Source organism: Larkinella humicola, assembly GCF_008727875.1.
Classification (GTDB): Bacteria; Bacteroidota; Bacteroidia; order Cytophagales; family Spirosomataceae; genus Larkinella; species Larkinella humicola.
Genome location: NZ_VTWS01000001.1, coordinates 1,671,613 through 1,729,283, shown reverse-complemented (window position 1 = coordinate 1,729,283; position 57,671 = coordinate 1,671,613). Strand labels below are relative to the sequence as shown.

General features: G+C 53.0%; 49 protein-coding genes and 1 tRNA gene (2 of these 50 only partly in view). 28 read left to right on the top strand and 22 right to left on the bottom strand.

Translation table 11 applies throughout. From position 1 onward, the window contains the following. The 7 genes from F0P93_RS07405 to F0P93_RS07375 all read left to right on the top strand — a co-directional run. Nucleotides 1-2,387, top strand: partial view of a M1 family metallopeptidase gene (locus tag F0P93_RS07405; RefSeq protein WP_150875683.1) — the 3' portion only. The gene continues 169 nt to the left of window position 1, outside the view; the window shows 2,387 of its 2,556 coding nt (coding positions 170-2,556); its start codon lies off the left edge, out of view; the stop codon is at nucleotides 2,385-2,387. 35 nt (nucleotides 2,388-2,422) lie between these two features. After that, nucleotides 2,423-3,499 carry a 3-keto-disaccharide hydrolase gene (locus tag F0P93_RS07400; RefSeq protein WP_225309394.1) on the top strand — a complete coding sequence of 359 codons (1,077 nt, stop codon included), beginning with the start codon at nucleotides 2,423-2,425 and terminating at the stop codon, nucleotides 3,497-3,499. A 121-nt stretch (nucleotides 3,500-3,620) separates the two neighbouring features. After that, nucleotides 3,621-4,115, top strand: a complete 495-nt coding sequence (locus F0P93_RS07395) for a hypothetical protein (RefSeq protein WP_150875682.1) — start codon at nucleotides 3,621-3,623, stop codon at nucleotides 4,113-4,115. 116 nt (nucleotides 4,116-4,231) lie between these two features. Continuing rightward, nucleotides 4,232-7,204 (top strand): DNA polymerase I, encoded by a 2,973-nt coding sequence (polA, locus tag F0P93_RS07390; protein ID WP_150875681.1) that lies wholly within the window; start codon nucleotides 4,232-4,234, stop codon nucleotides 7,202-7,204. Between the two features lie 413 nt (nucleotides 7,205-7,617). Next, nucleotides 7,618-8,484 (top strand): universal stress protein, encoded by an 867-nt coding sequence (locus F0P93_RS07385; protein WP_150875680.1) that lies wholly within the window; start codon nucleotides 7,618-7,620, stop codon nucleotides 8,482-8,484. 54 nt (nucleotides 8,485-8,538) lie between these two features. After that, a complete protein-coding gene (gene corA / locus F0P93_RS07380; RefSeq protein ID WP_150875679.1) occupies nucleotides 8,539-9,618 on the top strand; it encodes a magnesium/cobalt transporter CorA in 1,080 nt (359 codons plus the stop codon). A gap of 136 nt (nucleotides 9,619-9,754) precedes the next feature. Continuing rightward, on the top strand, nucleotides 9,755-12,253 hold the full coding sequence (locus tag F0P93_RS07375) for a bifunctional UDP-N-acetylmuramoyl-tripeptide:D-alanyl-D-alanine ligase/alanine racemase (protein ID WP_150875678.1): 2,499 nt from the start codon (nucleotides 9,755-9,757) through the stop codon (nucleotides 12,251-12,253). Nucleotides 12,254-12,456: 203 nt separating this feature from the next. Here F0P93_RS07375 and F0P93_RS07370 read toward each other — a convergent pair whose 3' ends face one another. Together F0P93_RS07370 and F0P93_RS07365 are read right to left on the bottom strand one after the other, a co-directional pair. After that, entirely contained in the window at nucleotides 12,457-13,167 is a 711-nt protein-coding gene (locus F0P93_RS07370) for a hypothetical protein (protein ID WP_150875677.1), read from the bottom strand. After that, nucleotides 13,167-14,411, bottom strand: coding sequence for a THUMP-like domain-containing protein (locus F0P93_RS07365; RefSeq protein ID WP_150875676.1), 1,245 nt, complete (start codon nucleotides 14,409-14,411; stop codon nucleotides 13,167-13,169). Before F0P93_RS07365 ends, F0P93_RS07370 begins: the two co-directional genes overlap by 1 nt. A gap of 158 nt (nucleotides 14,412-14,569) precedes the next feature. On the opposite strand from F0P93_RS07365, the gene F0P93_RS07360 reads away from it, so the two are divergent. Both F0P93_RS07360 and F0P93_RS07355 read left to right on the top strand, forming a co-directional pair. Then, a complete protein-coding gene (locus F0P93_RS07360) occupies nucleotides 14,570-16,186 on the top strand; it encodes a SulP family inorganic anion transporter (RefSeq protein ID WP_150875675.1) in 1,617 nt (538 codons plus the stop codon). Beyond that, nucleotides 16,152-16,835, top strand: coding sequence for a carbonic anhydrase (locus F0P93_RS07355; RefSeq protein ID WP_150875674.1), 684 nt, complete (start codon nucleotides 16,152-16,154; stop codon nucleotides 16,833-16,835). Before F0P93_RS07360 ends, F0P93_RS07355 begins: the two co-directional genes overlap by 35 nt. Nucleotides 16,836-16,908: 73 nt before the next feature. Here F0P93_RS07355 and F0P93_RS07350 read toward each other — a convergent pair whose 3' ends face one another. Next, complete coding sequence (locus F0P93_RS07350) at nucleotides 16,909-19,473, bottom strand: TonB-dependent receptor plug domain-containing protein (RefSeq protein ID WP_150875673.1); 2,565 nt, start codon at nucleotides 19,471-19,473, stop codon at nucleotides 16,909-16,911. 174 nt (nucleotides 19,474-19,647) lie between these two features. Here F0P93_RS07350 and F0P93_RS07345 point away from each other — a divergent pair, with 174 nt between their 5' ends. The 11 genes from F0P93_RS07345 (at nucleotide 19,648) to F0P93_RS07295 (ending at nucleotide 32,146) form a co-directional block, all read left to right on the top strand. Then, a complete protein-coding gene (locus F0P93_RS07345; protein WP_150875672.1) occupies nucleotides 19,648-20,040 on the top strand; it encodes a hypothetical protein in 393 nt (130 codons plus the stop codon). Nucleotides 20,041-20,130: 90 nt separating this feature from the next. Beyond that, nucleotides 20,131-22,086 carry an efflux RND transporter permease subunit gene (locus F0P93_RS07340; protein WP_225309393.1) on the top strand — a complete coding sequence of 652 codons (1,956 nt, stop codon included), beginning with the start codon at nucleotides 20,131-20,133 and terminating at the stop codon, nucleotides 22,084-22,086. After that, entirely contained in the window at nucleotides 22,023-22,673 is a 651-nt protein-coding gene (locus tag F0P93_RS07335) for a TolC family protein (RefSeq protein WP_150875671.1), read from the top strand. The genes F0P93_RS07340 and F0P93_RS07335 overlap by 64 nt, the downstream gene beginning before the upstream one ends. Nucleotides 22,674-22,689: 16 nt before the next feature. Beyond that, nucleotides 22,690-23,853, top strand: a complete 1,164-nt coding sequence (locus F0P93_RS07330; protein ID WP_150875670.1) for an efflux RND transporter periplasmic adaptor subunit — start codon at nucleotides 22,690-22,692, stop codon at nucleotides 23,851-23,853. 229 nt (nucleotides 23,854-24,082) lie between these two features. Then, nucleotides 24,083-25,612, top strand: a complete 1,530-nt coding sequence (locus F0P93_RS07325) for an MFS transporter (protein WP_150875669.1) — start codon at nucleotides 24,083-24,085, stop codon at nucleotides 25,610-25,612. 12 nt (nucleotides 25,613-25,624) lie between these two features. Beyond that, on the top strand, nucleotides 25,625-25,846 hold the full coding sequence (locus tag F0P93_RS07320; protein WP_150875668.1) for a DUF6814 family protein: 222 nt from the start codon (nucleotides 25,625-25,627) through the stop codon (nucleotides 25,844-25,846). 175 nt (nucleotides 25,847-26,021) lie between these two features. Then, nucleotides 26,022-27,935 carry an acetate--CoA ligase gene (gene acs, locus F0P93_RS07315; protein ID WP_150875667.1) on the top strand — a complete coding sequence of 638 codons (1,914 nt, stop codon included), beginning with the start codon at nucleotides 26,022-26,024 and terminating at the stop codon, nucleotides 27,933-27,935. A 373-nt stretch (nucleotides 27,936-28,308) separates the two neighbouring features. After that, the gene (locus F0P93_RS07310) at nucleotides 28,309-29,043 is read left to right on the top strand and encodes a T9SS type A sorting domain-containing protein (protein ID WP_191908748.1); all 735 of its coding nucleotides are present in this window, start codon (nucleotides 28,309-28,311) and stop codon (nucleotides 29,041-29,043) included. A 61-nt stretch (nucleotides 29,044-29,104) separates the two neighbouring features. After that, nucleotides 29,105-29,974 carry a methylated-DNA--[protein]-cysteine S-methyltransferase gene (locus F0P93_RS07305; protein WP_225309392.1) on the top strand — a complete coding sequence of 290 codons (870 nt, stop codon included), beginning with the start codon at nucleotides 29,105-29,107 and terminating at the stop codon, nucleotides 29,972-29,974. Between the two features lie 58 nt (nucleotides 29,975-30,032). Then, nucleotides 30,033-30,728: a 2OG-Fe(II) oxygenase gene (locus F0P93_RS07300; RefSeq protein WP_150875665.1), complete on the top strand. Its 696-nt coding sequence runs from the start codon at nucleotides 30,033-30,035 to the stop codon at nucleotides 30,726-30,728. A gap of 389 nt (nucleotides 30,729-31,117) precedes the next feature. After that, nucleotides 31,118-32,146 carry a sensor histidine kinase gene (locus F0P93_RS07295; RefSeq protein WP_150875664.1) on the top strand — a complete coding sequence of 343 codons (1,029 nt, stop codon included), beginning with the start codon at nucleotides 31,118-31,120 and terminating at the stop codon, nucleotides 32,144-32,146. 18 nt (nucleotides 32,147-32,164) lie between these two features. On the opposite strand, the gene F0P93_RS07290 is transcribed toward F0P93_RS07295, so the two are convergent. Continuing rightward, entirely contained in the window at nucleotides 32,165-33,145 is a 981-nt protein-coding gene (locus tag F0P93_RS07290; protein ID WP_150875663.1) for a c-type cytochrome, read from the bottom strand. Between the two features lie 250 nt (nucleotides 33,146-33,395). On the opposite strand from F0P93_RS07290, the gene F0P93_RS07285 reads away from it, so the two are divergent. Continuing rightward, a complete protein-coding gene (locus F0P93_RS07285; protein ID WP_150875662.1) occupies nucleotides 33,396-34,007 on the top strand; it encodes a DNA-3-methyladenine glycosylase family protein in 612 nt (203 codons plus the stop codon). Between the two features lie 69 nt (nucleotides 34,008-34,076). On the opposite strand, the gene F0P93_RS07280 is transcribed toward F0P93_RS07285, so the two are convergent. The 9 genes from F0P93_RS07280 to F0P93_RS07240 all read right to left on the bottom strand — a co-directional run bounded on the left by F0P93_RS07280 (nucleotide 34,077) and on the right by F0P93_RS07240 (nucleotide 41,797). Then, nucleotides 34,077-35,288 carry a metallophosphoesterase family protein gene (locus F0P93_RS07280; RefSeq protein WP_150875661.1) on the bottom strand — a complete coding sequence of 404 codons (1,212 nt, stop codon included), beginning with the start codon at nucleotides 35,286-35,288 and terminating at the stop codon, nucleotides 34,077-34,079. A gap of 96 nt (nucleotides 35,289-35,384) precedes the next feature. Then, entirely contained in the window at nucleotides 35,385-36,809 is a 1,425-nt protein-coding gene (locus F0P93_RS07275; protein ID WP_150875660.1) for a DUF4403 family protein, read from the bottom strand. A 25-nt stretch (nucleotides 36,810-36,834) separates the two neighbouring features. After that, the gene (locus tag F0P93_RS07270) at nucleotides 36,835-37,008 is read right to left on the bottom strand and encodes a FeoB-associated Cys-rich membrane protein (protein ID WP_150875659.1); all 174 of its coding nucleotides are present in this window, start codon (nucleotides 37,006-37,008) and stop codon (nucleotides 36,835-36,837) included. A gap of 77 nt (nucleotides 37,009-37,085) precedes the next feature. Beyond that, nucleotides 37,086-37,622, bottom strand: a complete 537-nt coding sequence (locus tag F0P93_RS07265) for a YfiT family bacillithiol transferase (protein WP_150875658.1) — start codon at nucleotides 37,620-37,622, stop codon at nucleotides 37,086-37,088. Between the two features lie 3 nt (nucleotides 37,623-37,625). Beyond that, the gene (locus tag F0P93_RS07260) at nucleotides 37,626-38,609 is read right to left on the bottom strand and encodes a hypothetical protein (protein ID WP_150875657.1); all 984 of its coding nucleotides are present in this window, start codon (nucleotides 38,607-38,609) and stop codon (nucleotides 37,626-37,628) included. 126 nt (nucleotides 38,610-38,735) lie between these two features. Beyond that, entirely contained in the window at nucleotides 38,736-39,584 is an 849-nt protein-coding gene (locus F0P93_RS07255; RefSeq protein ID WP_191908747.1) for an inositol monophosphatase family protein, read from the bottom strand. After that, entirely contained in the window at nucleotides 39,571-40,815 is a 1,245-nt protein-coding gene (locus tag F0P93_RS07250; RefSeq protein ID WP_150875656.1) for a lipoprotein N-acyltransferase Lnb domain-containing protein, read from the bottom strand. The genes F0P93_RS07255 and F0P93_RS07250 overlap by 14 nt, the downstream gene beginning before the upstream one ends. After that, nucleotides 40,784-41,449, bottom strand: coding sequence for a 16S rRNA (cytidine(1402)-2'-O)-methyltransferase (gene rsmI, locus F0P93_RS07245; RefSeq protein ID WP_150875655.1), 666 nt, complete (start codon nucleotides 41,447-41,449; stop codon nucleotides 40,784-40,786). Before rsmI ends, F0P93_RS07250 begins: the two co-directional genes overlap by 32 nt. 93 nt (nucleotides 41,450-41,542) lie before the next feature. After that, nucleotides 41,543-41,797, bottom strand: a complete 255-nt coding sequence (locus F0P93_RS07240) for a 4a-hydroxytetrahydrobiopterin dehydratase (RefSeq protein WP_305063154.1) — start codon at nucleotides 41,795-41,797, stop codon at nucleotides 41,543-41,545. Nucleotides 41,798-41,911: 114 nt separating this feature from the next. Between F0P93_RS07240 and F0P93_RS07235 the strand changes: the two genes are divergently transcribed. The 5 genes from F0P93_RS07235 (at nucleotide 41,912) to F0P93_RS07215 (ending at nucleotide 46,467) form a co-directional block, all read left to right on the top strand. Continuing rightward, nucleotides 41,912-41,996: transfer RNA gene (locus tag F0P93_RS07235), tRNA-Ser, on the top strand. 509 nt (nucleotides 41,997-42,505) lie between these two features. Further along, nucleotides 42,506-43,129: an outer membrane beta-barrel protein gene (locus F0P93_RS07230; RefSeq protein ID WP_150875654.1), complete on the top strand. Its 624-nt coding sequence runs from the start codon at nucleotides 42,506-42,508 to the stop codon at nucleotides 43,127-43,129. A gap of 109 nt (nucleotides 43,130-43,238) precedes the next feature. Beyond that, nucleotides 43,239-44,813: an FG-GAP repeat domain-containing protein gene (locus F0P93_RS07225; protein ID WP_150875653.1), complete on the top strand. Its 1,575-nt coding sequence runs from the start codon at nucleotides 43,239-43,241 to the stop codon at nucleotides 44,811-44,813. Between the two features lie 129 nt (nucleotides 44,814-44,942). After that, complete coding sequence (locus tag F0P93_RS07220) at nucleotides 44,943-45,527, top strand: Crp/Fnr family transcriptional regulator (protein WP_150875652.1); 585 nt, start codon at nucleotides 44,943-44,945, stop codon at nucleotides 45,525-45,527. Between the two features lie 103 nt (nucleotides 45,528-45,630). Continuing rightward, complete coding sequence (locus F0P93_RS07215; protein ID WP_150875651.1) at nucleotides 45,631-46,467, top strand: DUF2306 domain-containing protein; 837 nt, start codon at nucleotides 45,631-45,633, stop codon at nucleotides 46,465-46,467. 134 nt (nucleotides 46,468-46,601) lie between these two features. Here F0P93_RS07215 and F0P93_RS07210 read toward each other — a convergent pair whose 3' ends face one another. Continuing rightward, a complete protein-coding gene (locus F0P93_RS07210) occupies nucleotides 46,602-48,173 on the bottom strand; it encodes a SusD/RagB family nutrient-binding outer membrane lipoprotein (RefSeq protein ID WP_150875650.1) in 1,572 nt (523 codons plus the stop codon). 26 nt (nucleotides 48,174-48,199) lie between these two features. After that, the gene (locus tag F0P93_RS07205) at nucleotides 48,200-51,391 is read right to left on the bottom strand and encodes a SusC/RagA family TonB-linked outer membrane protein (protein WP_150875649.1); all 3,192 of its coding nucleotides are present in this window, start codon (nucleotides 51,389-51,391) and stop codon (nucleotides 48,200-48,202) included. Nucleotides 51,392-51,763: 372 nt separating this feature from the next. Here F0P93_RS07205 and F0P93_RS07200 point away from each other — a divergent pair, with 372 nt between their 5' ends. Together F0P93_RS07200 and F0P93_RS07195 are read left to right on the top strand one after the other, a co-directional pair. After that, entirely contained in the window at nucleotides 51,764-52,819 is a 1,056-nt protein-coding gene (locus F0P93_RS07200) for a dihydrodipicolinate synthase family protein (protein WP_150875648.1), read from the top strand. A gap of 19 nt (nucleotides 52,820-52,838) precedes the next feature. After that, on the top strand, nucleotides 52,839-53,579 hold the full coding sequence (locus F0P93_RS07195; RefSeq protein WP_191908746.1) for a GDSL-type esterase/lipase family protein: 741 nt from the start codon (nucleotides 52,839-52,841) through the stop codon (nucleotides 53,577-53,579). 65 nt (nucleotides 53,580-53,644) lie between these two features. Here the strand turns inward: F0P93_RS07195 and F0P93_RS07190 are convergent, their stop codons facing one another. The 7 genes from F0P93_RS07190 to F0P93_RS07160 form a co-directional block, all read right to left on the bottom strand. Next, complete coding sequence (locus F0P93_RS07190; RefSeq protein ID WP_150875646.1) at nucleotides 53,645-54,013, bottom strand: hypothetical protein; 369 nt, start codon at nucleotides 54,011-54,013, stop codon at nucleotides 53,645-53,647. 125 nt (nucleotides 54,014-54,138) lie between these two features. Beyond that, complete coding sequence (locus F0P93_RS07185; protein WP_191908745.1) at nucleotides 54,139-54,951, bottom strand: AraC family transcriptional regulator; 813 nt, start codon at nucleotides 54,949-54,951, stop codon at nucleotides 54,139-54,141. 60 nt (nucleotides 54,952-55,011) lie between these two features. Next, nucleotides 55,012-55,707 (bottom strand): ferredoxin reductase domain-containing protein, encoded by a 696-nt coding sequence (locus tag F0P93_RS07180; RefSeq protein WP_150875644.1) that lies wholly within the window; start codon nucleotides 55,705-55,707, stop codon nucleotides 55,012-55,014. Nucleotides 55,708-56,063: 356 nt separating this feature from the next. Then, entirely contained in the window at nucleotides 56,064-56,237 is a 174-nt protein-coding gene (locus F0P93_RS07175) for a DUF1059 domain-containing protein (protein WP_150875643.1), read from the bottom strand. Nucleotides 56,238-56,259: 22 nt separating this feature from the next. Continuing rightward, on the bottom strand, nucleotides 56,260-56,706 hold the full coding sequence (locus F0P93_RS07170) for a DsrE family protein (protein WP_150875642.1): 447 nt from the start codon (nucleotides 56,704-56,706) through the stop codon (nucleotides 56,260-56,262). A 78-nt stretch (nucleotides 56,707-56,784) separates the two neighbouring features. Beyond that, nucleotides 56,785-57,414, bottom strand: coding sequence for a Crp/Fnr family transcriptional regulator (locus tag F0P93_RS07165; RefSeq protein ID WP_150875641.1), 630 nt, complete (start codon nucleotides 57,412-57,414; stop codon nucleotides 56,785-56,787). A 139-nt stretch (nucleotides 57,415-57,553) separates the two neighbouring features. After that, on the bottom strand, nucleotides 57,554-57,671 hold the 3' end of the coding sequence (locus F0P93_RS07160; protein ID WP_150875640.1) for a DUF3570 domain-containing protein. The gene runs 1,082 nt beyond the window's last position; 118 of the gene's 1,200 nt are visible here — the last part of the coding sequence; its start codon lies beyond the right edge, outside the window — the gene reads right to left on this strand; its stop codon occupies nucleotides 57,554-57,556.

Below are 57,671 nucleotides of genomic sequence, written 5' to 3'. Positions count from 1 at the left end.
GGCTCGATCTGAGCTTCGACTGGGTGCGCCAGTGGGTTCATGGCATTGCCCGGTTGCGGTTTAAACCGCATTTTTACCCCCAGAATACGCTGGACGTCGATGCGAAAGGCTTTGAAATCAAAGGCGTTTTTCTGCTCGATACCTTAAAAACCGGTGAAACGGTTTTCGATACGCTCAACTACACCTACAAAGACCGTCAAAAGATTCACGTTCTGCTGCCCCGGACCTACACCCGCGCGGATACCTTCGACATCCAGATCGTTTATACCGCCAAGCCGAACGAACGTCCTCTGGGAGGCAGTGCGGCCATTTCGCAGGATAAAGGACTGTATTTCATCAACCACGACGGCGCTGAACCGAACAAACCCCGCCAGATTTGGACGCAGGGCGAAACCGAAGCCAATTCGTGCTGGTTTCCGACCATCGACACGCCCAATGAGAAAATGACGCAGGAAATCTACCTGACCGTCGAAAATAAATACCGGACGCTTTCCAACGGAAAACTCATTTCGTCAACGGTCAATCAGGACAGTTCGCGCACCGATTACTGGCGACAAACCTTGCCCCATTCGCCGTATCTGGCGATGATTGCCGTGGGCGATTTTGCCTACGTCAGGGATTCGCTGGCGGCAACAACCGAGCGAGGGCCGCTGGAAGTCAGCTATTATGTGGAACCCGCCTACGAGAAAGACGCCCGCGCCATTTTTGGCCGGACGCCCGCAATGGTTGAGTTTTTTGAAAAGAAATTCGGGGTGCCGTACGTTTGGGAGAAATACAGCCAAATTGCCGTGCGTGATTTTGTTACCGGCGCGATGGAAAACACCACGGCGACGGTTCATGGCGAAACCGTTCAGATGGACGGGCGGCAACTGGTGGATGGCAATTCCGACGATGTGATTTCGCACGAACTGTCGCACCATTGGTTCGGAAACCTGGCCACCGCCGAGTCGTGGGCCAACCTGCCGCTGAACGAAGCCTTTGCCACCTACGCCGAATACCTCTGGCGGGAACACAACGAAGGCACGTATTCGGCCGATATGCACGGACTGGATGACCTGAATCAGTACATTGCCGAATCGGAAACCAAGCAGGAACCATTGATCCGGTACCGCTATACCGACCGCGAGCAGATGTTCGACAGCCATTCGTACGCCAAAGGGGGCCGGGTGTTGCACCTGCTCCGCCGGACTATTGGTGACGATGCTTTTTTTGAATCCCTGACGCTGTATCTGAAACGCCACCGGTTCAAAACCGCCGAATTGAGTGACCTGCGCGAAGCTTTTGAAGAGGTGACCGGCGAAGACCTGAACTGGTTTTTTGACCAATGGTTCCTGAAACCGGGACATCCGGTGATCAAGATCGAGAAAGAATACCGGCAGGGGGGCGTGCAGTTGACGGTTATTCAGCAACAGGATTCGACCAAAACCCCGATTTATCGCCTGCCCGTGACAGTGGATCTGTGGGTAAAAGGGCAGAAAAAGAGCTACGATGTGGTCGTCGATAAAGCCAAACAGGTGCTGAATTTTACGGTGGAACAACGCCCGGATTTGATCGTGTTCGACGCGGACCACCGGATTGTCGGAACCGTTGAGCAGGAAAAAAATAAGGCGGAACTGATGTTTCAATTTTATCATACCGACAATTACCGGGACAAATACGAGTCGATTACCCGACTGGAAGACAAAAGTAACCTGATCGATTCGACGGTTCGGCACATGATGATGGACGCCATGCAGGATAAATTCTGGAAAATCCGTCAGGTGGCCGTTGGAAATTTTGCGGAATACGACGGCCAGGAATTTGCGGAAGTGGAGCGGATTGTACAGAGCAAAGCCCGCAACGACGAGCGCTCGCTGGTGCGGCAGGAAGGCATCAACACGCTGGCTTCGTATGCCGATAACGTCAACGACCCGCTGTTCCGGGAAGCACTCAATGATACATCGTATGCCGTCGTGTCGTCGGCGTTGGATTCCTATTTGTTGTCAAAACCGGGTGACGCCAATGAAATTGCGGCCCGTTTTGAGAATGTCCCCAATGGCGATATTGTGACGGCGGTGGCCAATTATTACGCCAATTCGACCGATACCAGCCGCTATACCTGGTTCATCAACAAGATGAACACCATGAAATCGCAGGATCTCTACAACTTTTTGCAGGTCTTCGGAAAATACCTGATCCGGTCGGGAGCCGACACCCAGCGGCAGGCCATTCCGATGCTGGAAGTGATGGCGCGCACGAGTCCGGCGTATTTTGTGCGGTTTGGGGCCTATCAGGTGCTGGGCTTGTTGCAGGACATCGAAGGCGTCAAATCCATGCGGAAAGACATTCGTCTGAGTGAGCGCGACCCAAAATTAAAGGAAATGTATGAGCAGTTTAAGGATTTTTAAAACCGTATCAGTCAACAAAACCCAGAAAAACCCCTATGAAGAAACGTTTTTTTACCTCGATTTTAAGTGCTTTTTTCGGACTAACCATGGCGCTGGCTGCTGGTCCGATTGACGGGAAATGGGCCGGAAAAATAGGCGACGATTACGCATTGACCCTGGACCTGAAAACCGACGGCAACCAACTGACCGGAACCATCGGCAATGCGAATGGTGCCCTACCGATCAAGGAGGGAAAGGTTGATGGAGTCAGTTTTTCGTTCAAAACGGAATACGATGGCAATGTGATTCCTGTCAAAGGGACCGTTGAGGGTGATAAAATGATTCTGTCCGTCAATTACAACGGCAGCGAGGTTCCCGGAACGCTGATGCGTCAGGGCGGCTCCTCCAGCACGGCAACCGCCACTCGGCCGCGGGCAAAACCCGAAGAAACTGAAGTATGGGACCCGGTTCCGAAGGTGATTACGGCGGGCAAAACGCCCCTTGATGCCCCTTCCGACGCGGTAATTCTGTTCGACGGCAAAAACCTGGATCAGTGGGTGACGGTAAAAGACAAATCGCCCGCCAACTGGACGGTTTCCAAAGGCGTTCTGACCGTCAACAAGGCCGCCGGTAACATCGAAACCAAGCGGTCGTTTACGAACTACCAGCTTCACATCGAATGGAAGATTCCCGAGAAAATCTCATTGACCGGCCAGAGTCGGGGCAACAGCGGTATCTTCCTGGCGTCTACCGGCCCCGGCGACGCGGGCTATGAACTTCAGGTGCTGGATTCGTACGAAAACAAAACCTACTCGAACGGGCAGGCGGGAAGCATCTACAAACAGGCGATTCCGCTGGCCAACGCCAGCAAAAAACCGGGCGAATGGCAGGTGTACGACGTGATCTGGAATGCCCCGAAATTCAACGCCGATGGCTCGGTGCAGACCCCGGCCCACGTGACGGTCATTCACAACGGCGTCGTGGTACAGAACAACTACGAACTGAAAGGCGAAACGACCTACATTGGTCAGCCCCAGTACAAAAAATACGAATCGGCACCGATCAAATTGCAGGCTCACGGTGACAAAAGCGAACCGATCAGCTTCCGGAATATCTGGGTGCGGGAGTTGTAGAGGGCTGCATCTGACAACGAATATTTTGAAAAAGGGCGGCTTTGGTCGCTCTTTTTCTTTTAAAAACCGCCCTGTAACCTCCGGTGGTCAATAGTCAGGTTCAACCTAATCAAGCGGCAGGATGGCAGACTTTAAAAACCTGAGCGAAAGCATTGCATACCTTGAAAAGATAAACTTTCAAACTGACTCAAGCGTGCGTCCTGTGTCTATTGATGGCTTGTACAGGTTGCTATACCTATCGAATAAAGAACTGGCAGAAAACAATCTCTTTCTCTATGGATTGAAAATTGAAACGATCAGGGTGTACGTTTTACCGGATTCCGGTTTTTTATCGGGGTTTCATCTCTTTTTTCATACCGATGATTCCCTGTTGAAATCCATCGAAGGGGATATCGGGAAGTATGCTATGGCTGCCGGATGGGGTCTGGATGATGAAGCCGCCAGCGATTTTGATATTTTTTCGTGGAATTACGGCCCGTACGAAATAGACCTTCATACAAGGAAACGTTTTTTTTCTAATGACAAGCCGGGACCGGTTCAGGATATAATTTCGGTCACGACAGCCTCTTATAAATCCCTGCAACAGGTGTACTTGAACGCGATTCGGGATCAGTAGCGACCGGAATCAATCCCCCGGCTCTGTCGTTATGATTTTGATACGGAGACGATATTTCGTTATTTGCGAGGGTCGTTTTCTGCCCATTGTGCAGACCGTTTTCCGGCAACTTACCAATGAATAAACCAGAAAAGAAACTGTTTTTGCTGGATGCACTGGCGTTGATTTACCGCGCCCATTTTGCCTTCAGCAAAGCCCCCCGCATCACCTCCAGGGGCCTGAATACCAGTTGCGTATTCGGATTTACGAACGCCATGCTGGAGATTCTGCAAAAGGAAAAACCGACCCACATCGGCGTTGCGTTCGATAGCAGCAAAAAGACCTTCCGGCACGAGGCTTTTGTGGAATACAAGGCTAACCGTCAGGCCATGCCCGAAGACATCAGCATCGCCATTCCGTACGTGAAAAAGCTGGTGGAAGCCATGAATATTCCGATTCTGATTCTGGATGGCTACGAAGCGGATGACATCATCGGAACGCTCGCCAAACGGGCGTCGAAGGCTGGTTTCGAGGTGTTTATGATGACCCCCGACAAGGATTACGGGCAGCTCGTTGAAGAACATATCCACATTTACCGCCCGGCGTTCATGGGAAAAGGAGCCGAAAAACTGGGCGTGAAAGAAGTACTCGATCGCTGGCAGATTCAGGAAATCAGTCAGGTGACCGACATGCTGGGGCTCATGGGCGATTCGGTCGATAACATTCCGGGGATTCCGGGCGTCGGCGAGAAAACCGCTCAGAAACTCGTGGCCGAATTTGGCAGCGTCGAAAACCTGATTGCCAACGCCGACAAACTGAAAGGCAAGCTGAAAGAGAACGTGGTGCAGTTTGCCCAGCAGGGCCTTCTGTCGAAACATCTGGCGACCATTCACCTCGACGTTCCGCTCGATTTTAACGAAGAAGCCCTGCTCCATACCGAACCTGACAAACCCAAACTGTCGGCCTTGCTGGACGAACTCGAGTTCCGGCAACTGCGTCGGCGGCTGGTGGGCGAGGAGGACTCTGACCCCAGTCCGTTCCCGGTGGCTTCGGCCAAACCGAGTGCCAAAGGACAGATGGGCCTGTTCGATGAAGCGGTTTTGGCCCCCGCAGCAACCCCGGCAGCAAACGCGTCCGGGACGGAGGGATTGCCGTTTACATTCGATAAAAAACCGGGTGTTGGGGCCGACATTTCGGCTTTTGAAAAAGGAGCCCGGCCGCAGGCAATTGCCAATACGGACGATATGCAGGCTGACTGGACGGAAGTGGAACCGGATGACAGACAGCCTGAACCCCGGCGCACGATTGATTCGGTTGTTCACGATTACCGGCTGGTCGACACCCCCGCGCTGCGGAAAAGTCTCGTCTATTATTTGAATCAGCAGGATACCTTGTGTTTCGATTCGGAAACGACCTCAACCGATCCCGTCGAGGCCGATCTGGTGGGTTTGTCGTTTGCGTACCGCAAGGGCGAAGCGTTTTACGTGCCGGTTCCGGCTGATCGGGAAGAAGCCCAGGCCATTGTCGAAGAGTTTCGGTCGGTTTTTGAAAATGCGGAGATCCTCAAGGTTGGCCAGAACCTGAAATACGACATGCTGATGCTGAAAAAATATGGCATCGAAGTGCAGGGCAAGCTGTTCGATACAATGGTGGCGCATTACCTGATCGAACCGGAGCAGCGGCACAACATGGACATGATGGCGATGACGCATCTGAATTACGAACCGGTTTCCATCGAAACGCTGATTGGCAAGAAAGGGCCGAAGCAGTTGTCGATGCGCGATGTCGAAATTCAGAAAGTGGTCGAATACGCCGGAGAAGATGCCGATATAACCCTGCAACTGAAAGATACCTTTTTGCCGCTGCTGGAGAAAAATCAGCTCACCAAACTGTTCTACGAAGTCGAAATGCCGTTGGTTCGCGTCCTTGGCGACATGGAACTCGGGGGCGTGAAAGTGGATATGAACGCCCTGGCCGAGCTTTCGGCAACGCTGGAAACCGACATCCGGCAGGTGCAGGGCGAAATTTATGAACTGGCGGGTGGCCCCTTCAATGTGGGATCGCCCAAACAACTGGGCGAAGTTCTGTTTGACAAACTGAAGCTGGATAGCAAAGCGAAAAAGACCAAAACCGGGCAGTATGCCACCGGCGAGGAGATTCTGACCGATCTGGAAGCCGACCACGAAATTGCCCGCAAGATTCTGGATTACCGCGAGTTGGTCAAATTGAAAAACACCTACGTCGATGCGCTTCCGCTCATGATGAGCAAGCACGACGGCCGGATTCACACCTCCTTCAACCAGGCCGTGGCCGCAACCGGCCGTTTGAGTTCGACCAATCCAAATCTGCAGAACATTCCGATCCGGACACCCCGGGGCCGCGAAATCCGGAAGGCGTTTGTTCCTCACAGCGACGATTTTCTGATCATGTCGGCGGATTATTCGCAAATCGAACTGCGCATCATGGCGGCTTTCAGCGGGGATCAAACCATGCTGGACGCGTTCAACAACGGCATCGATATACACACCCAAACCGCCAGCAAGGTGTTTAAAGTACCGCTGGCGGAGGTCGATTCGGACATGCGCCGGAAGGCTAAAATGGTCAATTTTGGGATCATTTACGGGATTTCAGCGTTCGGGCTTTCCCGCCGGTTGCGAATTCCGCGCCGGGAAGCGGCCGAAATTATTCAGGAGTATTTTGCAGGATTTCCGGCCATCAAGGAATACATGGATGGAGCGATTGAAAAAGCCCGCGAATGCGAATACGCCGAAACGATTCTGGGCCGACGCCGGTATTTGCGCGACATCAATTCCCGGAACATGACCGACCGGAGTTTTGCCGAGCGCAACGCCATCAACGCGCCTATCCAGGGATCGGCGGCCGATATGATCAAGATTGCGATGATCAACATCGACAAATTTATCCGGGAAAACCGGCTGAAGTCGCGCATGATTCTGACGGTTCATGACGAACTGGTCTTCGATGCCCACAAGGATGAACTGGAATTGTTGAAGGAAAACGTCGGGGAACTGATGCGAACGGCGATACCGCTGGCGGTGAAAATGGAAACCGGTATTGGAATTGGCGAAAACTGGCTGGTGGCGCATTGACGCAACCTGCTCCGATGAGAAGATACCACTTCGTTATTCGATGTTCAGTAGTCAATATTTATTTAAATCAACGCCAACGATGAGATGATGCCCTTACCTAACAGGTGTTTAAGTGCCAGCGGCACGTAATGTTAATAGCACATGCGTATTCTGAGCACTTCCGGCGTGCCGGAGGTACGCGATATAGGCTTGGTTGCGTACCTCCGGCACGCCTGGAGCTCTTAAAAACCCATTTGCTATTAACATCGGACCCCTCCGGGGTCAGTAATCTCACGGTTTGCTTTAAAATCAAAAAATGAATATTGAATACCGAACAGCGAAGTGGTTGAATCCGGGTTCATAAAGAATTAATGAGGTTACCGGGACGGATGCCTTCTTTTTTTGTTAGTATTGAATCACTAATCCCTCGAAGCATGAAACATATACTGGTTCCCACTGATTTTACCGGCACCTCCAATTTGGCCCTGGCCTGGGCCAAATTTATTGCCAAACACTATATCAATGAGGGGCATGAAACGACACTCGTGCTGGCACACGTCACGCAGCCCATCATTCCGGACACTACACTGCCGACGGGCGAGGTAGGGGCGGGCATTCTGGCGGCTCAGGAAATGGAAGACGTTGGGGAGTTAAACCTGCAGGAATTGGCTGAACAACTTGAACGGGAGGGATTTAGCACCCGGATTGAAAACCGCTTTGGTTCTATCGACGACGAAATCGTGGAGGTGGCCGATGAATTGCAGCCGGACCTGATTGTGATGGGCCGCAGCCATGTTGATTCGTTTTTTGACTGGCTTGCGGGGAGTTCGGCGGCCGATGTGGCCATGACGGCCCACTGCCCGGTTTTGGTGGTGCCAACGCTGGAACATGGTGAAAACCAGCCGGTTCGCCTGGAGAATATCGTCTATGCAACCCAACTGGAGTTTGACGAAAACCACATTCTGCGGCCTGTCGTTCAGCTTGCCCGAACGTTCCAATCCAAACTGAGGCTCGTAAAAATCAAGGCTCTCAACCAGCCTGATGTGTATGATGATCGCCAGTTTCTGGATCAGATCGAAGCTGAATTTGGCCGGGAGCGGTTTGTGGAAGACACCGTCGATGCCAATAATGTAAAAGAAGGATTGACGAAATACAACAAAACCCACCAGGTCGATTTGCTGATCATGGCTACCCGGGAACGGGATTTTCTAAGCAAATTGCTGAATCCCAGCCTGACTAAACGCATGGTGCTGAGTTCCGATATCCCGGTTTTGGTCTATCACGCGAAAGAAAACTACTAGTGCGCACGCCAATCGGAACGGAGATTCCGTCTGGTTCGCGAGTGCCTGAAAACGATGGGCAGACGCCGGTACAAGCATTCTGAAAAAAAAGTGGGGACCTCGCCGGGTTCCCTCATTTACGTTGGTCAGGAGATCGACTACAAAACCACCATTCGGCGGATTCTCTACAACGAAGCCAGTTACACCGTTGAAACCGTGAAGCGGCTGGATTCCTGTGGGCGACCGACTGACGGTTCACCGTTCGTCTCCTGGCTCAATGTCGATGGCATTCACGAACCCGCCGTGGTGGAGCGCATCGGTCAGCAATACCACTTGCATCCGTTGCTGCTCGAGGACGTCATGAATTCCCAGCAAAAGCCCAAAGTGGAGGAATACGACGGTGCTTACGTGTTTTCGACGCTTAAAATGCTGCATTTCAATTCTGTTACGCAGGAGTTGGAAAATGAACACCTGAGTTTTGTGCTGGGCAAAAATTACCTCATTTCGTTTCAGGAAGAACGAAAAATCGATTTGTTTCAGCCGGTTCTCGACCGCATTGAGGCATCAGCGGGCAAAACCCGGCGCAACGGCCCCGATTACCTGCTCTATGCTTTGATGGATCTGGTGGTCGATCACTATTTTGTGGTGCTGGACAGCATCGGCGAAAAGCTCGAAATTCTGGAAAACAGCATCATTCAGCAGGTAGCCGGGCAGCAAACCCTGACGCGGCTGTATACCCTGAAACGCGAACTGACGTTGATGCGGAAAGTGGTTTGGCCCGTTCGCGAGATGATCAACCGGCTGATTCTGGAAGACAGCGAGCTGATTCGTCCGGCCACTATGCCTTTCCTCCGTGATCTGTACGACCACGTGATTCAAGTGCTCGACAGCATCGATTCCTACCGCGAACTGGCCACCGGTTTGCTGGATGTGTATTTGTCGACGCTCAGCAACCGCATGAATGCCGTCATGAAAACGCTGACGATTTTTTCGGCTATTTTTATGCCGCTGACGTTTATTGTAGGGGTTTATGGAATGAATTTTGACAACATGCCGGAACTCCGCACCCAAAACGGCTACTTTGTCGTCATGGGCATCATGGTCGTTCTGACGGTTTTAATGGTTATTTATTTCCGCCGAAGGCGGTGGTTTTAGTTTTAACATTTTCGGTTTACAGTATTCGGTATTCGGTGCGGTTCCCCGCCGGGACTGATGCGTGCATCAGAATGCGTCAGTCCCGGTGGGGAACCGCACCGAATACCGAATACTGTAAACCGAAAACCGATTTTTTATGACAATTCAGGATTTTGGGATCAATACAGCTGAGGTGTATCCGGTGACGGACAGCCGTCAGGTGTTGTCGCCGACGCAGAACGGGGCGGCAGAACCGGTTTTTTTTGCCATTCAGGGCGAACACCACGACGGGCATCGGTTTATTACGGAATTATACAAAAAAAACGTCCGGCAGTTTGTCGTCGAAACGGCCGCTTTGACGCCCGACCTGCGGCACGAACTGGCGCAGTTGCCCGACGCCCGCATCCATGAGGTGGGCAGCAGCCTGAAAACCTTACAGGAATTTGCCGCCGAACACCGCAGCCGGTTTATGATTCCGGTAGTCGGCATCACGGGGAGCAACGGGAAAACCATCGTTAAAGAATGGCTGGCGCAGGTGCTGTCGCCCGATTTCCGGATCCAGAAAAGTCCGAAAAGCTACAACTCCCAATTGGGGGTTCCGCTTTCGGTGTGGCCGCTGAACGAAAACCATACGCTGGGGATTTTTGAAGCCGGGATTTCGAAACCGGCTGAAATGCAGGCGCTTCAATCCATTATCAACCCCACGATTGGCATTTTTACGAACATCGGTCCGGCTCACGACGAAGGCTTTCGAAGCCAGAAACAGAAAGTGGCCGAAAAACTCCGGCTGTTTCGTAAAGCGGAGACGCTGATTTACCGGAAATCGTATTCTGAAATTGACGAAGAGATTCATTTGTTGCTCAAAGCCGTCAACCCGACCATTCGGTTGATTAGTTGGTCGACGGATCCAACCGCAGCCGTTCCGGTTTCCTATATTCCCCAGACTATCGGCACCCAAATCAGTGTGCGATGGGAGGGACGGGATTACGGGGTTGAGGTGCCGTTTTCCGATCTTGCATCGCTTGAAAATGCAACGCACGTCCTGCTGGCAACACTGGTTTTGGGCGTTATGGACGTGAACCTTCTGCGGGAACGATTTGCCCGATTGCGGCCGGTGTCGATGCGACTGGAATTGAAAGAAGGCATTCACCGCAATCTGCTGATCGACGATACCTACAACAATGATCTCGCCGGTTTATCGATTGCGCTTGATTTTTTGAATCAGCAGGATGCATCCCGCCCAAAAGTGCTGGTTTTGTCGGATCTGCTCGAAACCGGCATGAAACCGGATGAACTCTATCCGGCCATTGCGCGGATGGTGGCCGAAAAAAACATCAGCCAACTGGTTGGCGTTGGGCCGGAAATGGGGCGGTATCAATCAATTTTTACGGTTCCAAACCGGTTTTACCCAACTACCAACGCGCTGTTGCAATCGGGTTACCTGAATGAACTGACGGATTCGGTGATTCTGGTGAAGGGCGCAAGGCGGTTTTCGTTTGAGAGCGTGGTCAGCCGCTTTGTGCAGAAATCGCACCGGACGGTATTGGAAATAAACCTCGACGCCCTCACCCACAACCTGAATTTTTACCGGAGTAAAGTCGGCTCTCAGACCAAAATCATGGTGATGGTGAAGGCCTTTGCCTACGGCAGCGGTAGTGCCGAGGTGGCCAGTCTGCTGCAATACCACCGCGTCGATTACTTGGCCGTGGCCTATGCCGACGAGGGCGTGGGGCTTCGTCAGAATGGAATTACGTTGCCTATTCTGGTGATGAATCCGGCACCGGAGTCGTTTCGGCAACTGCTTGACTATAACCTGGAACCGGAGATTTTCAGCTTTCGGATTCTGGATGAATGGAGGCAGTTTCTGAACGAAGAATGTCCGCAACCGGGTGCTGAAAAACCGGTTGTAAAATACCCGACCATTCATATCAAACTCGATACGGGTATGCACCGACTGGGATTTTTGCCCGGCGAAATCGCCGATTTGGGTGCGGTATTGACGGCCAATCCGGATCTTCGGGTAGCTTCGGTATTCAGTCATCTGGCGGGCTCCGACGACGCGGAACACACGGCTTTTTCGCAGAAACAATACCGGCATCTGATCGAAGGAGCGACGCAACTGGAACAAATGCTGGGGTATCGCCCGTTGCGGCATTTGCTCAACTCGGCGGGCATCGTGCGGTTGCCCGACTACAAACTGGACATGGTTCGGCTCGGAATCGGACTGTATGGCGTTGAAGTTAGCAAACTCGAACCGCAACAGGTCCAGGCGGTGGGCACGTTGAAAACCATCATCAGCCAGATCAAGGACCTCAAAGCCGGAGAAACCGTGGGCTACAGCCGCCGGGGTGTATTGACCCGCGACGCCCGCATTGCCACGCTGGCGGTCGGCTACGCCGATGGCTACGACCGTCGGTTGGGAAACGGGGTCGGACAGGTTTGGGTCCATGGCGTTTTGTGCCCCACCGTGGGCAGTGTCTGCATGGACATGACGATGATCGATATCTCCGAAACGCAGGCAGAGGAAGGAGACGAAGTAATTTTGTTTGGTCAGTCGGTTTCGATTGCGGATCTGGCGGAACGCATCGGGACCATTCCCTACGAAATTCTGACGGGGGTGAGCGAGCGGGTCAAGCGCGTGTTCTACCGGGAATAATAAAAAAGCCCGCCAGTCGGAATCCGACTGACGGGCCTCATCTGTCCCCACAAACCGCTCTCACAGGGTTCTTCCAAGTTGGTAGATCAGTGTCTGCCCAACTTTTTTTCCAGAGTAGAGAAGCTTGACAAGAGAGTAGAGACCAACTCAACTGGCTTACTTTTTCTTTGCTCTCTTGTCTAGCTTCTTTCCTCTCGGAAAATCTATTTCGGTAATTTGGCTCGGGCTGCTTCCAGGGCCTGTTTTTTCACTTCAAGTTCCTTGGCCGAATTGACCTGGTCGTTTTTGTTGGTCTCCGTATCGCGGGTCAACTGCTCCAGTTCGCGGACGTTCTCGTCCATCTTTTTCACCAGATTATCTTTCTCCTTTTTATTGCGATCCAGATCACGAATCAGCTTTTCGCCTTGTTTGACCAGTTTTTCCTGCTTTTTCTGGGCTTCGTTAAACGTATCATCCGCGAGTTTAATGTCGTAATTGATGCGTGTGCGCTCCGCAAACTCTTTCAAAAGGGTTTCTACCTGGTCGTACATCGTGCTGCCGGGTTTTACATAATCGGCGTTGCCTTTGTCGACGGCCAGAAAAACCGTGGCCTTTGCCTTATCGGCGGTCACCTTGCTGGCCACGTTCAGAGGCTCGTTGGAGAGCGCCGGAATGTTAGCGGCTGGCACCTTATAAACGCCACTGCGACCCGTGGTCACTTTGCCATACGATTTCAGCAGCGTCTCCCATTCTTTTTCAACAAATTTTCCTTCGATCGGTAGATTGAGGGAAAGACCCACCAGCGAAATCTGGTCTACTTTTTCAGTAGCCGACGACACGGTTTGGGCCCGAACGGACGGCGAAATCAGCAGAAAACCGATCAGGCCTGAGAAAATCAATACGGGTAAGAACGATTTCAACGAATGTGTTTTCATTAGTGTAACGATGGATAAACTGGTTTTCGTGTAATTAAAATTCGTTTCTTCCTGTCCGACAGGGTGGTGGCAAACAGGTAAACGGCGCCCCCGGCGGTTAAGCTAAGCTTTTTCCGCAGAGTCTCAGTGGATTCCGGAAAATTCCGGACACTCAGGTTGGCTTTTCCGTCTGGTAAAAAAAAGTGAACCGCTTTGCGATCCGGTTTACAATTTTCCAGTATTTCAAAAGACCGGCCGGGAAAGTCTGCAACCAGTCGATCACTCGTATACAAGTGACTGTTGGGTGCCAGTTTGAACAAACCAAACCGCTCGGCAACGATCCGAAAGGCGCCTGCTTTTAATAAAGACGCGTTGGGTTCGTATAAGTAACGCAACGGATCGCTAAATTGAACATCAGCGGTTCGTTCATCGTTTCGGCGGTAAATAAACACCTCGTCCGGTGCCGACGAGCGCAGGTTGACCGCCGTCACCTCAATTTCCGGATTTTCACGGCCTGCCAGAACAAACAGCACTTCCTTGCAGTCGTTGTCGACCGAAACGACATGCACCGCCGATACATCGGGGAGCTGCCGGATCACCAGTTCGATGTCGATCAGGGGTGACGTTTTCAGCAAAACCGCTTTCGTTTTGTGGCGAAAACCGGTTGGGTCAGCAGGGCGGTACCAGTCCAGGATATTGGGTTCGCAATCCTCCAGCCGGACGACCTTGCCGCCTTGCCGATCGCGCCGGGCCGGGTCCAGATACATCCAGTCGGCGGTTTCCGTAAACGCCGTCAAAAAAGCGGCTGCGGTGGTATTCTGGCCCTCTTCATGCGGAAATTCAATGTTGCCCCCCCCCAGTTTCGGCAGGTTATACGCGGCCAGTTCGGCCAGATTAGGCTGTTGTTCGATGTAAATCACCCGGTCGGCCTGCCGGGAAAAGGCGAGTGAATCGACGCCCATGCCGCCGGTTAGATCCAGAAGCAGCCCGGATTTGCCACCGTTTCGGGAAATGATGGAAGCTTTGTAGTCCGCTGTCCGCTCCGAGGAGGCCTGTTCGACCGACAGGGCGGGGGGAAACACCAGTTCCGCATTTTCATACCAGCCCGGCAACTTGGTTCGCGCTTTCTGTCGGGCGATCAACTGATCTGCTACGGCTTTAACCCGAATTCCGTCCGGCGACGAATGACGCAGCACTAACGTATGGGGATCATCGTGCAGGTGTTCCTGCAGAAAAGCCCGTTCGCTGGAATTGAAAAGTAGCATTAATTAAAGAAATAGTGAAAACCGTGAAAAGATTAAAAACAGATTAAAATTTTATTGCGAGTTTTGTGGTTATAGAACTGCTCTTATAGGCATGCAGTATTATTTGCCTGCAAGACAGAACTATGCTACGCTAATTTTTCATCATAATTGAAGATAATATGAAATTCTTTAGACCCCTAAAGACCTTATCGCATTATTCCCTCTCTACGTTTCGCTCGGACTTACCGGCTGGTTTATCGGTTTTTTTAGTGGCATTGCCCCTGTGTCTGGGAATTGCGCTGGCGTCGGGTGCGCCTTTGTTTTCGGGTTTGGTCGCCGGCATGGTCGGTGGTCTGGTCATTGGCTTTCTGTCGGGTTCAGAAGTCAGCGTCAGTGGTCCTGCGGCCGGTTTGGCCGTTATTGTAGCCGACAGCATCGCCGGATTGGGTGCGTTCGAAGTGTTTCTAACGGCGGTGGTTCTGGCCGGTATTGTTCAACTGGGATTAGGCATTCTAAAAGCCGGGAAATTTAGCGGTTATTTTCCGGATAGTGTTATTCGGGGCCTGCTGGTTGCCATTGGACTGGTGATTATTCTGAAACAGATTCCCCACGCCCTGGGTCGGGATAATGATTTTGAGGGTGAGTTTGCGTTTCAACAACTGGCCGACGGTGAAAACACGATTTCCGAAATTTACCGGGCCGTTGAAACAGCCAGTACCGGTGCGGTCATTATCAGCGTTGCTTCCTTTATCCTGCTTTATTTCTGGGGAAAAGGCGCCCAAAAAGGCATCGGTTTTTTCAGGAATTTCCCCGGCGCGTTGGCGGTGGTAGTGCTGGGAGTCGGTCTGAATGAACTGTTTCGGGTTATGATGCCCGAGTGGTATCTGGGAACTTCCAAACACCAGCACATGGTGCAAATTCCGGAAATTGAAGCCGGTAAGAGCGTGTTTTCTATTTTCTATTTTCCGGATTTTGGCGCCCTGACCAATCCCAAGGTTTATGTCACGGCGGTTACGATCGCCATTGTAGCGAGTTTGGAAACGCTTCTGAATCTGGAGGCCGCCGATAAGCTTGACACGGAAAAACGGGTGTCGTCGCCCGATCAGGAAATGGTGGCGCAGGGCATTGGCAACATAGTTTCGGGATTGGTTGGTGGTTTGCCGTTGACATCCGTGATTGTCCGGACTTCGGCTAACGTGTACGGTGGTGGTAAAACCCGGGTTTCGAGCATTGTTCACGGCTTGTTTTTGATGCTGGCGGTTTTTCTGGGAGCCCCGTTCCTGAACCTGATCCCGTTGTCCTGTCTGGCGGCTTTGCTGATCACCGTAGGGTATAAACTGGCCAAACCGGACGTTTTCAAAAAGACGTACCGGGAAGGGATTTATCAGTTTATTCCGTTCATTGTCACGGTATTGGGTATCGTATTTACGGATTTGCTCATAGGCATCGGGATTGGTCTGGTGGTTGGCATCGTGTTTGTTCTGCTGACCAACTTTCAGGCGGCCTTCCGGGTGGTGCGCGATGGAAACCGGGTGCTGATCAAGATCCAGAAAGACATGTATTTTCTGGTGAAACCCCAGTTGAAAGAAACCCTGCGCGAGTTGCAGACGGGTGATGAAGTGTTGGTGGATGGCACGCACGCTTCCTTTATCGACCACGATATTTACAACATCCTGCAGGATTTCAAGGAAACGGCACATACGCTGGACATCAAGTATGAACTGAAAAATGTTTCATTAAAAAAACGTAGCTTACGTACCCATGCAAAGACACGAGAAGTTACTATTAGCGAATAAGGCCTGGGCACTGGACAAACTGGAACTCGATGAGTTCTATTTTGAAGCACTGGCAGCCGACCAAAAGCCTGACTTTCTGTGGATTGGCTGTTCCGACAGCCGGGTTTCTGCCGAAGAAATCACCGGCACCCTTCCGGGCGAGATGTTCGTTCACCGGAACATCGCCAATCAGGTCATTTCGTCGGATCTGAATCTGCTCAGTGTTTTGCAATACGCCGTCGAGGTGCTGAAAGTCCGGCACGTAATTGTCTGTGGTCATTACGAATGTGGCGGGGTAAAAGCAGCCTTGCACAACAGGCGCTATGGCTTGATTGACAACTGGTTGCAAAATATTCAGAACGTGAAGGAGAAATACTTCGATGAACTGAAAAACATGCCCGACGAACCCAGCCGGTTCAATCGCCTGGTCGAACTCAGCACGCGAGAGCAGGTATACAACCTGGGCCACACGGCCATTGTCCAGAATGCCTGGAATCAGAAACAACCGCTCTGGCTGCACGGCTGGGTGTTTGACATTCACAACGGGCAGTTGAAAGAAATCGTCAATTTGTCGCCGGAAGATAAGGCCGACGTTCAGTTCGTTCGTGATCTGGGCGACGAAGACGGTTTGGCGAAAGCCCTGACGACGGATATTCGGCTGTTGAAGTAAATGATGAATTATGGATGATGAACGATGAATTAGCTCCGCAGGCAAACATTCATCGTTCATCATCCATAATTCATCATTCATTTAAAACCCTCACCACCACCGTCGCATAATACAATCCGCCTACGCTCGGCCCGGCCGCGAAAGTGGTATAGGGGTGGTTTAGCAGATTGGTGCCACCAATTTTCAACGACAAACCGGGTTTTGGTAACCCGTAGCGAAGCTGGGCGTCGACGGTATGGATGGCGGGAACCCGGCCGGTTGCCAGTGACGATTGCCAGAGAAACGAACTCTGGTATTTAAAATGCACCGAAAAGCCGAGGTTCTTCCAGAGGGTCGGGTTGCCGATTCCCACGTTGGTGATCCATTTCGGGGTGTTGAACGCTTCTTCCAGTCCATCACCCCGGTCGGTGCGGTCGAGTTGGGCCAACGACGCATTCCCCGACAGGACCCAGTTGCGACCCGCCGAATACCGAACGCCCAGACTCGAACCGGAATTGAAGACCTTCGTTTTGGAGTTGGTCCAGAGCCGGTAGCGGTCCTGTTTGGTGCGGTCGGCCAGGGCATAGGCCAGCGAATCCGGATTGCGGCTTTTGGGAACATTCGCTTCGACCTGGGCGATGAAATTTCGGTACACGTTGTAGTAGAAATCGACATCTACAGACAGGCGGTTTTCGAGGAACAAGCCCTTGTAACCCAACTCCAGGCTGCTGACCTGCTCGGGTTTGAGGTACGTATAGGTATTGGCCCGAATCAAGCCTTTATTCTTTTGAATGGCCTGGTCGGTCGTCAACCCGTTCGTGTTGACGTCGGTGTTGATGGCGGCCTGAAAAGCGTCGATCGATGTCCGGAAATAGGAACGCTCAAAAATGCCCTGCGACATGATCTTCAAGCCTCCGACCCGTTTCACACCCCCCGAATTAACGTTGGAAAACGCTTCGAAGAGCGACGGAAACCGGTAGCCGGTCTGGTAAGACGTCCGGAAATGGTGATGCTCGCCGGGCGAAAAAACCGCCGACACCCGCGGGTTCAGCCGGGCGTCGAAATAGCGGTTTTTGTCGACCCGGACGGAACCGGTCAGTTTCAACCGCTCCTGAAAAAACGACCGCGATGCCTGGAGAAAACCGCCGGTTTTGTAGTAAATCAGGTTCTGTCCCGACTCTTCGGGGTTGATGAAATAGTTGCCATCCGGAAAAACGACGTACTGCCGGTAGTCGAAACCCACCAGCAGGTTGAGGCCGGTTTTTTCGCGGAAACCCGACCAGAGCACTTTCGTTGGTTCGGCCTGACCCTCTGCGTGATACAGCCACGACTGCACCTGCAAAGCTGCCCCGATGTCCCAATTGTTGATTTGGCGAAGCTTGTCAACCTGCGTATTGAACGTGGCCGAACCGGGCTGGGGGCGTCCCTGGTCGGCGGTGGTGCGGGCGGTTTGAAGAGCCTGGGAGGTGGGTTGCCCGGTTTTCGTAGCGGCCAGAAACTGGATGGAAAAGTCGGTAAACCACTGGTTGTCGGATTTGAACGACCGATCGATGTTCTCTGCCATCGAGCGAATGTTGTAGGAGTCGCCGGTCGTTTCGTGCGTTCGGTAGGCGCGGAGGTGGACCGACGGCGATTCAAGCGTCAGGCCGTGCTGGTCGAGCCGGTAATCGTCTAGCCGGAACCGGTTGGTGCGCTGATAAACCGTAGCGAGCGTTGCGGCTTTATACCGGTACGAAACCGTTAACCCGGGATGGATACGCCAGAAAACCGCCACATCGCCCCGCAGATTGTGGAGCCGTAAATCAGCCGTTTCATTTTCGAAATAACCGGTTCGGGAAACGACGTATTTCTTGCCATCGAGCGTCAGCGTCCGGCGGTTGGCCGATTCATCGCCGTAGACGTTGATCCGATCCCGACCGGGGTTTTCGGCACCGACCAATCCCAGCGACGCATTGGCTCCGGGGTTGAGGTCATCCGGATTTCGGGCAATCCAGTCGTAACCACGTTGGTACGTCAGGTTCAGTTTGACCGCCAACCGGGAACCGAGCGTCCGGGCATACCGCAGACTGGTCTCATTGTACAATTTCGCCGAAACAAGCGGATCGTTGACGTGATTCATCCCGGTTTTCTGACTGACACTCAGCCCCTGCGACGTAAAAGGATCTTTGGTAATCAGTTGTGCTAACCCGTTGAGGGCATTCATGCCATACAGTGCCGAAGCCGCTCCCGGCACAATTTCGACCTGCTGGATGTCCAGATCCGAGGGGGCGAGGGCATTAGCGATGGGGGCACCGATGTGCGGGGCCTGGTTGTCCATGCCATCCACGAGCTGCACAAACCGGACGTTGGTTGGATTGGCGAAGCCGCGCGTGTTGTACACTTTGAAGCCCAGACTGGAGGTCAGCAACTGAACACCCTTGAGGTTTTCAATGGCGTCAAAATACGACGGCTGAGCCGACAGCCGGATTTGCCGCGCATCGAGGAGTTCGATGCTGACGGGCGATTTCAGGATGGATTCCGGCACCCGCGAAGCCGTCACCACAATTTCGTTCAGTTGAATTTTTCGGAGCGAATCCCGGCGGGCAATCGTGCTGTCCGGCAGGGTGTTTGCCAGTGCCAGCCGCGTTGACAGCAGAAACAGAACGGAGAGGTATTTCATCGAAAGCGTTATTTTCAGTGAAAGATAACGAGTCGTTATGTTCAAATGAAAATAACGACTCGAAAATTCCTGAAAATTTAGTGTAGACTGCGGTTTCGAGGCAGAACTGCCCGAAAATGAGAAAACAAGGGCTATCAACTCGGAACTTGCCGGATTGAGCCGTACCTTTGACCGATGAAATCCACGCTGGCTCTTTTTCTGGGCATCCTGATGTTGGCGGGCAGTCTATTCCCTCAGACTGACGTGGAGAAAGTGTATAAACTTCCCGGTTTGCTGGCTCATTACCAGTTGCATCGGCAAGCCGCCAAAAACACGTTTGATTTCTGGCAATTTCTTTCCCTCCATTACGCTGCCGGATCGGAACACGCCAAAACACCGCACAAGGGCGTCAAACTGCCCATGTACAATCACCTCTCGTCGGGTTTTGTTTTTGTGTTGACCGAGCCGCAATGGCAACCGATCGAACCCGCGATTTTTACCCCTTTCCCCTCGGTTCGCTTCTCCTACGAAAACCGCTATTCCTTCCAGCGAACCACGCTGCTGTTTCAACCGCCCCGTTTCGGGTAACTCCCGGCATTGATCGTTTGGCGTCTGAGCCCGTGTCATCCGCACGGGGTTAGTCTGCCTGCTATTCATTTTCAACGAGTTATCTGTATTATGCTGCAAAAAATCATTCAGTTCAGCATCCATCAAAAATTGATGGTGGTGCTGGGCGTCGTGGCATTGATTGCCTGGGGTACCTACGCCCTCCGGCAACTGCCCATTGACGCCATTCCCGATATTACCAACAATCAGGTTCAGGTGATCACCCAGGTTCCATCACTGGCGGCTCAGGAAACCGAACAGTTCATCACGTTTCCGCTCGAAACCACCCTGCGAAATGTGCCGGGTGTTACGGAAATTCGGTCGATTTCCCGGTTCGGCTTGTCCGTTATCACGGTGGTTTTTGAAGAATCGACACCGACGTTTCTGGCCCGCCAGTTAGTGGCCGAGCAACTTAAAACCGCCGAAGGAGAACTGACGGAGGGCACTCCTCAACTGGCTCCGGTGACAACGGGTCTGGGCGAAATTTATCAGTACGTGGTCCGACCCAAAGACGGTTTTGAAAACCGCTACACGGCAACCGACCTGCGCACCGTGCAGGACTGGCTCATCAAACGCCAACTGGCGGGCGTGCCGGGCGTGGTGGACATCAGCAGCCTGGGCGGTTATTTGAAAGAATACGAAGTTCGGATCGACCCCGAACGGCTGCGGGGCATGAACACGACGCTGACCGAAGTGGTCGAGGCCCTGACGGCCAACAATGCCAACACGGGCGGTAGTTACATCGAAAAAGGGCCGGAAGCCTTCTTCATCCGGGGCGAAGGCATGGTGAAAAACCCGGATGAAATCAGCCAGATTGTCGTCAAAAATGTTGGCCCAACGCCCATTTTGGTTCGGGATGTCGCGCAGGTGGGCGTGGGTCATGCGGTCCGCTACGGCGCCATGACCCGGAATGGGCGGGGCGAAGTGGTGGGCGGTATTGTGCTGATGCTCAAGGGGGCATCTTCCGAAAAAACCATCGAAGGCGTCAAAATCCGCATGGCCGAGATTCAGAAAAGTTTGCCGCCCGGTTTGATCATCGAACCGTTTCTGGATCGGAAGGTGCTCATCGACAAAGCTATCCATACCGTCAGTAAAAACTTGCTGGAGGGTGGATTGATTGTCATGAGTGTGTTGCTGCTCCTGTTGGGCAACTGGCGGGCGGGGCTGGTGGTGGCCTCCGTCATTCCGCTTTGCCTCTTGTTTGCGCTGGGCATGATGCACGTCTTTGGGGTTTCGGTCAATTTGATGAGCCTGGGAGCCATCGATTTCGGACTGCTGGTTGATGGGGCCGTTATCATTGTCGAAAGCATGATTTTCCAGATCGTACACACCCAGGCGGCCCGTTCGCAGTCGATGAACGACATTTCGCTGGATTCGTCCAGCCGCCTGATGCGCTCCGCCCTGTTTGGTCAATTGATTATTTTGATCGTGTATGTGCCTATTCTGTCGCTGACCGGCATCGAAGGCAAGATGTTCCGCCCCATGGCTCTGACGGTCGGGTTTGCCATTATTGGCGCGATGATTCTGTGTGTCACCTATGTGCCGATGATGGCGGCTACCTTGCTTCGCAAAGACATACGGGAGGAGGGAACGCTGGCCGACCGGCTTATGAAAGCCCTCTACCGGTTGTATAAACCGTTGTTGGTCGGAGCCTTACGCTGGCAAAAAACCGTGCTGTCATTGTCGGCCCTTTTGCTGGTCGGAGCGGTTCTTCTGTTTGGTTCGATGGGGGGCGAATTTATCCCCAACCTCGACGAGGGTGATATTGCCATTAGTCTGACGCTCAAACCGGGTTCGTCGCTGACGCAAACCGTAGAAACCGCCCGGCGCATGGAAACCATTCTTAAAAACGGTTTTCCGGAAGTAAAGGAAGTTATTTCCAAAATCGGAACTGCCGAAATTCCTACCGACCCCATGCCGATCGAAGCCGCCGACGTGATGGTGTTGCTAAAAGAGCCCGGCGAGTGGCCCACGGCGACATCGGGCGGCAGCAACTGGCCATTTTGCTGCAGGAAACTGAGCCGGTGAGCATCGACACGACGGGAGGGTTAAAAGCCGGAATGCCCGGGCCTGCGCCATCGCTCGCTGAAAACCCCTTGCTGGCCTTTCAGCGGCAGCAGGTCGAACTGACCCGTCGGCAGGCCGATCTGGAAAAACAGCGGTTCTGGCCCGACCTGCGTGTGGGTTATCTCTCACAATCCATTGAAAAACAGGCAGGATTCGGTATTTACCAAGTAGGGGTTTCGCTGCCGCTGTTTCTGGCTCCTCTGCGGGGAAGACTGGAAGCGGCCCGACTCCAGAGCCAGGTGGCCGACCGGCAGTTGAGCTACCAGCAACACCGGCTCCGGGGCGAGTTGACGATTCGTGAACAACAATTCCGCCAGTCACGGAACACCCTGGCCTACTACGAAGCGTCGGCGCTACCCCAGGCTGACCTGATTCTGAGAACCGCCGAACAAAGCTACCTGACTGGGGATATCGAATACCTTGAGTTTGTGCAGAGTACGACTCAGGCGTGGCAGATTCGGGAACAGTACCTGAACGCGGTGGCTCAGTATAATCAATCCTTTATCGAACAGGAAGCGCTGGCGGGGTACGTGCCCACGGCTCCCTGACAAAATTCTATACCCCATGAAAATCACATTAAAATCATTTGCTATTCCCATGTTGAGCGTTCTGGCAGCCTGTTCGTCGCCCTCGGCTTCGGATCAGGAAACCCCGCGTGTGGCACCAGATTCGTCGGCCAACACCGTTACCATCAGCGAAGCCCAGTTTCGCGAAACCGGAATCCAACTGGGTGGGCCGGATACACTGACGCTGGGGGAAACCATTCAGGCTACGGGCAAACTCGAAGCGCCACCGGACCAATGGGCGACGGTGAGCGCTCCGATGGGAGGTTTTGTGCGCTCGGCCCGGTTGGTGGAGGGCGATTTTGTTCGTAAAGGGCAATCGCTGGCGGTTTTGGAACATCCGGACTACATCAAACTCCAGCAGGAATACCTGCAAGCCATCGCCCGGAGCCGGTTTGAACGCCAGGAACTGGATCGGCAAACGGAATTAAGCCGTGAAGAAGTAGGTGCCCGGCGAAAGCTCCAGCAATCGACGGCTGAGTTTGAAACGACCAAAGCCCTGCTGGCTTCGCTGGAGGCTCAACTTGCTCAATTGCATATTCCGCTGGAAACGCTGCGCCAGGGGACGATCAGCCGGACGATTCCGTTGCTGGCTCCCATTAGCGGGTATGTCGATAAGGTGAATCTGCGGCTAGGGCAATTTGTGGGGACTACCGATGCGTTGGTCGAAATCGTGAATAAAGACCACCTGTATCTTGAATTGCGGGTTTTCGAGAACGACATCCGGCACATTCACGAGGGCCAACTGGTTCGTTTTGTAGCCTCCCAGCAATCTACCGGCGAGATGCTGGCCAAAGTCTACCGGGTGGGACAAGCGTTTGATGCACACACGAAAACCGTGTTGGTACACGCCAATCTGCTACCCGGACAATCCGGCCGGCTTTTTGCCGGATCGTACGTTCGGGCAACGATTCTGGCCGCACCCCGGCGCGTGGTGGCCCTGCCATCGGATGCGCTGGTGAAAGAAGGGAAACGAACGTTTTTGTATGTCCGGCAGCCCGACAGTCCGGCAGGTAAGTACCGATTTGAACGGGTTGAAATTCAGGCCGGTATTACCCAAAATAACCAGACGGAAGTGACGTTGCCTCCGGTCGTAAACCCGGCGTCGATCGTTCGGCAGGGCGCGTATTTTATCAGTGCCGAACGGGCTAAGCGGGCCAGTTGAGTGCTTTTGGCAGAAGCACTCATTCGGGGAGAAAAACCGGCGGTTGATCATGAACAGATTCATATCGAACCGGTTTAAAAGCGTTAAGAGTGATGAGTTACGAATTAAAAGTAGAACGCGTCAGCCAACGCTTAATTCATCACTCTTAACGTATCATTTTCGCGCAATAGTAGGAAAAAAGCGGTTTTAGTTGCTTTTTTATGCCGCATTCCAAAACCCTACACAGTACATGCGTATCAAACAATCCGCACCCTCCGAAGCAACCGGAGTCTGGCGGGTCATAACGGCCTCCTCGGTCGGCACTCTCATCGAGTGGTATGACTTCTACATTTTCGGCAGTCTGGCTACGATTCTCTCCGCCCAATTTTTTCCGAAAGACAATCCTACTGCCGGTTTTCTATCAACGCTGGCGACTTTTGCCGCCGGTTTCATCGTGCGTCCGTTTGGTGCCCTGGTATTCGGTCGGCTGGGCGATCTGGTGGGTCGAAAATACACCTTTCTGCTGACGCTCGTGCTGATGGGCGGGTCGACGTTTTTGATTGGCTGCGTGCCGGATTACGAAACCATCGGCATGTTGGCACCGGCCCTCGTGTTGCTGCTACGGCTCGTTCAGGGGTTGGCGTTAGGCGGTGAATACGGTGGGGCGGCTACTTACGTGGCCGAGCATTCGCCCGATGGAAAGCGGGGATATTTCACCAGTTTTATCCAGACAACGGCCACGCTCGGGCTGTTCGTTTCGCTGGGAGTCATTCTGCTCACCCGGCAGGCGATGGGCACCGACGCCTTCACGAGCTGGGGCTGGCGGGTGCCGTTTCTGTTGTCATCCATTCTGGTTGGCGTTTCGATTTACATCCGGCTAAAGATGTCGGAATCGCCTATTTTCCAGAAACTGAAAAGTGAAGGAAAAGTCTCGACCAATCCGCTGAAAGAGAGTTTTGGCAAAAAAGCCAACCTGAAAATGGTGTTGCTGGCCTTGTTCGGGGCCACGGCGGGGCAAGGCGTCATCTGGTATACCGGGCAGTTTTACGCCCTGTCGTTCATTCAGAAAGTTTGCAACGTCGAATTTGCGCAATCGAATTACATTATTGCGATTGCGCTGATGGTGGCGACGCCTTTCTTCGTCATTTTTGGCGGTTTGTCCGACCGCATCGGCCGCCGGAACATCATGCTGGCCGGGATGTTGTTGGGCGTGTTGACCTATCGGCCTATTTACCGGGCCATGTACAACCTGGCCGACCTGACACAGAAAACCGAGCAAACCTTCCGGCGAAGCATCGAAACCAAACAGGAACGCATCGGGGATACGAAAGAATTCAAGGCTACGGTTTCGTCAGTTTCTTATTTTGACGATGGCACGGTGTACCGCGAAACTCAGCCCAAAACCGGTGCTGTACCCGGCACAGCGGTGGTGAAAGAAGTGACCTTGGGGGATGAGTCGTTCTGGCTCATGACGGTTCTGGTGTTTATCCAGGTGCTCTACGTGACGATGGTCTACGGCCCCATTGCGGCTTTCCTGGTCGAGCTGTTTCCGACCCGAATCCGGTATACCTCCATGTCGTTGCCCTACCACATTGGAAACGGTGTTTTTGGCGGTTTAACGCCATTTATCGCAACGAGCCTCGTTGAAACCGCGAAAAAAACGCACACGTTGGAAGCGTATTTGCAAGGCTTGTGGTACCCCATCGGAATTGCCGCCGTTTGCTTCGTGATCGGAGCCTTATACATCGACAAAAAACAATACAAAACCGCTGACGACTAACCCCTTCCCACAATGAACGCCATAAAAAAAATACTCGGCCTGATCTGTATGCTGGCCGGAATCGCCCTGATGATCGGGTTACCGTATCAAACCATCCGAAAACTAACCTCCGATACCGCCAGTGCGGAAGACTACGTGTTCTGGCTGGTGATTGTCGTCATTTTTTTTCCCATCACCGCCGGTCTGGCGCTGTTCGGGCGGTATGCCTGGCAGGGCGAATACGATAAAACCTGAGGATGTTTCTGCCTCTAAATCCCCTGAAGGGGACTATTTGCATCCGGATAAGTCCGTGTCCAAGTTCCCTTCAGGGGATTTAGGGGCAAAGTGAAGAGAGTTGACAACGCCAAAAATGTCAGATTGAAAGCAAATAATTGTAGTTTAGCGGCCTGAACTTTAGTATTTCAAGCATATGAATTTTCAAATCCGAACCTTTGACGAGTACCAGGAAGCGTATCGCTACAGCGTCGAGGACCCCGAGGGCTTTTGGGCTGAAATCGCTCAGAATTTTCAGTGGAGAAAGCCGTGGAAAAAAACGCTTCAATGGAATTTTGAAGAACCGAATGTGCAGTGGTTTGTGGGGGGTAAACTCAATATTACCGAAAACTGTCTGGACCGGCATCTGGCCGAGCGCGGAGATCAGCCTGCCATTATCTGGGAGCCCAACGACCCGAACGAAGCGGGCGTTACGCTGACGTACCGGATGCTGCACGACCAGGTATGCCGAATGGCTAACGTATTGAAACGCAACGGCGTTGGCAAAGGCGACCGCGTGTGTATTTATATGCCGATGGTGCCGGAACTGGCGATTGCGGTGCTGGCCTGCGCCCGCATCGGAGCCATTCATTCCGTGGTGTTTGGCGGTTTTTCGGCCCAGTCCATTGCCGACCGGATCAACGATGCGCAGTGCCGTCTGGTCATTACGTCCGATGGAGCCTATCGCGGGAATAAGGAAATTCCGATGAAGGAAACCGTCGACGATGCGTTGGTGCAATGCCCCAGCGTTAAACGGGTCATTGTGCTGACCCGCACCCGCACCCCGGTTTCGATGATCAAGGGCCGGGATGTCTGGATGGAGCAGGAACTGAAGCAGGTCACGGCCGAATGCCCCGCCGAAGAAATGGACGCTGAAGACATGCTTTTCATCCTCTACACATCCGGATCGACGGGCAAACCCAAAGGCGTTGTGCACACCTGCGGGGGCTATATGATCTACACGGCCTATACTTTCCAGAATGTGTTCCAGTATGAACCCGGTCAGGTGCATTTCTGTACGGCAGACATCGGCTGGATTACCGGACATAGTTACATCGTTTACGGTCCGCTGGCCTGTGGGGCCACGTCGCTGCTGTTCGAGGGCGTTCCGACCTGGCCGGACAACGGTCGTTTCTGGGACATTGTCGATAAATACAAGGTCGATATTCTCTATACCGCCCCAACGGCCATTCGCTCGCTGATGAGTTTTGGGCTGGAAAAAGTGGACAATCACGACCTGAGTTCGCTGAAAGTGCTGGGATCGGTAGGCGAACCGATCAACGAAGAAGCCTGGCACTGGTACGACGACCACATTGGTAAAAACCGCTGCCCGATTGTCGATACATGGTGGCAAACCGAAACCGCCGGTATTCTGATTTCGCCCATTGCCGGACTGACGAAAACCAAGCCGACCTATGCCACCCTGCCGCTGCCGGGTGTTCAGCCCCTGCTGGTGGACGAAAACGGGCAGGAAATCGAAGGCAACGGCGTGAGCGGGAATCTGTGCATCAAGTTTCCCTGGCCGGGCATCATCCGCACGACCTACGGGGATCACGAACGGTGCAAGCAAACGTATTTCAGCACCTACAAAGGACTGTATTTCACCGGCGATGGCTGTTTGCGCGACGAAGACGGGTATTACCGGATTACGGGCCGGGTCGATGACGTGCTGAACGTGTCGGGCCACCGCATTGGAACCGCTGAGGTAGAAAATGCCATCAACATGCACACCGGCGTGGTGGAAAGTGCCGTGGTCGGGTATCCGCACGACATCAAAGGACAAGGCATTTACGCGTATGTCATCGCTGAAAGTCAGGTATCACACAGCGATGCGGAACTGATGAAACGGGATATTCTGGCAACGGTGAGCCGCGTAATCGGGCCGATTGCCAAACCCGACAAGATTCAGTTTGTCAGCGGATTACCCAAAACCCGTTCCGGAAAAATCATGCGCCGGATTCTGCGGAAAATTGCTGAAGGCGAAACCGGAAGTCTGGGCGATACCTCGACCTTGCTGGACCCGGCCGTGGTCGATGAAATCAAAGCGGGCGCGCTGATTGGAGTGAAGTAATCATTTTTGCTGCTAAATAACCGGTATTTCGGGAAATGACTCATTTGCCTGGGATACCGGTTATTTATGTATTATGCATATTTAGTGGTTGTATTTTACAAGCTGTTTGAGTTAATCGGAAAGCCCTGGAAGGGCGGTCTGTCAGTAGCAAAGAGGGTTCAGGAGTCGGTAGCTCTGGAGGAGCGATCCATGAATTCGTTCAGGCCGCTCCTCCGGAGCTACCGACTCCTGAACCCTCTTTGCTATTGACAGGACAGGCCTCCGGCTTTCATTCAAGCAACTGCTAAAATTATGAAACTATATGCATGGAACCGCTTATGGACTTCCAACCAATCCGGTCGAATTGGAGTCTCTCTTAAAAAACGGAGAGATGATGAAACGAATACTACTGTTTGTGATGATGGTGGGAGCGGGGTTGGGTGGAATAACCGACGTGCAGGCGTGTAGCTGCATCGATGCCGGCTCTTTTTTGACCATCGCTGAGAAAGCGGCCTGGCAACCCGGTGTGTTGATTGTCCGGGCGGAAGTTCGGGACCACGAGGCACACGGCATGGACGTAAAAATCCTGGAGGTGTTGAACGGGAGTGAAGAAAAATCCGTGGTTCGGGTGTGGGGCGATCCCGGGTTTATGTGCCGACTTTATACGAATGGCTTTAAGAAAGGCGATAGACTCGTCCTCATTCTCAACCGAATCGAAAACGCGTATTATCAGAATGAGCGAAACGGTGATTATGAACTGGGGGGCTGCGGTACCTACGTCGTTCGGGAGGATCAACGGATCAGTGGCCGGATCACGTCGTCTGATAAAGAGATGTCCAAAACGAAATTCTTCAAGGAACTGGAACAGCTCATGGGTAAGCACCAGCCGGATCTGGCAAAGATTTTTCCCGTTCCGACCGACAAGCTGCTGACCATCAATGTTCCCGATCTGCCATATTCAACCCTTTCAGCCCGAATCATCACCCTGGCAGGCCAGCCGCTGCAAACCCGGCAACTGGAAGTGGGAAAGCAGCACCAGATCGACGTTTCGACCCTGGCGAAAGGCGTGTATATCATCCTGTTTAGTACAGGACACCAGTTTTATACCCGCCGGTTTATCAAGCAATAAGTTCGGAAAAGTCCGCAAGAATCGGGTTTCTCCGACGGGGTTTGTGGCCTACTTTTGTTTCATGCAAACGACAACACTCATGTACGAAACAGAAGCCAATCCTACCTACCAGCAGATTGCCCGGTCGATTGAGTTTTTGACCGAGAACTTTCGTCAGCAACCTTCGCTGGCCGAGGTGGCTAACCAGGCTAACCTGAGCGACTACCATTTTCAGCGGTTATTTTCGGATTGGGCGGGCGTGAGTCCCAAGAAATTTCTACAGTATTTAACCCTCGATTTCGCCAAAGAACGGTTGCGGAGTGGGCTCACCCTGGCGGAAGCCGCCGACGAAGCCGGGCTGTCGGGTACGGGGCGGTTGCACGACCTGTTTGTGGTGCTGGAAGGCGTTACGCCCGGTCAGTTCAAACTGGCCGGCGAGGGCCTGACGATCCGGTATGCGGTTTTTGAAAGCCCCTTTGGACCGTATCTGCTGGGAACGATTGGTGATCGAATCTGTCGGCTGGAGTTTCTGGAAGAAGCCGAGCCAACTGACGCCATCAGTATCGCCCACCGATTTGCCACCGACTGGCCTGAAGCCACGGTCATCCCCGATTCCGCGGCTCTTCGCCCTCTGGCTGATGCGATTTTTACCGATGCTGCCCGGAAACCGTTGCGGGTTTTGGTCAAGGCATCGTCGTTTCAACTGAAAGTGTGGGAAGCTCTGCTGCGCATCCCGGAAGGGCAAGTGGTGAGTTATGACCAGATTGCAGCAGCCATCGGCATGCCGACAGCTTCGCGGGCGGTCGGAACGGCCATCGGCTCCAACCCGGTGGGCTACCTGATTCCCTGCCACCGCGTCATCCGAAAAACCGGTTTGTTTGGGAATTACCGCTGGGGAGCCACCCGCAAAACGGCCTTGCTGGGTTGGGAAGCCGCTTATGCAGGGAAATAAACGGTAGACGTTAGCAGTTAGATAAGAGAAAACAATTTCTCATAAAATAGACCGTAGCATGAGAATCGATCAACTGAACTGGGATGATGCGCGCGAATCGCTCCATGCGAACGGTTTTGCGCTCCTCCGCCAGGTGCTTCATCCGGAAGAATGCCAGCCGCTCAGGGCGTTGTACGATGAACCGGGGCATTTTCGGAAAACGGTCGTGATGGAACGGCACGGCTACGGGCAGGGGGAGTACAAATATTTCCAGTATCCGCTTCCTGAACCCATTCAGACGATGCGAACGGCTATTTATGCAGCTATTGCTCCGGTGGCGAATCAATGGGCAAGTTTGTTAAAACTCGGGATTCACTACCCCGAAGAACACGCCGGTTTTCTGGATGAATGCCACCGGAATGAGCAGCGCCGGGCCACTCCGTTGCTGCTGAAATACGGTCCTGGTGGTTATAATGCGATGCATCAGGATTTGTATGGAGATGTCTATTTCCCTTTGCAGGCCGTCGTTTTTTTGAGTGAACCGGCTCAGGATTATACCGGAGGGGAATTTGTCTTGACCGAGCAGGTTCCCCGGGCGCAGTCCAAAGCAACGGTTTTGACTCCAAAGCAGGGCGATGTCCTGCTGTTTACCACGCAATTCCGTCCGAAAAAGGGAACAAGAGGGTATTCCCGGGTCACGATGAGGCACGGCGTCAGCGCGGTTCATTCCGGAAACCGGTATACATTAGGAATCATTTTCCATGATGCGAAATGATCCCATTCTCTGACCAACGGACAAGACCCTGAAAGGGTCATCTCATTAGCCCCGGGTGCAATCCGGGGAATGGAATCGAGACCGCCAACGAACGGACAAGACCCTGAAAGGGTCATATCAATAACGGATTTTATCTATTCAACCCTTTCAGGGTTGTTACTCCGCTACATCTATTCTCCATTCCCCGGATTGCATCCGGGGCTAATGATTGGACCCTTTCAGGGTCTTGTTTGCGGTTAACAATCAAATTTGACCAATGGCAGCGGTTCTTTAATTTGGCCGCCTTGACGAGCATATACCTAAACCGGTTTCGGATGGTTTGGGAAAACCGACTTGACCTGTCTGGAGAATTTCGTAGATTTGAAAAGCGGCTCTGCTTTCTGCTTCCTATGAAACTTCTGGCCTATTCCCGATACGACTGGCTTTTACAAATCATCGTTGTTCCACTGTATATCAGTATTTTGAACTGGTTACTGCTGGGCGACGACTACTGGCGAAACTGGACAACCCTCGGCCTGGCGACTGGTTTAGCCTTTCTGGAGTCATTTACGGCCTGGTATGTCAACAACGGCATTGCCATTCGCATCAACCAGTTGTATCCGGACCCTGAGCAATACGTAGGCCGCGCCTTCCGACGCTTTTTGTTTTGCTCCCTCAGTTCCGGGTTACACGTTGCGGTCCTCTTTTTCGTGTACTGGTTCATCGCGATGCCGGGTTTCGAACCGGAAGTAAGCCGGTTGTTGCTGGGTCTGGTATTTACCACCCTCATCGTGGCGATTGTGGTCATCACTTACGAAAGCATGGATAGTTTCGGACACTGGCAGCAGTCGCGCAAGGAAGTCGATACGCTGAGCAAAGCTCAGCTTCAGGCCCAGCTCGACACCCTGCGGCAGCAGGTCAACCCGCATTTTCTGTTCAATAGCCTCAACTCGCTGACGGCACTCATTAGCGAAAACCCGCAGCAGGCCGAAGTATTTGCCGAAGAACTCAGCTCGGTCTACCGGTATTTGCTCCGCAGCAACGAGAGCGCGCTGACGCCTTTAGCCAATGAATTGGAATTCATTCAATCGTATTACCACTTGCTGAAAACCCGCCACGGCGAAGCCCTGACGCTGGTGACCCGGATTTATCCCGGTACGGAAACGATGCATCTGCCGCCCCTGACGCTGCAACTGCTGATTGAGAATGCCGTCAAACACAACATCATTCTGCCCGAACAGCCACTCACGATTGTGCTCACGACCGATGAACAACAGCACCTGATCGTGAGCAACAACCTCCAGCGCAAAGCCAGTCGGATTCTTTCCAACGGGGTGGGCCTGAGCAACATCCTGACCAAATACCAGATGCTGGGCCAGCCGGTTCCGAGAATAGAAGAAACCGGTCAGGAGTTTCGGGTAACATTGCCGCTGGTCTGACTACCGGCCTCCGGTATCTTATTTCTCCGCCAGTTGCAATTCCGCGTTCTTCTTGGCGATGTCGTTCTGAATTTTCGGTACGGTTTTCAGGAATTCATAAATCGCGCCCACTTCGTTGTCCGACAACATCGGACGCGGGAACATGGGTTGTTTGAGAACCGAACCGTCGGGTCGAACACCGAGTTTTACCACGCGGATGAACTGCTCTTTGGTGTATTTTTTGGCAATTCCCGTTTGCTCGTCGAACGTCAGATTGGCCGTAATAACCGGTTTTCCGCCTTCGCCTTTCATTTCAATTCCACCGCCGTAATAGCCCTTGCTCTTTTCAGGTTGTTCTTTGCTCTGGTCGATTAGGTCGCCGGAGTGGCAGCTATAGCAGTCGCCGATGGCGTCGGCAGTGTACTTGCCCAACGCAACCGGATCCGTGCTGTCGGGCAGCGAAACGAGTGCCGGCGAATAGGCGAGGGGCTTCATAAGGGTATGCGTCAGGAGTTTCGATACAAAACTCAGTTCCGACTCCGGGGCTTCTTCTTTGGTGGCCTGAACCGGGAAGCGGTCGGAGCGCAGCCAGGCCACCACCGATTTCAGGTCTTCGTCGGCCATATTGGGATACTGGGGCATGATGGGAGCGTAGGTGCCGTCGCGCCGGAGGCCGGTTCGCAGGAAGTAGATCAATTCCCCGTCGGTCCAGTTGCCAATGCCTTTTTCCAGGTCCTGGGTGATGTTTTTAGAGTACAGCTTGCCAAAGAGGGCCGGTACTTCCCCCAGGTATTTGCCGGTCAGGCGGTTTTCGTTGTTGGCGTGGCAGGCGAGGCACTGGATCTGGCCGATTACCTCCCCACGGGCTACGCGGGCGGGGGTGCTTTCGACGGTGATTTCCGGGATCGTGGGTGGATCGTAGCTCGGAACGCCCACAACGGCTACATACGTGCAATAACCGGCGATCAGCAAAACAAGGCCACCGAAGCCGTAACCAATGATTTTAAAGACTTTTTTCATGAGAGTGAGTGGATGAACAAAAAGTGGTGTGGATAGGCTTTTTTCAATTTGAACAGCACAAAATTGCCCCACTTACCCTCGCATCCCAATTCTCAACCTGCTGAACCGTAACAACTTCCGGATGAAGTGTCAAAAGAAGCCCATCATACGGGTCGGTCGGGGAGCGGAAAACCGGTGAGAAACCGTGTCGGTCTGGGCATTCCTTCCGATCTTTATTCTTTCCATTCATGGACCTGAAAATACCTTTCCCATGCCACTTGACCATCTCGCCAAAGATGCCATTCTGAAGCAAATTATTGCGTCGACGCCCTTGCCGAAAGTAGCATTTGCGTATGACGAAGACCCGGACAAGAACCCGATTTACCTGGCGTTGCTGGAAAGCATCGTCTCCCAGCAGATTTCTGTCAAAGCGGCCGATTCCATTTTTACCCGGTTTCTGGCTCTGTTCCCCGATGGCTATCCGCACCCGGAACAGTTGGTGGCCAAGTTGCCGGAGGAATTGCGGAGTGCGGGGTTGTCGGGTCAGAAATCCGTCTATCTGCAAAGTGTGGCCGAATTTGCCCTGAAAAACCCCATGTCCAGCGACCACCTCGGGCCACTGACCGACGAAGAAGTGGTGCAATACCTGCTGCCCATCAAGGGCGTGGGCCGCTGGACCGTGGAGATGCTGCTGATGTTCGTGCTGGATCGCCCCGACGTGTTCCCGGTCGATGATCTGGTGATTCGGCAGAAGATGGTAAAAGCCTATGGCCTAACCGAAACCGGCCGGGCACTCTACAAACGCCTGCACGAAATCGCCGAGCCCTGGCGCCCCCACCGCACGCTGGCATCCCGGTATCTGTGGCGATGGAAGGCAGAATAGGAATGATGAGTGATGAATGATGAACGATGAATGTATGCGTCAGCCCGTTCATCACTCATCATTCATCCTTCAGTATTTCGTCACTTCTGGATGGATTTCGATGATTTCGGAGGATAAACCGCCGGCGGGGTCGACGGTCCAGCGTTCGGCGATGACGGTTTTGTTGGTTTGGTCGATGTAGTTGATGTCGATGGCCGGACCGTTGATGGACAGCAGGGCGAAACCGTTAAAGCCGACATCGCGACGACGGATGCGTTCCCGAACGCGCTGGTCGTAGAACAGAAGCTGGCCCAGGTGGCCCTGATCCGGCGGATCGGTTTCGACGGGCATGCCACCATGGCCGACGCAACGCCCCCAGGCTTTAATGCCGTCCGGAAAACCATATTGATTGTAAAAGGAAAGGCGGTGTTCGTGGCCCCAAAACCACAGAACCGGCCGTTCGGCGGCTCCGAAGATGGTTTTGAGTTGGCGGCCCACCACCGGATGATCGTCGCGGAACGAGGAGAAATACGGGTGGTGACTCAGGAAAATGATGCCCCGTTTGTCGTCCGGGTTGCCCAGCTTCACGGTCTCGGTCAGCCACTGAACCTGTTCGTTCCGCAGGTTGCAGTCGGGTTTGAACAGCACTTCCAGCAACGGGCGGTTGGTCGAGTTGTAGCCCGTATCGAGTCCGATGATCCGCCAGTGTTCGTTTTCCAGACAGAAAAAACCGGCTTGCTGGGTAGCAATCTGGCTGCCTTTGCGGATTTTCATGGCCGGCAGCAGGTGTTTGAAATAGGCCGTTCCGTTGGAATACATTTCGTGGTTGCCCGACAGCGCCAGACTGCCGTGTTTGCCAAAATGCCACGACGCGTCGGGGTCCGTAAAATTGGTGGCCACTTCCTGCGGGGTACCAACAAAGTAAATATCACCGAGGTGAAGGGTGTAGTCCGGGTCATGATCGCGAATCAGGTGGCCGATTAAATCCGATTCGGGCGTGTCGGTGGCCCAGTCCGACACCAGCGCCAGCGTTACGGTTTCGGAATAGGTATGCAGCGGATAAATGCCATCGTCGCCGTTGCTGGGGTAAAATTGGTAGGCGGCTTTGGGGCCAAAGCGGCTTTTGAGGTAGTGGTAGGCGAATCCAAACAGATTGGTAGCAAAAAAAGCGGCCACTTTATTGGCCGAACCACCTTCTTTCAATCGTTTTTCGTACAAAGCCACCTGCGTTTTGAGGTGGTTTTCTACATCGCTATGCCCTAAATCGACGTATTGCTCCGGATCTCTTTTTTCTGAACTCATTGGTAAAACGATTGCCTCCAACTCCCTGGCGTGTGATTCGAAAGGACGAACGGCTGGCTCGCTTTCGGGGTTGGGGTGAAATGGATACTCTACAGCTTACAAATCTACAACTTCAAGCCGCATCGCGGCATCGGCGTGGAGAAGAATGTACAAACCGTCGGGGCGGACGGCAATGGCTTTGGGAATTAACTGAAATTTCGGGATGTCGATGCGGGCTTTTCGTCCCACTTTAGCCCGCGAAAAGGCCGTTTCGATTTTGTGGGGAAGCAGGGTGAAATGTTCCTGAAGCGGTATTTTCAGGGTGGCCTGCAAGGTGTCTTTGAGCGTGTCGTGGAGGAGCCAGTCGGCAACCCGGGCCAGGGATTGCTCGGTGTGGATGTCGTAGTCGATGTTCTTCATCATCAGTTCGTTACGAATGGTGTCAAATGCCGGTCGCCCCCGGAAATAGAGGCTTCCCCGGATGGCTCCTCGGATGTCTGTCCGAACGATCAGGGCGTGTTCACCGCCGTAAATATCCGCTTTTTCGATGTCTATCAGGTGATTGATTACGTTGAGTTTTTTACCCCGAATGAAGGTGTTCAGCACCGCCGTTAGTTGCGTGTAGGGAATACGACTCAGCAAATTGATGCGCGACATCATGGGCAGCGAGGCCACTTTCTGCAAACGCGGAAGTTGAGCCGAGGGCGTGTAGACCGGGCGGGGACCAAATTTCGTATCGACGCCCAGTTTGAGCCGCATCGGAATTACAATCGTTTTCGGATTGCCGCGAATCGGCCCGACCAAAACGGCATAGGGGCGGGGAAGGAGCCAGACCTGCTGATACTGCCGGTTGATGAGCAATGGTTTCTGAATATCTTTCCAGACGGTTTGCAGTTCGCGGTCCAGCCGGAGTTCGTTAAAAACCGCGTTGTCGATGGCATTCTCGATGCCGTCTTCCCGTTTGGCGAGAATGCGGTCGGCCAGCCGGGTAACGGGGATGTCTATACCCAGCACCCGAATCCGGGGTTTGGTAATCCAGTGATACGTTTCCAACTCGACACGGGTTTGCACGCGCCAGTTGTCCTGTACCGTCAGCGGGCTGCGAAACCGCACGTCGATGGCGCTATACACCCAGTTGCTGGTGTCTTTTGAGTTGGTCAGCAAATTCATGGGGTTGCTGAGCCAGATTTTCAGGGAGGCACTGAACGTCAGCCGGGTGCCGTCAAAAGCCAGCTTGATGGGCCCGTTTCGTTCGATGCGCAGGTTTAAAGACCGGGATTTGCCGCTCTTGATCTCGGCCTTTTCGACCAGCACCACGCCGAGCGCCTTGTTGATTTTTTCTTCGAGTTCAGAAATTTCAAACAGAATCGGAGCCGTCACGTAGGAACTGTCGGCCGTCAGAGAATCATCGAAATTGCGGGCAGCGGGGGGCTCGGGGTTGACTTTTTTGCAGGAAAAGATACCCGCCATCAACAAAGCGAGGATTACGGTTATGGGAATATAAGAAGGGAATCGGCTTCCCCCGCTTTCGTCACTCGTCATGTTGGGTCGGAATACGTACTACCACTTAGTTAACTGGTAACCGCCCTGATTTGTTAACTGACGTGACTTTTGCGTCGGCACTGCACCCGCATCCCTTGCCACAGCCGGCCTCTTTCCGGAACAGACTCTTCCACGCCCGACGACCGAGGTAGGCCACCGCACTCAGAAAAATCAGACCGATGAGGAGATGTTCAAACACTTTGAGTTAAGAGTTAAGAATTAAAAGTTAAAAATAGGCGGTGTCGCAACTTTAAACTTTTAATTCTTAACTCTTAACTAAACCCAATGGTTCCGGAGGGCAAGCTGGTAGGCGTGTTGGTAGTGGTGTTCGCCGTGCCAGGCATAGTTGGCAAGGGCTTCGGCGAGCGAAAACTGCTTTTTGCTTTCGGGATGGAAATACAGCCGCTGGAGCTGTGCTTCAGTCAGGGCGTTCAAAACCGCTACCCAACGCTGGTGTAAGTTGCTCAGAATGACCAGCGACGGCGCGATGGAAAGCCGGTAGTCGGGGAGGGTCGCCCACGCGTTTTCGTCGTACGGTTTAATGGTCGGAATGGCCTCGGTCAACGCCAGTTTGGTGCGGACGTAGGCATTCATGTGGCTGTCGGCGACGTGGTGAACCACCTGCCGGACGGTCCAGCCACCGGGGCGGTAGGGCGTGTCGAGCCGGCTGTCGCCCCAGCGGCCCACCAGTTCGGTGAGGTTGTGGGGAAAAACCGCAATGGCGGCAATGTGCTCCTGCGATTGATCGAACGAATAAGAATGGCCGAACGTAAACGGGCCAATGGGATAGCGGAGATCGTTGGTGTCGGACATACGTCAGCGTTTTAAAATCCGTTTCAAACCTTTTTTGAGTTGGCGAACCGGCTGCAAAACCGGGTCAAACCGGTGTTTTACTTCCTCCATCAGCTGATGCAGCTTCAGATCGGTACCCTGGTAATACTGGTGAATGCAGCGTTTGCTCAATCCCTGAAAATGGAGGGAATTAAAGATACAGGTTTCTTTCAAAATCCGGTTGTAGCCGACAAACTCTTGGTGTTCCCACCGGACTTTTTTAAGCGAACGCTCGTCCATCTCGAACTCGTTGTCTACCTGGTTGTGCGGAATGCTGACATTAACGTCGAACACCTCCCGCAGCGGCTGGTTCGGCCCCGCCGACGGCTGCAACAGATTGACCACCTGACCCGGATGGTCGGTTTCGTAGAGGTACAGCAAAGCCATATCGGACACGCCACCCGCCAGCCCGTTTTGCTGGTGATACTGCCATTTCTCTTCCAGACGGGCCTGATTGGCCGTGGTCTGGTAGGTTTTCAGAAGATAGGCGCAAAAATCGGCAATGCCTTTGCGGGTCCAGAAGGAGGAGTGGGCCGAGGCTACCCAGCTATACGAACCGATGGACTGGTGGTCGGTCAGGCAATAAGCCGACTGTTGACCCGGTTTTCGGGATGTCCAGGCGGCATAGTGATCCAGGTTTTTATAGAGCATCACATCGGAATCCGCCACGAAAACCTCGTCCAGCTTTCGCTCCTCCATAAACGCCAGCACGTAGAACCAGCGGACAAAACAGAGCCGTTCATACCATTCGGGATTGTAGGACCGGTGAACGTAGCGTTTGGTAAACCAATCGGATTTTTCCGGATTCAGCGATGCAATCGGCACGTGCGTGACAAATGGAAAGCGGTTTTTGTTGTCCTCATCACCCAGTAAATACACCGCCGACGCCGGATTCGCCAGCCGACACTGCCGCAGGCTATACTCCAGATAGGACTGGTAACCGGAATGAACGAAGATGATGGGAATCATGTGGAGTCAACCTAAAGATGTTTACGGTTTACCGTATTCTGTTTACGGTGGCTGACGCATGCTTAATTATACCCAACGTTTAATGCGGTAGCCACCGTAAACTGTAAACCGAATACCGTTTCCTGATTAAAGAATCGGCAGCGCTCCTTCGTTGTTCCAGTATTCCTCGATGACGGCCAGCAATTCGGGCTGCATGGCGCAACCGGCGAGCACGTCGCCCCGGAACAGAAACTCGTCGCCCCCGTTGAAGTCGGTAACGATGCCACCCGCTTCGCGCACCAGCAACACGCCCGCGGCCATGTCCCACGAATTGAGGTTGAATTCGTAATAGGCTTCAAACCGCCCGCAGGCGACGTAGGCCAGGTCGATGGCAGCCGAGCCCATTCGGCGCAGGCCGTGGGTGCGCTTCATGAGCGATGCCAGAATGGCCAGATACCGCTCGATGCGGTCCATGCTGGAATATGGAAAACCGGTGGCAATCATGCTTTCATGCAGTCGGGTTGCGGGCGACACGGCGATGCGCTCATCGACCGCGCCGTTGCGCAGACACCAGGCTCCTCCGCCCGTGAAGGCGTGGTAACACTCGTCGCGGTTGATGTCGTAAACCACCCCCGCAATCGGTGTTTTGCCATCGGCCAGCCCGATGCTGACCGAAAAAACCGGCAGATTGTGGATAAAATTCGCTGTGCCGTCGAGCGGATCGATGATCCAGTTCAGCCCGGTGCGGTCGGCGTTCTGTCCGGTAGTTCCTTCTTCCGTGATAAAACCGGCTTCGGGCAACAGTGTGTGCAGGGCTTCGACAATCTGTTTCTCGGCTTCTTTGTCAACGTACGAAACCAGATTGTTAACGTCTTTGTATTCAATGTGTTCACTGGAAAACGAAAGCCTTTCCTGCCGGATGAATGCCCCGGCCTGCCGGGCAATTTCAGTGATCTGCTGGGTTAAACCCGCCAATTGGATATCAGGACCTGGCATAAGTGGACGGTGCGGTTTGGGTGGATGCCGTGCGGAATTGGTAAAACGCGCGAAACAACAAGGTTAGTAAAAAGAACGTAAACCCGTAGAGGTAATCCTGAAAAAACGCATACAAAAAGAACAGAATCAGGCATACCATCGTCAACAGGAAATAGGTTCGGATTGTTTGTGGATTGCCCCGGCGCGTCACCCAGAAAATCAGCGGCACATGGAGCGGCATTATGAACAGCAACGCGGGGTTCCAGGTCGTGACGCCGTGGTCGGTGCCGAACCACAGAAAAACCAGAAACCAGCCCCAGAAACCGGTGAAGCCAAACAACAGCCGGTCGAGCCAGAAACCGGCTTTTTTGGCCCGTTGCTGACGGCGCGTAACCAGAAAAACCACCACCAGCAGCACCGCAAAGAAGAAATCCGGCGAAAGCAGGTACGTCAGAAAGGCGTTGGTTTCTTCCGCCGTGACGGCCCGGAACAGCATCAGGCTGTTGGCCACCAGTGGCGTTTCCTGTCCGTTGGTGGTGATCAGCCGGGCGTGGTCGACCTCCGTATACACATTGTCGGGCAAATACATGGCCTGCCAGGGCGTAGCCTTGATGTCGGCCGGATACCCGATGCCGAGGTTCATGCCCATCCGCGCCCAGGCCTGGTTGGCAATGTATTCGTTCATCCAGTCGCGGTACGACTTGGTGGAATCGACCACGTTGGCAAACCGCAGGCTGTCGCCACAGGCTTTGACGAGCATGTCGCGCGGGCGGGTGGCGCAATTGTCGTAATAAAACCGGTAGCTGTATTCGCGGTTTTCGGGCAGGGCGTTGGTTTCCAGGAGCTGAAAAAGCCGCTGTTTCTGGGCGTCCGACAGGTTCAGGATTTGCTCCTTGAGCGTGCGGTTTTCCAACTGCGACCCGTAAATCATGTTCGGCATGGGATACACCGACACGTAGTAGGGCAGGGTGCCTTTCAGGAATTTGACGTAAAAATTGTCAGCGTAGGACGCAAAGGTGCCGTAGTTATAGACCCGGTCGACGCCGTACATGGGGTCGCTGATCCACAGGGCGGTATGGCCAAACGACGAATACAATTCGGACCCTGGCGCCACCGTGATCAGGCTGACTTTGGCCTGGGGGGAAAGGGTCTGGGCGGATGAATAATGAATACTGAATAACGAATATAGAATAACGAAAACAGCTTTCAGGAGTCGGTGGCTATTTTCCCTGGACAACAATGACAAGTTCACCTTTTATCGTTTTTTCGGCAAAGTACGTAATTATTTCCTGTAACGAACCGCGAACGGTTTCTTCAAACAGTTTTGTCAGCTCGCGCGATACGCTGGCTTGTCGGTCGGGGCCGAAAACCTCGGCAAACTGGGTCAGCGATTTGACCAGCCGGTGGGGCGATTCGTAGAAAACCATCGTTCGGGTTTCTTCGGCCAACTCTCCGAGCCGGGTCTGGCGGCCTTTTTTGTGGGGCAGAAATCCCTCGAACGTAAACCGGTCGGCGGGCAACCCTGAGTTGACCAGCGCCGGGACAAAGGCCGTGGGGCCAGGCAGGCACTCGACCGGAATCTCGTGTTTGATGCACTCGCGCACGAGCAGAAAACCGGGGTCCGAGATGGCGGGCGTTCCGGCGTCCGACACCAGCGCCAGGGTTTTGCCCGCTTTGAGTTGGGCAATGACGCGCTGCACGGTCTGGTGTTCATTAAAAATATGGTAGCTGTGGAGCGGTTTGCTGATCTGGAGGTGTTTCAGCAGAAAACCCGAGGTGCGCGTGTCTTCCGCCAGAATGGCATCCACCGACTTCAGCACATTCACCGCCCGCAGCGTAATGTCATCCAGATTACCAATGGGGGTGGGGACGAGGTAGAGTTTCATTTTATTGAGTGAATGAGTGATTGAGCGATTGAGCGAAAAGAGTCAGACTAGGCGCGATGACGCAGTCCTTCACTCAATCACTCATTTGCTCAATCACTCAATAAGTTTATCGATTGCTTCCGCCAGTTTGCGGTCTTTCTCCGTAACGGTGTTGCCCGCGTCATGGGTGCTAAGTTGGAACGAGACCTGGTTGTAGGTGTTGGTCCACGTGGGGTGGTGGTCCATTTTTTCGGCGATGAGGGCCACGCGGGTCATAAACGCGAAGGCTTCGCTAAAATCCCGGAACGTGAAGGTTCGGGTAAGTTGGTTGTTTTCTTCCTGCCACATAGCCGTCGACCGGGTGTTCACCCGGATGGTTTGGAAGGCAAGTTAGGGGATCGGAAGGAAAAAATACGGATTTTGGCGGAGGGTATTGGGAAAATAAAAAAACCGTCTTACTTTTGCACCCACAATAAGTGACCCAGAGGGATGGCGGAGTGGTCGATCGCGGCAGTCTTGAAAACTGTTGACTGTAACAGGTCCGGGGGTTCGAATCCCTCTCCCTCTGCAAAAAGCCTCAAAACACGCTGTTTTGGGGCTTTTTCCTTTGCTTGCGTTTATACCATTCCCATTCATCGGCACTCATACCGTCGCCGTTCTGCTCCTGATGCCGGAGTTTTTTTAATACGTTCATCTGGGTTCGTTTTTCATGGTTTTCGCTCGACCTCAACCCCGCTAACGATTCTGGCGAATGTCTTAGAAGTTATTTGAATTAAGGTATGGCCGGAGGCCTGTCCTGTCACTAGTCCACAGCCGATAGCAACTCGTGGTAGCTCCGGAGGAGCGGTCTAAAAACATCTTCAGGCCGCTCCTCCGGAGCTACCACGAGTTGCTATCGGCTATTGGCTAGTGACAGATCGCCCTTCCAGGGCTCTCCCCGGTTAACTTAAACAACTTGTTAAGCTTGGCTAACAAAATCTTATTCTACATTATTTACAAATCACTGGATCGTATTATAATTATTTCATAAGATTTTGTACTATTGGAATCTTAATATACTTTCCCAAACCAATCGATATGAAAACGACCGGTTTTACGGGGTTGCTGCTGATGACACTCGTTTCAGTGGCTTTGGCACAAACTGAAAAAGGACGCTGGCAGGTGGGCGCTCAGGTGGGCAATCTGACGTACCAACGTTACAAAGTGTCTAAGGGCCATATGCTGACGGTGAACCTGACGCCTTCAGTGGGCTATTTTGTCGCTAAAAACCTGCTGGCTGGCGTTTCTATACCCTTTTCAAATACCAGCAATAGCTTTCAGCCTGGCCCTTCGGATTACAACAATCGATCCATCGGCATCGGACCCTTCATCCGCTATTACGTGGGAAACTCGAGCATTAAACCCTTTGCCGCGATTGGCTTTACCTACAACTCCACCGCCACCCACCACGGAAATGTTTTAAATCTGAATAATGTAAATCTGAAAGGGAGTTCTACCAACCTGGTTCCGGCGGTTGGTGCAGCCTGGTTTATCAACCGCAACGTGCTTTTATCCGCCGGATTCGGGTATTCGTTTTACCGTTCCGATAACGAAGGTTTTATGCAAACGTTCAATCCTAACACCATTACGATTGTTCCGATTAAGGAAAAATACCAGAAACTATCGTTCGATGTCGGTTTTGCCTTGCTGTTTGGAAAGTAAACCTGAACGATGGGATGGGAGAAGGAAGGGGGCGTTAGATGGGTAGGCAAAAGGACAAAAGATTGCGCGCGGATGTGCCGCCAATCGCCCGAATTCGGTTTCTTTGTGTATGAGACGACGGCTACCCTTTTGTATTCTATTCTACCTCTTCCTTTCCTGTACGGCGAAAAAGCAGAATGACCAACAAGCGTTGAGCGACATCCCGGTTTCGGGCCTCTCCGGCAAAGAACTGGCGATGGCGCATTGCAGCGGGTGCCATACCTACGTGAGCCCCGACTTGCTGTCGAAAACAAACTGGCGGGATGTGCTGCCCGCCATGGGGCATCGGATGGGCATCTACAGCGGGGGCGTCCGGCCCGACAGTCTGTTTGAACCCGGCCTCAGCGGCACCCTTGTGCGGAATGCCCGGATCTATCCGGAAAAACCGGTTCTGGCGCTGGAGGACTGGCGCAAAATCGAAGCCTATTACCTCGAAAATGCCCCGGACACGATCCAGCCGCCCATCCGCAACAGCAGAATCCGGATGGGACTCCGGCATTTTAAGCTCCGGGAACCGTCCCTGGCGCATCGCCCCGCCCTGACGACGCTGGTCAAGATTTTACCCGACAAGCGCGGCATTGTCTTTAACGATGGCAAAGGAACCCGCAATACGTTGACCTTTCTCACCGCCGACCTGAACGAGAAGTTTAGCCTGGGGCTGGGTGCCACGCCGATTCAGTTTGATGAAAAAGGCAACGATCTGTATATCACGACGGTGGGGAAGGGCATTTTCCCGAACGATGCGCCCGACGGTGCCCTGCTGCGCTGGGTGAAAAATGGCACCGAACCGGGCTATAAACTGGGCAACATCGCCCTTTCCGGTTTGCGCCGACCCGTTTGCATGGCCTACGGCGATTTGAACAAAGACGGTTTTGAAGACGTCGTGGCTTGTGAATTTGGCAACCAGACCGGGCAGTTAGCCTGGTATGTCAGCAATGGGCGCGGGGGCTACGACCGGCGGGTTTTGCGGAACAGACCCGGTGCCATCACAGCCATCATCCGGGATGCCAACCACGACGGGTTGCCGGACATTTATGTGCTCATGGCGCAGGGCGATGAGGGTGTTTTTCTGTATGAAAACCAGGGATCGGGCACGTTCAGGGAGAAGCGGTTACTGACTTTTTTGCCCCTCAACGGGTCGCAGCACATGGAACTGGTCGATTTCAACCAGGACGGTTTTGATGACATCGTGTATGTGAGTGGCGACAATGCCGATAAAACGCCGATCCTGAAGAAGTACCACGGAATTTATATCTTTCTGAATGATGGAAAATCCAACTTCAAACAGGCGTATTTCTACCAGCTGAATGGCGCGTACAAGGCGCTGATCCGGGATTTTGACCGGGACGGTGACCTGGATATGGCCGCCATTTCGTTTTTCCCGGATTATGCCCGCTATCCGGAAGAGAGCTTTGTCTATCTGGAAAACAAGGGCAAGTTAAAGTTTGACGATTACTCGTTTCCCGAAGCCCCGAAAGGACGCTGGGTGGTAATGGATGCCGGCGACATGGATGCCGATGGTGACATCGATCTGGTGCTGGGTTCGTTCGTGTATTTTATCCCACAGGGCGACACCACCGGGCTGGGTAAAAAATGGCTGACCACCGGGCCTTCGGTTGTGGTGCTGGAAAATACGATTCGGTAGGTTGCCCCCAGCCCCCTAAAGAGGGCTAAAATATCCGGATTTCAAAGCTCCCTTTAGGGGGTTGGGGGCAAAACGCAAATCCTTTAGTTGCTTAAAACCGGTACATTGCTCACCTTACTCACTTTCACGATGGAACATTACTACCAGCGGTTTTTCAGTTATGTCGGGGAGATTTTGAGTTTACCCGACGAAGACAAGGCGTCCATTCGCCGAATGTTCCAGCCGGTTTTTGTACCGAGAGACACGATCATCGAACCGGCCGGCCAAGTGCCCCAATACCATAATTTTATCGTTTCGGGGTACATGCGCAACTTTTACGTAGACCGGGACGCCAACGAAATCACGACTGACCTCAACGAGGGCTCCCGGTTTTTTACGTCGTATTTCCATTTTATGAACCGCACGGTTTCCAACGAAAACCTGCACTGCATTACCGATTGCGAACTGCTTCGCATCAGTCGGGATGATGTGGACGTCGGGGCGGAGCGCAGCCGTACGCAGAAAGATTACACGATTCAGATCCTGCAAAAACACCTCGAAGAAGAAAAGAGCCGGATCAACGACATGACCAGCCTGACGGCCGAAGACCGGTATCGGAAATTTCTCCGGCAGAAACCCACCATCATCCAGCACGTGCCGTTGCGGTATGTGGCGTCGTATCTGGGGATTACGCAGCGGCACCTGAGCCGACTCCGGAGCGGTTTGGCTTCCTGACATTCATACCCCAATTAAACCGCTCATCCGAAGAGGACATTTGTCTACCCGGCGAAAAACCGGGTCGTCTTAGGTTTAGGGAAAACTGAACAGCTTTTCCTCTATGACGACACCAACTACCATCTCTTCATCCGGAGAAGCAACCGCTTCGACGGCAACCCGAATGCTGACTTTCGCGGCCACCGCCTGTCTGGTCGTGGCAACAGTGGGGCAGTGGCTTTTCGGGATCTATATCCTTCTGTTTTACGGAAAAACCACTCTGACGGGCGATTTTGCGCGGTGGAACCGGGTTTTGCCACACGGTTATGTCGAAGGCGACTGGAAAGGCAATCTCATCGTTGGCAGTCATGTTCTGCTGGCCGCTGTTCTGGTGATTGGCGGACCGCTTCAACTTATGTCGCCGATTCGTCAGAACTTCCTCCGGTTTCATCGCTGGCTCGGGCGGACCTACGTCACGACGGCCATCCTGGTCAGTTTGGCGGGGCTAATTATGGTCTGGACGCGCGGTACCATCGGCGATTTAACCCAGAAAATCAGCATCAGCCTCCAGGCGATTTACATCATTTCGTTTGCCTTACTCGCCATTCGAGCCGCCAGAGCCCGCCGGTTCGACCAGCACCGGGCCTGGGCGCTGCGGCTGTTCATGGTGACCAATGGCGTCTGGTTTTTCCGGGTGGGGCTGATGGGCTGGTTGCTGATCAACGGCGGCCCGGTCGGTTTTGATCCCAAAACGTTCACCGGCCCTTTTCTCACGGCGCTGGCCGTTTTTACCTATGCCCTTCCGGTTTCATTGCTGGTACTGGAGATGTATTTTCATGCGCAGAAAAAACCGGATAATACCTTCCGTTTCATCACCGCAGCCTTTATTTTTCTGTGTACCGTTATCATGGCCATCGGGATTTTTGGGGCCACGGTGGGGATGTGGCTGCCCCGAATTTGAAGGAAATGTAGACCCTCTGATCCGTGTGATGTGCTTGCAAATTGCCCCCCAGCCCCCTAAAGGGGGAGTTTTCTCGCGCTCCAAGCTCCCCCTTTAGGGGGCTGGGGGGCAAAAGCGGCTTAATTGGAATTCAACTATTGCTTATCCCACCACACCCGGGTTTTGTAAGTATCCGCTCCCTGACGGGCCACGGCGGCATTGTAGTTGGCGGCATTCAAAACCGGTTCGTCGTCCGGGTAGCGCAGTCGACGGGGGTAGGTGCCACCGGTTTCATTGTCGGGGTAGTTGACCGGGGTTAGTTTCGGATAGCCGGAACGCCGGACATTGGCATACGACTCGTAGCCGTTCAGAAAGGTTGCCACCCAATATTCGGAGTTGATCTGCTCGAACGCTTTTTCCTTGTCGGCAACGCCCACAAACGGATTGGCGGTTAAGTAGGCCGTTATATCGGCATCCGGGATCGTGGCCGACCCGTCGTATTGCTGGAGCATTTTCATCGCGCCCGTCACCCCGTTCCGGTAGAACTGGGCGGCATCGCCGGGAATCCAGCCCCGGACGGCGGCTTCCGCCAGCAGCAACTGAACTTCGCCATACGTCAGCAGCATCCGCGGACCGTCGAGCTTGGCAAATACGTCCCGATTGACGCCCGAAAACTGGTGTTCCTGGCCCGGAGCCGTCGGGTTGTAACTGGGATCTTTGGGCAGCGTAATCCGGTCCAGACCGTTGGGCATGCCTTTCTGAACCGCCGGATCGGTGTTTTTGGTCGCCACATTGGTCGGATCGGTGTAGACCGCCACCGTGTATTTCAGCCGGGGATCGTTGTGGCTTTTCATGTAGTCGAAAAACGTCTTGGCAATTTTACCCGGACTTCGGCCCGACACGCTCAAGGTCCAGCTCTGACCGTTGGTCAGCACTTCCTGCGTCCCGGCCTTGTCGGTTCCCTTGATAAACAGGTTGTCGTCGATGGCCGTAAAAACGCCCCCCGCAAACGCTTTTTTGACCCAGGATTCGGCAGCCGCCGGGTCTACTTTGGACATCCGCATGCCGAGACGAAGCATCATGGAATAGCCAAACCGTTTCCATTTGGCAATGTTCCCCGCGTAGACGATGTCGGATGAGGTGTAGAGCGTCTTGCTGGCGTCGAGTTTGGCAGTGGCGTCTTCCAGTTCGCTCAGCATGTGGGCATAAATGTCCTTCTGCGCGTCGTATTTGGGTTTGTAAATCTGCTGGTAATAGCCCTGATTGGCTTCAAAATACGGCAGATCGCCGTACATATCCGTCAGCCGGTGGTAAATCACCGTTTTCCAGATGCGGGCCATGTGGTAGAGGTTGTGGTATTGCGGTTTGTCCTTCGACAACGTAATCACGTCCTCAATCAGTTTGGACGAACCGGCAATGGCGTTGTACGTCCCTTTCCACATGGCTTCGTTATTGCCCTTGTGGTACACGTACTTATCACCCTGAAAATCAAAAATCCCTACGTTGCTCAGCGTCGCCATGTGCTGAACAAACGGTTCGGCATAATTCAGGCTGGTGGTTTCATCGCCCTTGGCGGTATTGTACTGCCCGGTCGTAAACAGATACGCGGGGTTGAACCGGTCGGCAGTAACGGCGTTGGGGTCTTTGTTCAGGTCTTCAAACCCATTGTCACAGGCCGAAAGGAAAAACAGGCAGCCGGTGAAAACTATATAAATGCTCTTTTTCATGTCAATTTAGGATAACCGGTATGAAACTAGAATTTCAAATTCACATTGAACCCGTAGCTCCGGGTTGGCGGCAAAGGCGTGGATTCGATCCCCTGATCGTTCCCGGCGGATAGATTGGTTTCAGGGTCCAGACCGGGGGTGTGTTTCATCAGGATGCTCAGGTTCCGGCCCACCAGCGAGACACTGGCACCCTTGACAAACCCGATTTTTTCGTAGAGGGACTTCGGCAAGGCGTAGGTGAGCGATACATACCGCAGCTTGATAAAACTGGCGTCGTAGATGTAGTCGTCCAGTGCATCCCGTCGCCGAACGATGATGGCCCGATTGTTGACCCGATCCGCCGTCACCAGAACCTTGTTCTCTTCACCACTTTCGGTCACGCCCGGCAGCACGGCACCCGCTGCCCGTCCCAGCAGCGAGTGCGGTGACATACCCCGGTGGTCGAGGCTGTAGTTGGTTTCCGAGTAAATCTTGCCGCCAAATTTGCCATCCACCTGCGCCGACAGCGTGAAGTTTTTGTACGCAAAATTGTTGATGATCCCGGTCGTGTATTTGTTGATCCCGGATCCGAAGGAAACCACATTGGTGGGAACGATCGGCAGTCCGGTGGCATCGATCACATCCCGACCCTGGGCATCCCGTTTGATCGTTCGACCGACAATCTGCGAATATTCCTCGCCCTCGACGTGTTTGATGAACGCTTTCGTGGATGTTGCCAGAATGAGTTCTTTGGACGTGTTCGAGATCTTCAGCACCTTGCTTTTATTATACGCCAGGTTGAATGACACGTCCCACCGGAAGTTGCTGGTCGTGACCGGTTTGGCTGTAACCAGCAATTCAACCCCCCGGTTGCGGATTTCGCCGACGTTGACCGACACCCCCGAATACCCGGTGGTGGAGGAAATACTTTCGACGGCGATGTCGTTGGTGGTCAGCTTGTTGTAAACGGCCAGGTCGAAGCCGAGCTTGTTGTTAAATAACCGCAAATCCAGGCCCACTTCAAACTCGTTGACACTCAGCGGCCGCAGGCTGCTGTTGGGTACGGTAAACTGATTGATGGTTCCGAGCGAGCGACCGTCGTAGTTGTAGGGCAGCAGACCATACGTCAAGTTGAGCAGATAGGGGTCGGTATCACCGCCCACGGCCGCATAGGCAACCCGGAGCTTGCCGAAGCTAATAGCTCTTGGCATGTCAAACGCCTGCGAAAACACGAAACTCACCCCCGCCGACGGGTAAAAGAAGTTGTTCGACTTGGGGTTCAGGGTCGAAAACCAGTCATTGCGGCCCGTGAGGTTGAGATACAGGTAGTTGCGGTAGCTGAGTTCCGCCGTGGCAAAAACCGAGTTGATCTTTTTGTCGTACGTGGCCGTGGTGGTGTTGCGGTTGGCGGTATTGTTGATCACGTGCAACTGGGGAACCACAAAACCGGAACCGACAATCGTCGTTGTATACCGGTGCTGCGCCATCAGGTTGCCGCCCAGATTCACCGACAGGTCGAAATCCTTGTTCAGGCTCCGGTTCAAACCGATCAGCCCTTCAAAGTTTCGCTCCCAGAACGTCTGCTGCGACTGATCGATCTGACCACCCGGCCGGTAGCCCGTTCCTTCGGGAACAATTTTGTTGGTCATAAAACCGTAGTAATCCTGTCCGACTTTTCCCTGAATAAAAAGCCAGTCGAAGAGGTTGTATCGCAGATTCACGGTCGAAATAAACCGGTCTTTGTTGGTCTGGTTTTTAATCCGGTTGAGGGTGTAATACGGGTTGGTCGCGTTCAAATCCGTCCCCAGAACCTTTTCCTTGTAATTCTCATCGTAGCCCGGCGAGAGGGCGCTGGTCGGCATGTTGCTGTTGACATACAGGATCGTTCCGGCACTGTTCCCCGAGTTGCCCGTAAACACGTAGCGGTTGTCGACGCGCTCGTTGATGTAATCGACATTGGCCGCCAGGTTCAGATTTTTGGAAATGTTCTGGTTGAGTCCCAGGCTAATGTTGTTCCGTCGCATGCTGGCATTGGGAATGATACCTTTGTTCCGCATATCGGTGATTCCCAGCCGGAAACTGCCTTTGTCGCCACCGCCCGAAAATGAAATGTTGTTGGTGTTGGTGTGCCCTACGCCGTAAAAGTCCTCCAACACCTGGTCTTTCACGTACGAATAGGGCCGCTTCACGCCATCCAGTTGAATCGTTTCGGAGCCGTCATACAACGCCCCCCAGTGGTTTTGCCCGTGGTTGGCGGCATCCTGCTGGCTGGCCGGTTTTACACCGCCGTAGCCCTGGCCGTACTCTTTTTGTAACTCCCAGAGAAAAAAGGGCACCTCAAAGGTATTGTTGGTATTGAATTCAACGCCCAGCCCTTTGTTGCCCTTGCCCGACTTGGTGGTGATCACAATGGCGCCGTTCTTGGCCCTGGAACCGTACAAAGCCGCAGCCGTAGCGCCTTTCAAAACCGTGATGTCCTCGACGTCGTCGGGGTTGATGCTGGAAATGTTGTCGCCAAAGTCCGGGTTGTCATTTTTCGGTCCTCCGAACTGGGTGTTGTCCATCGGCAGCCCGTTGATGATGTACAAGGGCTGGTTGTTGCCCGAAATCGAGGTATTTCCGCGAATGGTCACACGGCTGGAACCGGCTGGCCCCGTTGCTGCCGGACTGATGTTGACCCCCGCCACCTTGCCGTTCAGCGAATTGGCAAAGTTGGTTTCGCGGGTTTTGGTAAAACTCTCGCCGTCTACCTTCGTAACCGAGTAGCCGAGGGATTTCGTCTCCTTGCGAATCCCGAGGGCGGTCACTACCACTTCGTCCAGTGCCTTGCTTTCGGCCAGTAATCTGATTTCCAAGGTTGTGCGGTTCGCGAGGGGGACTTCCTGCGCGGTATATCCGACGAACGAAAATACAAGCACCGAATTCATCGAAGGCACCTCGATCGAAAAGTTGCCGCCCGCGTCGGTGGTGGTTCCTTTTTGGGTGCCTTTCAGTAAAATGCTGACGCCGGGCAGTGCATCGCCCTTTTCGTCGGTGACCTTTCCTTTAATGAGTTCAACCGGTTTGGGCAGTGACCGGGTCCGCTCGATCATTGCGGTTTTTCGTTCCGGTGTTGCCGGCCGCAAAACCGGCGCCGAATGGGCCGTGGTCGCCACAATGGCCATAGCGGTGAGCAGGGTACACCGCTTGCTGAACCATGCGAAGGGTGTACCAGTGTCTGGTAAAACTAATCCTTTCATGCAATAAATTGGGTTTGGAATAATCAGGAATCGTTACAGGGACGTCATAGAGATGGGATGCGGCTGTTTAACCATTACATATACGCTGGCAGTGCAATAGTGTACTACGATTATTTCTATTTTTAAAAAATAAATTACAAAATGGCTATGCAAGGACTTTTTTAAGGGATACTTACTCTCAAAATCCGTCTATTTCCGGCCCGGAAGGCGGTTCTGGAAAGGTTTGAAAAAAAAGATGGCGAACCGGGAGTACCGATTGCGATAATTTGAAGTATTACTGGTTAGGCCAGGGAACGCTGCCGGGTCGCCGATGCGTCCAATGGCATCGGCGACCCGGCAGCGTTCCCATCCAACTCTAAACCCTGATGATCAATGAAATCGCTTACCTCCTTAACCCGGCGGGAATTTCTGGAAAAAATCACCCCGGCCGCTGTGGCCGTTCTCGCCGGTGCCCAGACGTTTCTGCCCGCAACGACGCAGGCAAAAACCGTAGCCAGCGGATACGGGCGGGACGAAAAAAAGTTCGTTCCGGTGATGATCACCCCGTTCGATTCCAATTCCGCCATTGATTACGACCGGCTTTCCCGGTTGATCGATTTTTACCTGAACGCCGGAGCCAAAGGTTTTTTTGCCAATTGCCTGAGCAGTGAAATGTACTTTCTGACCGATCAGGAGCGGATTGCGCTGACCCGGCATGTGGTGAAGCGGGTCAACGGAAAGGTCCCGGTGGTTTCGACGGGTTCATTCGGGGATACGCTGAACGCAAAAGCCGATTTTGCCCGAAAAATTCACGATACCGGTGTGGATGGGGTCATTCTGATTTCGAGTCATTTTGCGGGGAAAGAAGAAAGCGATGCGGTTTTGACGGAAAATGTTGAAAAGTTTCTTTCGCAAACTGGTTCTATGAAGGTCGGAACGTATGAATGTCCGAATCCCTACAAGCGGCTGCTATCGCCCGGTGTGTTCAAATCGCTGGTTGCCAACAAGCGGATGATCTACCACAAAGACACCTCTGAAGACCTGAAAAACATCGAGACCAAACTGGAAATCGCCCGCGGTTCCCAACTCGAATTTTACAATGCGCATACTGCTACCGCCGTGGCATCGCTGCAAAAAGGAGCGCGGGGTATGTCGCCGATCTCCGGTAATTTTTACCCCGAAATCCATAGCTGGTTGTGCCGGAATGCCAACGATCCCTCAAAAAAGGCGGATCTCGACTGGATTCAGTCCGAAATTACCCGAACCGAACCCATTATCTCGAAATTTTATCCGCTTAGCGCCAAATACTTTTTGAAGAAAAGAGGAGTACCTTTGGAACTGGTCAGCCGGGCGAAGGCCCAGGCAATCCCGGCGGAGCAGCTAAAAATTCTGGATGATACCTACACGACGTTTCTCGGCTGGTGCGACCGGCTGGACATCAAAGGGTAGGGGACGTTACTCAAAAGTTATGATGCGATCCGTTGAGGCTTGTTTGATTTCTCTCGTTTTGTTCCTTTCAACTCCCGTGTCGGCCCGGTTGACCGATCACCCTGCTTTTCAAAGCCATTCACCGCAAAGCCAGCAGGACACGACCGCGAAAGTGATCACGATCCTGGGTTTTGGTGATTCGATTACTCAGGGTGGCGCTGATTTTGTTTCCTACCTTTTTCCGCTTCAGAAAAAACTAGGGAAGGCGGGGTATTCCGTCCAATTTATTGGCCCAAAGGCCAGTACCACCCCGACGGATACGGTTTATAACGCCGGTTACGGGGGCAAAAATGCTGAGTTTCTGGCAGCCAGTGCGGATAGCCTTTACAGCCGGTTTCCTGCGGACATCGTTTTGCTGCACACCGGTCACAACCATTTTGATACTGAAAATCCGGTAGCCGGTATTATTACAGCTCAGAAATCAATCATTGCCCAACTGACCGCCATCAATCCGCGGGTTGTCATCCTGGTGGCGCAGGTTATTTCCAGTGGCAAACTCCCGAAGTACAGCTACATTCCAGCCCTCAACGAGCAAATCGGAGTGATGGTCAAAGAGGTGAACAGCAGGCATGTAATGCTGGTTAATCAGGAGAAAGGCTGGGACTGGCAAACCGATGCAATCGCCGATAAAGTCCACCCGAATGCACAGGGGGCCGAAAAAATAGCCCAGACCTGGTTCGATGCCTTAAAAAGGGTTTTGCCACGGCCTAAAAAAGGATGATTGAAATCAAAAATGAGCACACGAATGGGGCGGATTGATGCAGATAAAAATCTGTTCAATTCACTTCATCGCATCGGCGACCCGGCCGCGTTCCCGTCTTCATTGACCCGGTCGGGCGATTGCCGGGCTGTGGCTACCGATTGTTCAAAGTCGTCAGGAGACAATGACGAAAACTCGTTGACAAACAGGATCGGGCCGGTTTCGCCTTCCGCATATTCCGTACCCATTCGCAGCCATAAATTCCAGTCCGGTGCCTGCATATGGGAAACCGTGCCGACTACTTTTGAGTCTTCCGGGCGTTGGGCGTAGAGGCCGGCATAACTAACCACCAGATTCGGCAGTTGCCGCAAAAACGCATTCTGTACCTCCGTGGGGAGTTGATTGAACGTAAACCGGGCCTCTTCGGCCCAGTGCGTATCGAAAGGAGCTTCCATGATTAGGGGTAATAAAAGGCGGTTTGTGCTTACGGTTTATGGGAGAAACAGGCGTTCAAGATACCCATCTTTTGCATAGGCTTCGATTCCCCGTTGCCTTATCTGAAAAAAAAAGAACGTAACCGTCATCGATACTTTTTTCTAAAACTGGCCGGCGATGTCCCAATCGTTTTACTGAACAACCGGATGAAGTATTTCTCGTCGTCGTAGCCCAACTGAAACGCAATTTCCTTAACGCTGTTGGTGGTATACACCAGGAATCGCTGGGCTTCCCGAAAAATTTCAAGCTGGATGAGGTAGGTTGAGGAAAACCCGGTGACCGCCTTGACGGTATCGTTCAGGTAACTGACGGTTATATTGAGTTTTGACGCATAATCAGCGGTTTTTTTCAGGAGGAGAAAATGGGCTTTCACCAACTGATGAAACCGCCTGGTAATTTCCATGCTCCGGGATGAATAGCTTTGAATGCGTTTGTCTTCCTGCGCTTGAAAAATCAGTACGATTTTGTAAAATAGGGCATTGATCAACGTTTGGAGAAGCCGCTGATGAAAGTTTGCCGGTGATTTCTCGCATTCGGTTGAATAGATCAGATTGAAAAGGGTGCATACCTCTGTTTTTTCGGCCTCGTCCAACTGGAGTAAAATGACTTTCACAAAGGATTGGTCGATCACGCTGCGGGCCTTTTCGTCGATAAAGTGTGCATCAAAAGCCAGTAGCCACCCGGCAGGATCTTTGGCAAAACCGAGTTCGTGAATTTGTCCGGGACGGGTTATTAAAAGGGAGGAAGGCTGGATGTCTATATTCTGGAAATCGACACTAAAATTCAGGCAACCACTTTCCATAAAAAAGAAGCAATAATGGTCGTGGCGGTGGGGAATCCTGACTTTTTCATTGACAAGTTCCAGGGTGGTTTGATCCGAAAGGGATAAAATTCCCATTTCGAACGGATTTTTTTCCAAATGAAAGAGGGGAATATCGTGGGTCGCCATGCTGCTTTTTTATGACCAGAACCCGTGGGCCTGGAATGTCGCCGGTACGTCCGGTATTGCCTTCAGCTTTTTTCGCAAGCTTTTCACCAGGGGCGTATGGCCTGCCAGATATACCGAGGTATACGCGCTCAACTCTTTTGAAAGCGCCCATTGTTCCAGGGTTTCCAGGCTGTTTCCGTGCGGGTTGAAGATAAATTCAAATTCGGGATTATTCGCTATCAGGGTGGACGGTAGCTGGTAAATTTCAGGCAGTATGATCACGACTTCCATCGGAAACCGTTTTCGGTCGGTTAACTGCTTCATCCCTAAAAAATGCCCGATCGCAGTGCCGTCGCCCAGGCACAGGATTCTCCCTTCTTTCGTCGGCACCTGGGCTGCGTGGGCAACGCCTAAGGGGATCTTGTCGCCCTTTTTTAGGCGCTGAACCCAGCGGCTTCCGGCTCCGTCGTGTCCGGCCTGGATATAGAGGGTGCAAATTCTTTCTCCGGCCTTCCAGATGGCCGGGGTATAATCCCGGTATTCAAACTCTGCGACTTTGCATTTCAAGCGTTGGATGGTGGTCCATTTTTCCATTGCCGTGGTGGGAAGGTGAACGTCGACTTCATACAGCGTGGCCGGTTGCCAGGCCCGAATGGCCACGACGTGTGAAGGCGTTGAAAGTTTATCGATTAGCTGCGATACGGCTTTTTTGAGAACATTTGCCATCAATCAGTCATTTGTTTCGGCAAAAGTATCGCAAAATGACAGGGCTTTTGTCCAACAAATGGCCTGAATAGGTGGACGAATGGCGGCAGTTTTGGAATTCGTTCAACCTTTCTTGTTTTGATACACGACCGTCAGGCCGGGCCGGAATCAATCCATGTTTGCTTAATTATTTCTACTCAAAATCAAATTCGGTGACTTCCGGCTCCCTTCAGTCGGGGGGGTACCCTGCGCCGGCGAAATAAAAGGACGAAACAGGGAAACTAGCCGTGCCCCGTTTCGTCCGATTGCTAAGTAAAGAAGACTCCCTGCTCGTTCGGGAGCGGTACCTCTTTACGGACCCTTCCGACAACCTGTTATCAGGCTTCCTCTTTGATCAACGTTTTGACCTGTTCAGCTATTTCCGGCGTAACCGTCAGGCCGTGAACCGTCAAGGCATGTTCAGCCGCCTGTTGCAATACTTCGTCGTCGGTGGTGCCGTTGATAACGCCTTCACAATCGAAGCCAACGTCCCGGCAATGGAGAGTTTTCATGGTTTTATGGAGTTTGGAATGGTTAATACGTAAACAGGCGGTCGCTCTCCGTGGCCAGCCTGATCAGCACGGTGGGCAAGGCAAATTCAGCCGGTTTGTCTTTCAGGTCAGCCGCGGTCATGCCCCGGGCTTTCGCGGAGTTGCCCGACAGGTAAAACCGCCCATTTCCTTTTACAATGGCATCGTAATGTTCACGAAGGTTGCCGGTGCCCAAACCGGTCAATTGGTTGAGAGTTTCATCCTGTAACAACTTTACGCCATCGCCCGCCAGAAAAAGATTGACCGTGTGGCCTTCGTCGAGGGCGGTTTTGGCCACCAGAAAAGCCAGGGCAGCCCGGGTGGGGTCCTGGCTTTGCGTAACGTGAATGAGAAACGTCAGCTTCCGGGCTGGCGTTGTGCCGGAGTTGGATTGTGCTTGCATGCTGGCGATGGATAGAATGAAGGCAATCAGGGTATAGTAGGTTTTCATCCTGTTAGCGGTTGGTTGGTACAAATCTATACCCGTCCACCGCTAAAAAACGGTATCAAAAGATACACAAGCCCTCAATTATTTTAGCTGAATTGAACCTCTGAACAATTTGACTTTGCCCTGCTGTTCAAACCCCTTCAGGATGCGGGAAATAACCACCCGGGTGGTGCCCAGTTCATACGCCAGATTCTGGTGCGAAATGGCAATTTGGGCGGTATTTTCTTTTTTGGCCCGCTCGGTCAGGTAAGAAAGAACCCGTTTGTCGATCGGATCAAACGCGACGCTTTCAAACGATCCCAGCAATTCATCGTAGCGGCTGCGAAAGGTCTGGATCAGGTAGGCGTTCCACGAAGAATATTTCAGTTGCCATTCGTTGACGAGCCGGGTGGGAAAAACGAAAATTTCGGACGGTTTGGTGGCCACCCCGTAGGACGAACTGGTGTGGTTGAAATACGCGGCTGAAAGTGACATCATGCACGTCTGGCCTTCCCGAACGTAGTAGAGCAGAATTTCCCGATCCTCTTTTTGCTGGAAAACCCGGATTTCGCCTTTGATGACGATGGGCAGAAAGTCCAGGTATTGCCCCTCCCGAATCAGGGTATCGTCTTTGTTAACTTTTAGGAATTTTCCGTGGGTCAGCATTTCCTGACGAAGTGCCGACTCCGTGAAAACCAGAGGCAGTTTGGCTAGAATTTCACTTTCTTCCATGCAGATTGGTCGATTAAGAGGACAGATGGGTTCGGACTTTTGTGAAACCGGGAGCGGACTATTCCCAACGGGTTTACGTCAGAAGACCCGGTTACCAAAGATAAGAATCTGCACGACTTTTCGCATCAATTGCAAGGGTCTACTTGAACTTCGCCAGCAAGGTTACGCTGTTGGCCGTCAGGCCAGTGCTGCGGCTGTAGCGACCATAGCGGAGTTCGACGCTCTGCCAGCGGTTGATGCCAAGCAAACCGCCCGGC

Coding starts and splice junctions, on each gene's coding strand:
- F0P93_RS07400 (WP_225309394.1), top strand. CDS start 2,423: ATGAAGAAACGTTTTTTTACCTCGATTTTAAGTGCTTTTTTCGGACTA.
- F0P93_RS07395 (WP_150875682.1), top strand. CDS start 3,621: ATGGCAGACTTTAAAAACCTGAGCGAAAGCATTGCATACCTTGAAAAG.
- polA (WP_150875681.1), top strand. CDS start 4,232: ATGAATAAACCAGAAAAGAAACTGTTTTTGCTGGATGCACTGGCGTTG.
- F0P93_RS07385 (WP_150875680.1), top strand. CDS start 7,618: ATGAAACATATACTGGTTCCCACTGATTTTACCGGCACCTCCAATTTG.
- corA (WP_150875679.1), top strand. CDS start 8,539: ATGGGCAGACGCCGGTACAAGCATTCTGAAAAAAAAGTGGGGACCTCG.
- F0P93_RS07375 (WP_150875678.1), top strand. CDS start 9,755: ATGACAATTCAGGATTTTGGGATCAATACAGCTGAGGTGTATCCGGTG.
- F0P93_RS07370 (WP_150875677.1), bottom strand. CDS start 13,167: ATGAAAACACATTCGTTGAAATCGTTCTTACCCGTATTGATTTTCTCA.
- F0P93_RS07365 (WP_150875676.1), bottom strand. CDS start 14,411: ATGCTACTTTTCAATTCCAGCGAACGGGCTTTTCTGCAGGAACACCTG.
- F0P93_RS07360 (WP_150875675.1), top strand. CDS start 14,570: ATGAAATTCTTTAGACCCCTAAAGACCTTATCGCATTATTCCCTCTCT.
- F0P93_RS07355 (WP_150875674.1), top strand. CDS start 16,152: ATGCAAAGACACGAGAAGTTACTATTAGCGAATAAGGCCTGGGCACTG.
- F0P93_RS07350 (WP_150875673.1), bottom strand. CDS start 19,473: ATGAAATACCTCTCCGTTCTGTTTCTGCTGTCAACGCGGCTGGCACTG.
- F0P93_RS07345 (WP_150875672.1), top strand. CDS start 19,648: ATGAAATCCACGCTGGCTCTTTTTCTGGGCATCCTGATGTTGGCGGGC.
- F0P93_RS07340 (WP_225309393.1), top strand. CDS start 20,131: ATGCTGCAAAAAATCATTCAGTTCAGCATCCATCAAAAATTGATGGTG.
- F0P93_RS07330 (WP_150875670.1), top strand. CDS start 22,690: ATGAAAATCACATTAAAATCATTTGCTATTCCCATGTTGAGCGTTCTG.
- F0P93_RS07325 (WP_150875669.1), top strand. CDS start 24,083: ATGCGTATCAAACAATCCGCACCCTCCGAAGCAACCGGAGTCTGGCGG.
- F0P93_RS07320 (WP_150875668.1), top strand. CDS start 25,625: ATGAACGCCATAAAAAAAATACTCGGCCTGATCTGTATGCTGGCCGGA.
- acs (WP_150875667.1), top strand. CDS start 26,022: ATGAATTTTCAAATCCGAACCTTTGACGAGTACCAGGAAGCGTATCGC.
- F0P93_RS07310 (WP_191908748.1), top strand. CDS start 28,309: ATGAAACGAATACTACTGTTTGTGATGATGGTGGGAGCGGGGTTGGGT.
- F0P93_RS07305 (WP_225309392.1), top strand. CDS start 29,105: ATGCAAACGACAACACTCATGTACGAAACAGAAGCCAATCCTACCTAC.
- F0P93_RS07300 (WP_150875665.1), top strand. CDS start 30,033: ATGAGAATCGATCAACTGAACTGGGATGATGCGCGCGAATCGCTCCAT.
- F0P93_RS07295 (WP_150875664.1), top strand. CDS start 31,118: ATGAAACTTCTGGCCTATTCCCGATACGACTGGCTTTTACAAATCATC.
- F0P93_RS07290 (WP_150875663.1), bottom strand. CDS start 33,145: ATGAAAAAAGTCTTTAAAATCATTGGTTACGGCTTCGGTGGCCTTGTT.
- F0P93_RS07285 (WP_150875662.1), top strand. CDS start 33,396: ATGCCACTTGACCATCTCGCCAAAGATGCCATTCTGAAGCAAATTATT.
- F0P93_RS07280 (WP_150875661.1), bottom strand. CDS start 35,288: ATGAGTTCAGAAAAAAGAGATCCGGAGCAATACGTCGATTTAGGGCAT.
- F0P93_RS07275 (WP_150875660.1), bottom strand. CDS start 36,809: ATGACGAGTGACGAAAGCGGGGGAAGCCGATTCCCTTCTTATATTCCC.
- F0P93_RS07265 (WP_150875658.1), bottom strand. CDS start 37,622: ATGTCCGACACCAACGATCTCCGCTATCCCATTGGCCCGTTTACGTTC.
- F0P93_RS07260 (WP_150875657.1), bottom strand. CDS start 38,609: ATGATTCCCATCATCTTCGTTCATTCCGGTTACCAGTCCTATCTGGAG.
- F0P93_RS07255 (WP_191908747.1), bottom strand. CDS start 39,584: ATGCCAGGTCCTGATATCCAATTGGCGGGTTTAACCCAGCAGATCACT.
- rsmI (WP_150875655.1), bottom strand. CDS start 41,449: ATGAAACTCTACCTCGTCCCCACCCCCATTGGTAATCTGGATGACATT.
- F0P93_RS07230 (WP_150875654.1), top strand. CDS start 42,506: ATGAAAACGACCGGTTTTACGGGGTTGCTGCTGATGACACTCGTTTCA.
- F0P93_RS07225 (WP_150875653.1), top strand. CDS start 43,239: ATGAGACGACGGCTACCCTTTTGTATTCTATTCTACCTCTTCCTTTCC.
- F0P93_RS07220 (WP_150875652.1), top strand. CDS start 44,943: ATGGAACATTACTACCAGCGGTTTTTCAGTTATGTCGGGGAGATTTTG.
- F0P93_RS07215 (WP_150875651.1), top strand. CDS start 45,631: ATGACGACACCAACTACCATCTCTTCATCCGGAGAAGCAACCGCTTCG.
- F0P93_RS07210 (WP_150875650.1), bottom strand. CDS start 48,173: ATGAAAAAGAGCATTTATATAGTTTTCACCGGCTGCCTGTTTTTCCTT.
- F0P93_RS07205 (WP_150875649.1), bottom strand. CDS start 51,391: ATGAAAGGATTAGTTTTACCAGACACTGGTACACCCTTCGCATGGTTC.
- F0P93_RS07200 (WP_150875648.1), top strand. CDS start 51,764: ATGAAATCGCTTACCTCCTTAACCCGGCGGGAATTTCTGGAAAAAATC.
- F0P93_RS07195 (WP_191908746.1), top strand. CDS start 52,839: ATGATGCGATCCGTTGAGGCTTGTTTGATTTCTCTCGTTTTGTTCCTT.
- F0P93_RS07190 (WP_150875646.1), bottom strand. CDS start 54,013: ATGGAAGCTCCTTTCGATACGCACTGGGCCGAAGAGGCCCGGTTTACG.
- F0P93_RS07185 (WP_191908745.1), bottom strand. CDS start 54,951: ATGGGAATTTTATCCCTTTCGGATCAAACCACCCTGGAACTTGTCAAT.
- F0P93_RS07180 (WP_150875644.1), bottom strand. CDS start 55,707: ATGGCAAATGTTCTCAAAAAAGCCGTATCGCAGCTAATCGATAAACTT.
- F0P93_RS07175 (WP_150875643.1), bottom strand. CDS start 56,237: ATGAAAACTCTCCATTGCCGGGACGTTGGCTTCGATTGTGAAGGCGTT.
- F0P93_RS07170 (WP_150875642.1), bottom strand. CDS start 56,706: ATGAAAACCTACTATACCCTGATTGCCTTCATTCTATCCATCGCCAGC.
- F0P93_RS07165 (WP_150875641.1), bottom strand. CDS start 57,414: ATGGAAGAAAGTGAAATTCTAGCCAAACTGCCTCTGGTTTTCACGGAG.